The following is a 55,851-nucleotide window of genomic DNA, read 5'->3' as shown; positions in this document are numbered from 1 at the left end:
GCCCGGACAGCCGCACCCCGGGCAGGCGTACCCCGGACAGGCGTACCCGGGTCAGGCGTACCCCGGACAGGCGTACCCCGGACAGGCGTACCCGGGGCAGCAGCACCCGGTTCCGTCGGGAGCGGGCCTCGGCCGCGTCGCCTTCCTTCTCAGCCTCGTCTCGCTCGCGGTCGGGCTCGTCGTCTCCCTGTCCTACCCTCTGATGTTCCGGATGACGAGCGACCCCTCCGCGATCGGCGCGTTCTCCGCGATCGGCACCGGACTCGTGCTGGTGGTCGCCGTGGTGGGACTCATCCTCGGCGTGATGTCAGTGCGCCGACCGGGGTCGCAGATCCTCGCGGGCATCGCGATCGGCATCACCGCCGCGCAGCTCGTCGGAATCATCATCTCGTGGGTCTCGAACCTCTTCTACGCACTTCCCTTCTGACCGGCCGGAGAACCGATGAGCGACCAGCAGCAGAATTCAGACCAGCCCGGGGATGCCGGACAGCCCCACGCGCAGCCCGGACAGCCCCACGCGCAGCCCGGCCAGCCCTACGCACAACCCGGAGAGCCCTACGCACAGCCCGGCCAGCCGCACGCACAACCCGGCCAGCCGCACGCACAACCCGGACAGCCGTATGCGCAACCCGGCCAGCCCCACGCACAACCCGGACAGCCCTACGGAGTCACGACGCCGCCGTACTCACCCGGCCCGACGGCACCGCGCGCAGGCGGCCTCGGTCGCACCGCATTCGTCGTGGCGGTGAGCGGCGCAGCCGTCGGACTCTTCTTCCAGATCATCACCCCGTTCCTCTACATGAGCATCGGCTACCAGTTCGTCGATCTGCTGGGGAACCTCGTGAATCTCATCGTGCTGGCCGTTGCGGGCACGGGTCTGGCGCTCGGGCTCATCGCGCTTCGACGCCCGGCGCCTCACCTGCTCGCGGCCATCGCGATCGGCGTGGGCGGCAGCACCGTCGTCGGCACCCTCATCTCGTGGGTGTCGAGCCTGTTCTACTACTTCGGTTTCTGAGCCCGAGACTCATCGGAGAGCACACGCTCGTAGACCTCGATCATCGCGGCGGTGCGCGAAGACTGACGGAACGACTCCGAGACGTCGCGCGACGGCTGCGGAGCGATGCCGGCAGCGATGTCGGATGCCGCGCGGCGCAGAGTTCCGACAAGGCCCGCCCGTCGCTGATCCTCGGTGCCGGAGGCGCCAGGAACAGCCCACAGACCACCGCCGAGCTCAGCGGCGATGTCGGGGTCGCTGATCACCGACGGCGTGCCGAGGGTGGCCGCTTCGAACGGCGTCATCCCCTGGGTCTCGAAGCCGATGGAGGTCTGCACGAGCGCGTCAGCGACGGCGATGCGCGCCAGAGTGTCGGGATAGCTGAGCTTGCCCGCGAAGCGGACGGTCGACAGGTCCGCGACGATCTTCTCCGCAGCCGCACGTTGGGCTCCGCCACCGATGATCTCGAGCTCGGCATCGACGCCGGATTCGACGAAGGCCTCGAGGAAGGGAAGCAGTCGCTTCTCGGGACTCATGCGCCCGAGCCAGACGAATCGCGGGCGCCCCGGCGCACGTTCGCCCGGCGCGGCAGCGAGGGTCGCATCTCGGATGTCGTCGTCGATGCCGTTCCAGACGACGTCGACGGGACGGAACACGTCGTGCTCTTCGAGGCGACGGGCGAAATGCGTCGACGGCGCCGTCACAGCCGATGCGCCACTGGCGATGCCGCGCAGAAACGCCCAGCCGTCACTGCCGCCGATCGTCGGCACCGCCCCCGCGAGTGCCCGCCGGCGCCAGATGTTCAGTGCGGCGAGAACCGGCCCAGGCAGCGGGGTGACCGCGGCGATCCCCACGTCCACTCGGTTGTGCATGGTGTGCACGACAGGAATGCCGTGCCGAGCCGCGTATCGGTGCCCGATGAACGCGCCCCAGAAGTCGGCCTGAACATGCACGAGGTCCACCCGTGGCCGATGCGTCAGCGCCTGATCGAGGAAGCGATCGGAGCGACGCCCCGGCCAGCTCATCGAATACTCGCGGTCGAGGGTGATCGGCACCGACGGCAGATCGAGGTTCGAGGGGTCGGCGCTGCCTGCGGCCCGCGGCCCGTGCATCTTCGGGGCGACGACGGTCACGATGTGGCCTGCGCGCTCGAGGAACTCGCGCTGGAGCCGCATCGACACCTGTGCCCCGCCGAGCGAGTCGAGGTGCTGGTCGCCGAAGAACACGATGTGCATGGCGGGTGCCGTCACTCGGGCAGAGGCTCGTCGCGGTACAGCGCCTCGAAGGTGTCGAGCGTGCGGTTGATGTCGTGGATCGCGACGCCGTCGAGGGATGCCTGCTGCATGCGCGCATACTCTCCGGGCGACGCGGTCAACACGTCGGTGAGCCGCGCGGCGAGGGCATCGGCGTTCCCCGGTTCGAAGAGATAGCCGTTCTCGCCGTCGTGCACGAGGTGCGGCAGAGCCACGGCATCCGCTGCGACGATCGGCAACGCCGAGGCCATCGCCTCCATCGTCGCGATCGACTGCAGTTCGGCGATCGAGGCGATGGTGAAGACCGATGCGCGCGACAGCAGCGCACGCAGTTCCTCATCGCTCGTGCGGCCGTGGAACGTCACGCGGTCTGCGAGCCCGAGCTGGTGGGCGAGATGCTCGAGCTGCTTGCGCTGGTCTCCGCCGCCGACGATGTCGAAGGTGGTCTGCAGAGCGGGGTCGAGTTTCGTCATCGCCTGCAGGATGACCTCGACCTGCTTCTCAGCGGTCAGTCGGCCGACGAAGATGATGCGGTTCGCGTCACGGGGTGCGACGACCGGGGTGTACTGCGTGCGGTCGATGCCGCAGCTGACGGGAATGACGTTCTCGACGGCGACGGTGCGCTCGAGGAAGTCGGCCGCTCGACGCGTCGGCGTGGTGATCGAGCGCGTGAGGGCGAAGGTGCGCTTCGCGTCGCCCCACGCCCACCGCAGCACGAGATCATCGACGAACTTCGGCATGGTGGTGTGATCGAGGATGTTCTCGGCCATCACGTGGTTCGTCGCGATCACCGGTATTCCCCGCTCGTGCGCGATGCGCGAGAGACCTCGACCGATCACGATGTGGGACTGGATGTGCACGACGTCGGGCTGCACGTCGTCGAGGATCTTGCGGGCGTAGTGCTTCACGCGCCACGGCCACACGAAGCGCAGCCAGTCGTGCGGAGCCCAGCGCACCGACGGCAGGCGGTGAAGAGTCATCGGCTCGCCCTCGATCACCTCCGTGCGCGCAGGCGTGCGGCGGTAGGCCACGTTCGGCGCGACGACATGCACGTCGTGGCCGCGCTGCACGAGACCTGCCGCGAGGCGCTCGGCGAAGCGCGCGGCACCGTTGATGTCGGGCGCGAAGGTGTCGCATCCGATCAGGATGCGCAGTGGACGGGCTCCCGCCTGGGGAGCGACGTCGGAAGCACTCGTCGGATCGGAGGTAGAGGAGGACATTCTGCCTTACGGTACGGCGGCCAGGGGAGCCCGATCGGGCGCTCGCCACTCTACCCGAGGGGCCTGTTCGAGCCGCCGAGGCATACCGGCATCCCTCAGCCTCACCCCCTAGCGTGGAGGCATGCGACTGACTGCCGATGCCGACCCGCAACTGTGGATCCCTGTCACGGATTCGCTCGGATGGAGGGGGCGACGGCACCGCAAGGCGGCGATCCGGATGCTGCTGGGGCAGGTGAACTCGGCGATCGGCGCCACGCAGCGCCCGGGTTCGCGCTTCGGCGCGTGGGCGATGAGCCAAGCCGCACCGGCGCTGATGCGCCGCGCGGACGGGCGCGTGCTCGTCTGGACCTGGAAGGCCGACCCGGAGCTGGTGGTCGCGATGGCGACCGCACAGGCGCTGACCGCCGAGGTGCGGATCGCCCGCGCTTCGATGCCGATGGACTATGACGACACCCAGTCGTTCTCGAGCCGATGGCTCGGCGCGGGCGAGAAGCTCGTCGTGGCGATGCCCGCGGCCCCGGCGTCTCCGCCTTTCGTCACATACACGTGGGACACCGGCACCCACCTCGTGACGCTGACCGCGGTGTGCAGCGACCGCGAACGCTTCGGCACCCTCGACGGAGCGCTCGATGACCTTGCTCGCAGCATCCGTATCGCCGACGAGGTCACGGGCGGCGAGTCACCTGAGGTCCTGCGGCTCGACCCGGCGTGACCGACCGGGAGCACCATCGTCTGCGAGCCTGCGCCCGCCTGATCGTTGAACGTTGAACTCTGAACTTTGAACTCTGCTGCGGCTGTTGCTACTGCTTCGGTGGCTGCCACAGTTCGATCGCGAGCCCTTCCGGATCGTGGATGCGCGCGAACGTCCCGTATTCCGCGGTGTTCCACTCGTCGCGCCGCTCGACCGGGATGCCTGAGGCTTCGAGCCGGGCGGCGAGCGTTTCGATGTCAGCGACTCGCAGGTTGAGCATGAACTGCTGGTCGGCTGCGAAGTAGTCGCTGTCCGCGGCGAACGGCGCGAAGACCGTCATGCCTGCCTGCTGATTCCACAGACCGTCATGGCCGGCACCGATCCCGAGGTGCTCGCGGTACCAGGCCGACCGCGCCTCGGGGTCTCTGCTGCGAACGAAGATGCCGCCGATTCCTGTGACGTCTGTACTCATGTGTCCGTTGTACTCCTGCCCCGGCGATGCCGCCTCAGATCCGTATCGGAGCGCGCCGAACTGCGGTCGGTGCGGGGAGGCTGAGTCGTGGTGTGCGCCACCGGTGGGCGGGGTCCCACCAGCTCGGCCCGCGGACCTCGGGCAGCCCCTCATTCATACGGATCTCCCACCCGGAGGTGCCGAGGGAGCGGTGGTGCCACCAGCACAACGGAACACCGTTGTCGGTCGTCGTCGGCCCGCCCCGCGCGTGCTCGGTGACGTGGTGGATCTCGCACCAGGCTGCGGGAACGTGGCATCCGGGGATGAGGCATTCCTTGTCGCGGGCGATGATCGCCCGCCGCTGGTGCACGGTGAACACCCGGTCGGTGGTGCTGATCCCGATGATGCGCCCCTCATCCATCAGCACCCGCTGGATCACCCCGGCGCATGCGGTCTGCGCGGCGACCGAGACCGGCACGTGCGCACCGGACCCGGGAATGGTCGCCCACCCACCGTTGCCCGCGCTCAACCCCGAAGCGCTGCCAGCGCTCAACCCGGCAGCAGCACCGAACGCAGAACCGTCCGCGGTCGTGCCGACGGCACCACCGACAGCAGCACCGTCCGCGGTCGCACCGACAGCAGAGCCGGCCGCGTGGTGGGCGAGGTCTTTCGCGTCGACCGTGACGACGAGAACCGGGGAGGCACCACCCAATGTGGGCATGTCCTTGTGGCGGGCGGCGATCGCGAGAGCCGCGGCGAGAGCGTCGTGGCGTTTCTGCGCCGCGGTGCGGTCATCGAGCACGCACCGCGGATCGGAGTTGAACGGATCCGCGTCTGGATTTCCGTCCTCGGAGGCGTCTGCACCGGCCCCGTCGCTCGGGGTGAAGTGCACGCCGGGCAGGGGTGGCCCGTCGCCTTTGGGGTTGAGGAGCGCGTCGATGATGAGCTGCAACTGCGCGGCAGCCTCCGGCGTCAGATACCCACGGATCGCATGCACCCCGTCCCGAAGCCGACCGATCGTGATGCCACGCTTACGGCGCGCCTCCTCATCCTTGGGTTCTTCCCCATCCGGGTCGAGCATCGACGCGAGATCTTCCCCGAGCGCCTTCAGGTCCTGCGTCGTCGGCGACGGCCCCGCATCCGCACCCGCATCCGCGCTCGCATCCGCATCCGCATCCGCGCCCGCATCCGGGTCCGCGTCGTCCGTGTCGAGGCCGTGCCCGCGTGCGAACCCCGCCAAGGCCACATCGGCCGCCAACCGCTGATCCACCCTCAACCGATCCCACACCCGCTCGATCGGACCCGTCGCCGCCAGAAACCCCGCCACACCGATCACCCCGCCCAGCAACGCCAGACGCATCTCCGACCACCGTGCCGGCATCCGCTCCCCCGCCAGACTCACCGGCCTGCGCACCAGATCCACCACCCGGTCCACCCGGGACGCACCCCGCACGTCCACCCCGACCGTCCGCTGCACCAGCTCGTTCACACCCCGACACCCCGCCGAATGCGGAAAGTCACCGGGATCCCCGGTCGCGATCGTCTCCACGATCACCGCCTCCGCCCGCCGAAACGCCGCCCCCGCGCCCTGCAGCACCGCGACCCGGTCCGCGTCGCTCAACCCCGCCAAAGCATCATCGGACAGCACCGCATCAAGGTCGGCGATGACCCGATCCAAACGCTCCGCAGTGCTGTTCATACCCCACAGTCAACCCGGCACCACCGACATTCGACCCCCGAAACCAGGCCGTTTTACCCCAGATCAGACCACGTATTCCAATCTCCCGGAATGCCGCGCGAAGGGAGAGGAAGAGAAGAAGGGAGAAGAAGGGAGAAGAAGAGAAGAAAGGGAGAGGAAGAGAAGAAGGGAGAGGAAGAGAAGAAGGGATGCGAGTCAAACCACCCAGCCCCCGTTGCAAACTAGTGAATAAAGGTAACTATGTAGTAGCATCACAATCATGGAGCCGCTCTTCGTCGACCGCCTGCTGCAGATCGCCGACCTCTTTCAGAGGGACATGGCACGCGCCTTCGACGGCACCGGACTCACGACTGCCCGCGTGCACCTGCTGTGGGTCCTGCAGCACGCGGGTCCGTCGACCCAGCAGACTCTCGCTCAGCTCTGCGAGGTCAGCCCCCGCAACATCACCGGACTCGTCGACGCGCTCGAGAAGTCGGGACACGTCCGCCGCGCTCCTCACCCCACCGATCGACGCGCAGTACTGGTCGAGTTGACGGGCGCCGCGACCAAAACGATGGCCCGGATGCAGGAGGAACACTCCCAGCTCAACCAGACCCTGCTGTCGGCTATCGACCCTGCCGACCGTGCGGCCGTCGAACGCGGCCTCTCCGCTGTGGCCACGCACCTCGAGCACCTCGTCGCCGCAGCGAGCACGGGCACCCTCCCGACGATAGAGGGCACACCATGACCGGCCAGGTGCAGACGACCGCTCCGAGCCCGACCCCGATCGCGCGCATCCTCAACGGCCTCCGTCGTGCATGGGTCGCCGAGCTTCGCGTCTACTCGAGCATCGCGCGTGCGATCGCTCGCCGCCCCGCCGTCCCGAAAGGCGGCACGGGCATCGGCTATCACCGCCCCGTGCTCACTGTGCTGTTCATCTTCATCGGCCTCTCGGCTGTCGAGATCCCGATCCTCGACCTGATCGTGCATCAGTGGCCCGTCGTGCGCATCACCCTGCTGGTGCTGGGGATCTGGGGCGTCACGTGGATGATCGGGCTGCTGTGCGCGATGCTCATGCGTCCGCACGCCGTGGGGCCCGACGGCGTGCGGGTGCGCAGCGGACTCGAGCTCGACGTGCCGATCGACTGGGCCGACATCGCGTCCGTCGCGATCGACCGTCGGGTCGACGAGCCCAAGCAGCCGCGGGTCGTCGGTTCGGAGTACGCCGAGCGGATGCAGGACGAGACGAACATCGAGATCGAACTCGAACGCCCGGTCGCGATCCGGCTCCCGGGGCTCGCACCGAAGGGCGGGACGCACCAGGTCGACCGCATCCGTCTCTGGGCCGACGACCCACGCGCCTTCCTCGACGCGGCCCGACCGTTCCTCCTCGCGGCCTGATCAGTCCAATCCGCGTTCCGCGAGCCACTGCTTCGCGACGAGCACCGGTGCCCGCACCAGCCAGGCGTCCGCGATGATCTCGGCCAATCGCTCGCGTTCCACCGCGTCGAGCTGCACCAGCAGCCCCGGGTATCCGTCGAAATGCGGAATGGAGAACAGTCCCTCGGGTTCCGCGGCGAGCAACGCGGCCTTCTCTTCGAGGCTGCCGACGCGCACTCCCAGCACCGTCCCTTCCGGCCATTCGAGCCCGAGGTCGGCGAGTTGACGCAGATCGACCTTGCTGGGCTTCCTCACCCAGGCGATCTGCCCACTCGGCAACCGCCAGGAGGGCTCGCCGGTGTGCCCGCCCACACGCTCGGTCACACCGGGCAGCGCGAGAGCGATCTCACGGACGTCTTCGACGGTCGCCATTCGTTCATCGTCCTCCGGTGAGCCGACCGCCACAACACCCGAAAGGGCCCCGCACCCGAAACGGCCGCGGGACCCCGAGAGCTTCGGACCTCAGCGCACGATGCGCAGCGTCCGCACCTCGAACGGACGCAGGCGCAGTTCGCCGCCGACACGCGCGTCATCGAGCGCATCCTCGATCAGCGAGACCTCGCGGATCTCCCGGTGCTCGAAGTCGGCGACCAGCGTGCCGACGGCGCGGCGCCCGAGCGCCTCGTAGAGACGCACGACGACATCGCCCGACCCATCGTCGGCGAGCTTCACGCCCGAGACCACGATGCCGTCGCCCTCCACGGACACGAGAGGCGCGACCTCGCGCGCGCCGCGCATCATCGTCGGCAGCGAATTGAGTCGGATGCCCTCGGTCGTGGCGATCGCCGCATCCGCCCCGATCACGAAGCCGATCGTGATCTCGTGGTGCCCGTGATCGGTGTCGGGATCGGGGAACCGGGGCGCGCGCAGCAGCGAGAGTCGCACGGTCGTGGCCACGGCGTCGTCCGACACCTCGCGCGATGTGTCGTACCCGTAGATCGAGTCGTTCACGAGCGCGACGCCGAAGTCCTGCTCGCGCACCAGCACGAACCGATGCATCGAGGTCTCGAACTTCGCGGCCTCCCAGCTGGTGTTCGTGTGCGTCACCCGCGACTGGTAGCCGAACTGCGTCTCGGCCTCGGTGTGCGTGGCCTGGATGTCGAGCGGGAAGGCGAGCTTGAGCAGCTTCTCGGTCTCGTGCCAGTCGACGTCGTTGCGCAGCAGCACGGTGCGCTCGCCCGGCGCCAGGGTGATGGTCTGCTCGATCGTCGACTCCGAGAACGCCCGGGTCACGGAGACGGTCGCGACACCGGCGACGACGGATGCCGAGATCGAGGAGACCGCCGTGAGATCGTCGACGCTGTTGCGGTAGTAGCGGTCGATGTCCCAGGCGTCCCACATGTTGGGGAAGTCCTGGTGCAGCTGGAACAGATTCGCCGCACGCCCCTCGGCCACCGTCTCTCGACCGGTCGCCTTGTCGACCGCCGAGACGATGAGCCCGTCGGCCGAGATCAGCACCGAGACCAGCTCGTTCTCGAGTCGCCAGCCGCCGTCCTCCCCGGCGAGGAGGACGGATGCCGGGGCCGGCGCCTCGACGAAATCGGCGCCCAGCGCGCGACCCGCGCCGCCGACCGAAGTCGGCACGAACAGCAGCTCGCGCTCCCCCTCTCCGGCGAGCGACCGACGGGCTGCATCCGCCAGATCCCGCGCATCGGAGAGCACGTCGGAGAGCACCTCGACGGCCTCGCGGTGCACCCACGCGATGGAGGTGCCGGGGAGGATGTCGTGGAACTCGTGCAGCAGCACGGTCTCCCATAGGCGATCGAACTCGGCTCGGGGATAGGCGGCACCGGTGCGCACGGCATCCGTCGCGGCCCACAGCTCGGCCTCGACGAGCGCGTGCTCGCACCAGCGGTGCAGCGCCTTGGTGGCGTGCTGGCTGGTGAGGGTGCCGCGGTGCAGTTCGAGATACAGCTCGCCGACCCACACGGCGGGGTTCGGCAGCTCGGCACGGGCCGCCTCGAAGAAGCTGTCCGGGTGCTCCCACACGACCCGTGCGCTGCCCTCGAGGTTCTCAAGACGCTTCGCCTTGCCGGTCATCTCCCGCGTGGTGCCGCCGCCGCCGTCTCCCCAGCCGACCGGGGCGATCGACCGCGAGGTCACTCGGTTCTCCTTGAACTGACGGGAGGCCTTGGCGACCTCCATGCCGCTCAGCTGGGAGTTGTAGGTGTCCATCGACGGGAAGTGCGTGAACACCTGCGAGCCGTCGATGCCCTCCCAGAGAAAGCTGTGGTGGGGGAACACGTTCTGCTGGTTCCACGAGATCTTCTGCGTGAAGAACCACTCGAAGCCGGCACGGCGCATGAGCTGGGGCAGGGCGGGCGAGTATCCGAAGCTGTCGGGCAGCCAGACGCCCTTCGAACGGATGCCGAACTCGCTCTCGAAGAACCGCTGACCGAACGAGAACTGACGCACGAGCGATTCACCCGAGGGCATCACCGTGTCGGATTCGACCCACATGCCGCCGAGCGGCAGGAACCGCCCCTCCGCGACCGCGGCCTTGACTCTGGCGTAGACCTCGGGTCGGTGCTCCTTGAGCCAGGCGTACTGCTGGGCGCTCGACATCCCGTAGAGGAAGTCGGGCTGCTCCTCGATCAGCGTCGTCATCGAGGAGGTGGTGCGGGCCACCTTGCGGATCGTCTCGCGCACCGGCCACAGCCACGCCGAGTCGATGTGCGCATGTCCGATCGCCGAGATGCGGTGCGCGCTCGCCTCGGCAGGCGCGGCGAGCACGGGGGCGAGCCGAGCCCGGGCGTCGGATGCGGTGGCGACGATGCGCTGCAGGTCGAGCACGTCGAGGGCGTCGTCCATCGCCTGCAGGATCTGCATCCGTCGCGGCGAGGTCGCGGGCAGCTCGGCCTGCAGCTCGAACAGCACCTCGAGGTCGAGCGACAGCTCGAACACCTCCTGCTCGAACACAGCGAGGTCGATGCGACGGGTGCGGTAGAGAGGCTCACGCGACGAGGTGCGGATGTCGCCCTCCTGCGTCGGGAGGAAGGGGTGGTAGTCGAGCAGCACCGGGTTGGCTGCGGCTTCGAGGTAGAGCTCGACCGGCTCGTCGCCGTGCGCGCTCTCGGTGATGGGCAGCCACTGATTGCGGGGGTTGATGCTCTTCACCGGCGTTCCGTCGGGACGGTACACGAGAGCCTCGCACTGGAAGCCGGGCATGTTGATGTCGAACCCGAGGTCGATGACCGCCTCGACCCGACGGCCGGCCCAATCGGCGGGCACCGCGCCGGTGATCTTGAACCACGTCGTCGACCAGGCAGGACCCCACATGCTGGGCACGGATGCCGGAGCGAACTCGAGAGCGAGCCCCTCGGCGGGGCTGATCGGCTCGCCGGGGAGCTGGTTGATCTCGACGGTGAGGGGCACGGCGGCCGAGTGGACGGCCGGGCGGATGCGCTCGTCGAGCACCCTCTTGACGCGGCCGACGGTGAGCGAGGTGTCGTCATGCATGTATGTGGTTCTCCGGGCTCGACGGTGAGGGGGGTCGTGTGCGTGGTGCGTGACTGGGACCCGGTGATCGGGCCGATGCCGACAATGCTATCGGATTTACTAAAGCGATCTAGTGGATTCGCGACGAAACGTTTCGGGCGGCGGTCAGGCGGCTACCGACTGGCTAAACCGATCAAGTAGTGTGAGGCCCATGACCTCGGGCAAACGCGTCACCATCGCGGACATAGCGCGCTTGGCCGGAGTCTCACCCGGAGCCGTGTCGTTCGCGCTCAACGGACGCCCCGGCGTGAGCGACGAGACGCGGCAGCGGATCCTCGCGATCGTCGAGGAGAACCACTGGCAGCCGAGCTCGGCGGCGCGTGCCCTGGTGGGCGCCCGTGCCAACACGGTCGGCTTCGCGCTCGCACGGCCCGCGCGCTCCCTGGGTTCCGAGGCGTTCTTCACCGACCTCATCGCAGGCATCGAATCCCGGCTGTCCGAGAACAAGGTCAGCCTGCAGCTGCGCCTGGTCGCCGACATCGCCGAGGAGATGGAGGTGCACCGGCAGTGGCGCTCCTCGAACCAGGTCGACGGCATCATCCTCATCGATCCCCGCGACGACGACCCGCGCAGCGATCGGATCGCCGCCCTCGACGCCCGCGCGGTGATGATCGGCTCGAAGCCCTCGCCCGACGGATCGGTGCCGAGCGTCTGGATCGCCGACGACGAGGTGGCCGAGACCCTCTTCTCCTACCTCGCAGCCCTCGGGCACACCCGCATCGCGTACGTCGCCGGCCCCGCCGAACTCGAGCACACCCGGCTGCGCGCCGAGGTGCTCGATCGCATGGCGGCCGACGGCGTGTCCGGCGAAGTGATCACGACGGACTTCTCGCCCGCACGGGCATCCGCGGTCACGCGATCGCTGCTCTCTGCGAGACCCCGCCCGACCGCGATCGTGTACGACAACGACGTGATGGCCGTCGCCGGCCTCCGCGTCGCTCAGGAGATGGGTCGCACGGTTCCCCGCGACGTCTCGATCGCATCCTTCGACGACTCGGTCATCGCCGGCCTGATCAATCCCTCGATCACCGCGATGACCCGCGACACGTTCGAGCTCGGCGAGCAGGCCGCCACGCTGCTGCTGCAGCAGATCGTCGCAGGTGCGAACCTGCCCAGCGCTCAGGGCCCGACGCCGACGCTCACCGCGCGTGAGAGCACGGCGCCGCCGGCATCCGATTCCTGACGCCGGGTCGTCGACCGCTGGGGCGCCGCGATCAGCCGCTCACGACCGTGTTGACGGAGCCGTAGGGGTCGACGCCGCTCGTGGCCAGGTCGGGACGAACCAGATCGCGGATGCCGCGCGCCGCGAGCGCAACATCATCGCGTGCCGTCCGGGAGGTCACGAAGGCCGGGTCGAGGCCCCGCTCGCAGGCGTCCACCCACGCCTGGAACACGGCACCGCCCGGGCTGAGCGCCGCCCGGCTCACCGGCACCTCGCGCTCGTCGACCTCGACGACGATCGCGGTCTCCCGCGCCGGCGTCGCGGCCCGTTCGCGCAGTTCGGGGATCAGCTCGGCGAACCGGCGGCCGATCGGCTTGGCCGCGCCGCTCTGATCGACGAGTCCGAGGGAGTACTCCAATTCGGGGAAGTCGCCCAGCTCTCTGCTCACATCGTGGGAGCACCACCAGGTCACGCCCCAGAGGTTCTCGGTGTGCACCGCCGAACGCAGAGTCGCCTCGAGGAATCCGGGCATCTCGCTCTCGTCGAGGCAGTTCGACGGCGCCCCCACCTCCTGAAGCCAGACCGGTCGATCCCGGTCCGTGGCGAACGCACGGGAAAGTTCGATGAGGTACTCGGCGTGACGGTCGGAGGCGACCGAGCGGCCGCCGTAGCGCTGAGCCGTGCCGTTGAAGATCCAGGAGTGGATGGTCGTCATCTCGCCGAGACGCGACGCATGGGCGGGGGTGAACCCATGACCGTCCATGTACCAGACCGCGTCGTACTCGCTGTGGACGTGCGCGAGACCGGGGGCTGCGCTCTCGGCCGCCGCGAGCAGCGATTCGATCCAGTTCCCGGCCTCGTCGACCGTCACGGGCCACGGCGACGGATGCGTGTGCGCCGAGAACTGATTCGTCTCGTTGCCGAGCGTGAGACCGAGGAAGTTCGGCGCATCGCGCAGCGCACCGGCCAGGGTGTGCACCAGGTCGACTTGCCCGCTGAGCGCCTTCGGATGGGTGAACATGTTGCGGTCGTGCCAGGTGTACAGCCACGACGGGACGAAGTCGAAGCTCGACAGGTGCCCCTGGATCACGTCGACGCTGACATCGAGGTCGAACTCGGCGCCGATGTCGACCATCGCTCGGACGTCGTCGATCGCCTTCGGGCGGATCAGAGTGCGATTCGGCTGCAGCACGGTCCACAGCGGGAAGACCCGGACGTGGTCGAGCCCGAGGGCGGCGAGAGCCGCGAAGTCCCTGCGCACATCGTCGGGGGTGAAGTCGAGCCAGGAGTGCATCCAGTCCTTCGACGGCGTGTAGTTCGCCCCGAATCTCAGGGGAGCATCGAGAGCGCGGCGCTGCGTCATGTGTCCGGACCTTTCCGACGGAGTCCTCCGGCGAGGACATGTCGCATCACTATAACGCTTGAGCAGAAGTGCGCACACCGAAATTCCGCCACTCTCGCCTCCCACCGAGCCCGCGACCTTGACATGGCCGGGATCCGATGGTTTCATCTGCTAAAGCGTTGTAGTCCGCCCGACGGACACCGCCAATCGCCCGCCTCGAGGAAGAAGCACGATGAAAGTTCCTGCACGCATTGTCGCTCTGGCAACATTCACGATCGGCGCCATGGCGCTCGCCGGCTGCACCGGTGGCGGCGCCGCATCCGGTGCCGACGGACCGATCGACACGTCCGGAGAACTGAGCGGAACCATCCAGTTCCAGACCTGGTCGCTGAAGAACGAGAAGTTCACGCCCTACTTCGAAGACCTGATCGACGCGTTCGAGAAGGAGCACCCCGATGTCACGGTCGAATGGCTCGACCAGCCGGGCGACGGCTACCAGGAGAAGATCCTGAGCCAGGCGAACGCCGACACGCTCCCCGATGTGCTGAACCTGCCGCCGGACATCGCGTATCCCCTCGTCGCCGCGGGCAAGCTGGTCGACCTCGAGACGGCCGACCCGGATCTCGCCTCGGCGTACAACGCCGGCGCATGGGACGCCTACAGCCAGTACCCCGGCGTCGAGGGCACCTACGGTCTGCCGTGGTACCTCTCCAGCGACGCGTCGTGGTGGAACCTCGCTCAGCTCGCTCCCTACGGCGTCACCGAGGAGAGCCTGCCCACGACGGTCGACGAACTGCTCACTCTCGCGAAGGACGTCGCGACCGAGTCCGGCGGGAAGGTCCAGCTGCTGTCATCCATCCCGGCGCTCGACACGTTCACGTCGGCGGGCATGGAGGTCATCAACGACGACGGAGAGTTCGACTTCAACACCCCCGAGGCCGCCGAGATCATCGAGAAGTACGCCGACGCCTACGCGGCCGGAGCGATGCCCGCCGAGGCGCTGACCGGCGACTACGGCGGGAACGCCGAGGCATACATCCAGGAGAAGGTGGCGTTCACCACCGGCGGGACGGGATTCACGACCGACCTCGCGAAGGATGCGCCCGCACTTCTCGAGAACACGGTCGCCACACAGCGACTCGGGATCCCGCCGCTCTACGTGCAGGGCCTGAACGTCTCGGCCGACTCCGACAACAAGGAGGCTGCCCTCGCGTTCGCCGAGTTCGCGACGAACGAGGAGAACCAGGTCGCGTTCTCGTCGCTCGCCGTCGGCACGGCACCGGGCACGTCGGCGGGCGGTGACGCCGTCGTCGAGAACATCTCGTCGTCGATCACCGACGAGAAGCAGCTCTCCGCGATCGACACCGTGTTCACGGCCATGGAAGACGCCAAGGCCATCCCGTTCCAGTGGACGTCCGACATGGCGACGTACATGACCCAGCAGATCGCGCTCGCCGTCAACGGCGAGGCCGACGCGCAGGAGCAGCTCGACAAGATCGTCGAGTACGCCAACGCGAACCGCGTGGACCAGTGAGCATGAGCGCGGACACCAGCATCCGGAGCAGGAGGACGACCATGCGATCGCACCGGTGGTTCACACCCTGGCTGCTCCTCGGCCCCGCCGTCGTCTGGGTGCTGGTGTTCGCGCTCTGGCCGTTCCTCAACACCGTCTTCCTGAGCTTCACCGATGCGAAGCCGCTGCGGACCCCCGAGTTCGTCGGCGGTGCGAACTACGAGCGGATGTTCGGCGATGAGATGTTCTGGAACGCGCTCACCACGTGCATCATCTACGTGGTCATCTGCGTCCCGCTGCTCACGATCCTTCCCCTGCTGCTCGCCCTGCTCGTGCAGAAGAAGCTGCCGGGCATCGCGTTCTTCCGCACCACCTTCTACTTCCCGGTGATCGCCTCCGTCGTCGTGGTCGCCCTGATCTGGACGTGGCTGTTCGACAGCCGCGGCATCATCAACCAGACGCTCGAATTCCTCGGCCTCGTCGACAAGCCGATGGCATTCCTCGTCGACCGGTGGCTGCTGCTCGGCTGTGCGATCCTGCTCACGGTGTGGAAGGGTCTCGGCTACTACATGGTCGTGTACCTCGCCGCCCTCGGCAACGTCGGCAAGGAGCTGCACGAGGCGGCCATGCTCGACGGTGCCGGCTCGTTCCGTCGCTTCCTGTCGGTCACGATTCCCTCGGTGCGCGGCGCCATGCTCCTGATCGCGGTGCTGATCGCCGTGTCGGCGATGAGGGTGTTCGCCGAGCTCGACGTGCTGTCGAAGAGCACAGGCGGTCCCGGCGGATACGACATGTCTCTCGTGATGCTGATCCGCCAGGTCGGCTCGGGTCTCAACGGCAACATCGGCTATGCGTCGGCGATCAGCGTCGCCCTGTTCCTCCTCACCCTCATCCCGCTCGCCGCGATCGCCTTCATGAATCGCGAGAAGAAGGCGAAGGTCTCCGCATGAGCACCCTCACTCCGCCCCGCATCGACGCCGATCCGCGCCCCGACGATCAGCCCACGCCGACCACGCGCGAACCCCTCTTCCGCCGCCGCGGCTCCGGCGACTTCAGCAAGCCGACGCTCGGTGGGCTGATCGGCCGCTACGCCCTCCTGCTGTTCGTGCTGGTGCTCGTGATCGGGCCGTTCCTCTGGCAGTTGTCGACGTCGTTCAAGGGACCGCAGGAGAACATCTACTCCTTCCCCCCGAACCTCATCCCGCGCGAGCCGACGCTGCAGAACTACGTCACAGTCGCCGAGATCGTGCCGGTCTACCTCTACGCCTGGCACTCGCTGCTCGTCTCGGTGGGCACGGTGCTCAGCAACGTGATCCTCGCGACCTTCGCCGGATACGCCCTCGGGTGCATGCGCTTCCGTGGCAAGTGGATCGTGATGGCCATCCTGCTCTCGACCCTGCTGTTCCCGGGCGAGGTCACCGTCACGAGCAACTTCCTCACCATCCGGGCCCTGGGGCTCGCCGACACCCTGTGGGGCGTGTTCCTGCCCGGTGCCATCAGCGCGATGAACGTGCTGCTCGTCGCCACCGCGTGCCGGATGATCCCGAAGGACGTGCTGGATGCCGCGACCGTCGACGGAGCGACGACCTGGCAGCGCATCCGCCACATCGTGTGGCCGAACATCCGCGGCATGGTCTCGGTCGTCGCCATCTTCGCCTTCATCGGCGCATGGGACGACTACCTCTGGCCGCTCATCGTGCTCTCCGATCCGTCGAAGTACACGCTGACCGTCGGCATGGCCTACCTGAACAGCAGCTTCTCGGTCGATCCGCGCCTGATCGCGGCGGGCACCATGATCGCGCTCGTGCCGATCGTGATCATGTTCTCGTTCACGCAGCGGTTCTTCTTCAAGGGCGTGCAGGAGGGCGCGGTCAAGGGGTGAGCGCCGCCGATCTCACGCCGGCCGACGGACCGGCAGACCCTCCCTCGTCACGCCCGCGAGCAGGTGTGCTCGCGGGCCCCGTCTTCGCGTTCTCGTTCGATCCGTCAGCGGGCGAACAGCGGATCGAGGTGCCAGGCCTCGCCGAGTTCTCGATCACTCCCGGCACCCTGGTCCACTGGGCGTTCTACGCCGACGGCCCGGCGGCGACTCACCCTCCCCATGCGGCGCTCGCGGTGAGCATCGATGTGCGCACGGCCGGCGGTGCACGGTTGAGCGACATCTCCGCCGTGCGCGACAGGTACGACTTCGCCCTCACCGCTGACGCCCAGTTCGCCGCGCGCTGGAGCATGCCCGAGCAGTGGAACGCCGACACGGTGTCGCTCGCGCCGCTGTGCCTCGGTCCCGAGCGCGACGCCGTCGGCACCGTCGAGCTCGTGCTGGGAACCGCGACGCTCAGCACCCGAACCGACCTGCCCGCGCGCGTGACGGGTTTCGTGCAGTTCGCGCTCGAGGAACAGGATGCCGTCGACGATCCACCCCCGGTCGAGCGCGTCGACACCCGCCGCGGCAGCCATTCCGGCCCTCGATTCTCGCGGGGCAACACGATCCCCGCCGTGGCCGTGCCCCATGGCTTCACCTTCGTCACGCCGGCCACCGACGCGTGCGACACGCGCTGGCCGTATCGACCCAGCATCCATGACGATCCGCCCGGGCGACGTCTCGAGGCGCTGCAGTTCTCGCACCAGCCGAGTCCGTGGATCGGTGACCGGTCCGTGCTGCAGCTCATGCCCTTCGACGGCCACCCGACGTCGGTGCGCGAGAAGAGGCGCCGCTGGATCACTCCGGGTTCGGAGCGCGCCCGGCCACACGAGTACGCCGTCGATCTCGGCGGCGGTCTTCACGCTGAGATGACGGCGACGTCGCACGCCGCCGCGTTCCGGGTGCACGGCGACGACCCGCGCCGGACCGTCGGCTTCGTGATCGACCAGCCCACCGACGAGGGACGACTCGTCTGGACCGAGGCCGGCGGCTTCGAAGGCTGGACTCCCGAGGGCTCCGAAGACTGGGGCAATGCGCCGCGCTGCTACTTCGCGGGGATCGTGGTGCGCGGCGAGGCAGACGACGGGCCCGGCCCACGGGGCGCGCTCGACGACGACGGACGGGCGCGCGTCGCCGGATACGTCGCGGGGCGCGGATCGCTCGAGGTGCGGGTGGCGGTGTCATTCCTGTCGGTCGAGCAGGCCAGGCGAAGTCTCGACCTCGAGGCTCCCCGCAGCGCCGCCTATGAGGACCTGCGCGCTGATGCAGCAGCATCCTGGAATCGGGTGCTGGGTCGCGTGACCGTCCCGCCCCTTCCCGCGGAGGAGGAGCCGTACCGCCGGCTGACCGACGACGAGAATCGGGACCGCATCGCCGCCGCGCTGCACCGGATGCATCTGTATCCGAACACCGCCGCCGAGAATGCCGGCACCACGGAGGCGACGGCGTATCGCTTCGCCGATGTCTTCGCCCCTCGTGAGCCGTTCGGGGAGAGCGAGACCACCGCGCCGATCGTCGACGGCGAGCTCGTCGTGAACAACGGCTACTGGGACACCTATCGCACCGAGTGGCCGGCGCTCGCACTGCTCGATCCTTCGCTGACCGGCAGGCTGCTCGACGGCCAGCTCGAGCAGTACCGTCGCGGGGGCTGGATGGCGAGGTGGAGCGCGCCCGGATACGTCGACAGCATGGTCGGCACCTCGAGCGACCAGATCTTCGCCGACGCCGCCCGCTGGGGCGTCGATTTCGATCGCGCGACGGCCTTCGAGAGCGGATGGCGGAACGCCTGCGAACCCGGACCCGACGCACTCCGCGGCCGCAAGGGCATCGCGCGCGGTCGTTTCACCGGGTACATCGCCTCGGAGGTGCCCGAGGGCATGAGCTGGACGATCGAGAATGCCGTGAGCGACGCCGCGCTCGGCCGCTTCGCCGCGCAGCTCGCTGCGGAGGCGGTATCGACCACGGATGCCGCGCGCTATCGCGCATTCGCCCGGTACTTCGCCAATCGCGCGCTCTCGTACCGCACACTGTTCGATGCGGAGTCCGGGTTCCTGCGCGGACGCGACTCGGCCGGGGCCTTCACGCCGGACTTCGACCCGCGGATGTGGGGCGGCGACAACGTCGAGACGAACGCCTGGGGAATGTCGGTCGGCGCGGTGCACGACGGAGCGGGACTGGCCGCGCTGCACGGAGGCCCGGCCGCCCTCGGCCGACACCTCGACGCCCTCTTCGCCGAGCCCGAGACGGCCGACGATCGGTTCGGCGGCTCGTACGGCGCGGTGATCCACGAGCAGCGCGAAGCACGGGCGCTGCGATCGGGCATGTGCGCGATCTCGAATCAGCCGGCCCACCACATCCCGTTCATGTACGCCTTCAGCGACCGCCCCTGGCGCAGCGGCGAGATCGTCAATGATCTCGCCGGTCGCCTCTTCGCCGGCGCGCACATCGGTCAGGGCTTCCCGGGCGACGAGGACAACGGCGAGATGAGCGCGTGGTGGCTGTGGGCAGCCCTCGGTCTCTACCCGCTGGAGCTCGGCTCGGGAGTGCTGCGCATCGGGTCTCCGCTTCTCGACGACATCCGCATCGACCGCGGCGACCGCTCGTCGCTGCGCATCCGATCTCATCGCCGCGCGCCGGGCGCCCATGTGCTCGTGAGCGCACGTCTCGACGGGACCGCACTCGAGAGGGCCGAACTCGCGATCGATGCGATCGTCGGCGACGCCGAGGTCGAGCTGATCTTCGGCACGGACCCGGGGGACGCGCTCGAGACGGGCGCGCGCGAGTCGCCTCCGGTCTCGGAGTGGCGACGCGACCTGACGACGAGTGGGGATGCCGACGCCAGGGGCCGTGGCGCAGTCGGCAGACCGGGAGAGGCGATCGCCTCGTCCGGCGTCGCCGGCGCCGGCGCCCTGTTCGACGACGGCGACCCGCTCGGATCGAGCGGTGTCGCGCTGGCTGTCGGCGAGTGGGCTGGATGGCGCTTCGCCGAGCCGCAGACCGTGACCGACGTCACCGTGACGGTGATCGGCACCGCGCCGTCGCGCGCCCTCGTCTGGGAGTTCCTCGACGCCGACGGCTCGTGGACGGCGGCGCAGACGACGCACCACGATCGTCTGCCCGCCGACCGCACGACCCCGTTCACCTTCGCGGAGTCCGTCGTGACCCCGGCCATCCGCGTGCGGACGGAGGCCGAGGTCACGGTCCGTCAGCTGGAGCTCTTCGACCTCAGCTGACCTGCCGATGTCGGGGCGATCACTTCGACAGGACGAACGTCACCTCGGTGGCGTTCCCTGCGACGTCGACGACCTTCAGGGTGTTCTCGCCCGCCACAGCGCCGAACGCTCCCGGCTTGACGCGGTTCAGGTCACTCCATCGATCGTCGACCAGGTCCTTCTCGACGCCATTCAGGAACAGGCGGTCGACCTTTCCCTCGTCGTGCAGAGCGAAGCTCACGCGCTGGTACGACCCGTCGACCCTGAGCTTGGTGAACTGCGAGCCCTCCTTGATCGTGACCGTCGGCGATGTGGTGTCGCGCGGTGCGGCCCGGTACTCCGTCGCCTCGCCCTTCAGAGCCTGCGTGATTCCCGAGAGATACGCCGACTGATCTGTCGCGGTGAGGTTGTAGGCGACATAGACGCCGTAGCCGTCGGCGACCGTGCGCGTCGCGAAGTCCGCCGCCGTTGCCGCGCTCGTCTGGGAGAGATCGATCGCCGCGGCCCCGATGCGGCTGCGATCGTCGAGTCCCGGCACGGTCGGCGCGTCATACGTCGGGTAGTACGGGTTCCACGCGTAATCGAGCACGTTCGCCGCGTCGAACAGGGTGAAATCGGTCATCGTGTACGTCGGACCGATCGCATACAGGCTGATGATCTTGTCGGGGCCGAGACGATCACGCAGCGCCGTGGCCAGCCAGCCGAACGATTCCGCGTTGGGCTGAGGCGTGCCGTTGACTCCGTACTCGGTCCACTCGTCGTCGAAGTCGATGCCGTCGAGGCCGTAGGTGGTCACGGCGTCAGCCAGCTGCGCGGCGAACGCGTCCGCCTGCGCGTAGGACGTGAAGTTCGCGAAGCCCGCTCCCTGGTGGTTGCCGAGCACCGAGAGCAGCACCTCGGTGCCCGTCTCCTGCACCGGCCGGATCTGCGTCTCGGCATTCTCGAGGGTCTCGGTGACCCGCTCGTTGAAGTGCAGATACGCCTTCTCGCCGTCGTAGTTGATGTTGGCGGCGAAGATCATCGCCATGTCGATCGCGGCGTCTCCCGAGTCGGCGAGAGTGTAGTCCGCCACGTTCGCTAAATCGTTCGAGTTGACTTCGACGTACACGGCGAGCTTCGGTTCGACTGCGTCAGCCTCCTCGGCGGCGGCCCCTGTCGTTCCGGCGAGGATCCCCGCCGCGGCGGTGGCGAGCGCGCCGAGACCGGCGATGCTTCTTCTGAATCGGTGATTCCTGACGTTCTGGCCCATGACCGAATCGTCTCCTTCGGCGTCGTTGTCGAATCCGGCCGCGTCGTCGCGACCTGCCGCCGACTATAGCGCTTAAGTGATCGAGGGGGAAGGCGACGACGACGAGGGGCGGATGCCGCAGCATCCGCCCCTCGTATCCCTCTCCGCCCTCCCCGGACGGCTCACGCTCAGACCGAGACGTCTCCGACCAGGTTGACCTTGATGCCCATCCCCTGGAACATCGCCGCCTTCGCGATCAGCGCCCGGTCAGCCGTCTCGGCATCAGGCGCGTAGACGAGCTGGGCGTGGTTGGCCTTGTGGCGGGCCATGAACTGGTCGCGCGAGACACCGTGCAGCACGACGTGAGCGATGGGCCACTCGGGGTTCGTGGCGTCCTTGCGCCGCTGGGTCTCTTCCGCAGGCAGCTCGACGACGGACGCCCGGAAGATGTCGGCCTGCAGGATGCCGTCGGCGATGAACACGCGCGAGAGCACGATCTCACCCGGCTTCGAGACGCCGTTGATCGTGGCGCCGCCCGCGGGGAAGAAGACATGGCCCTGACGCCATCCTTCGGCGTTCTGCCATCCGCCGAGGTGCGAGGCCGGCACGGAGCCCGAGATCTCGTAGACCCACACGAACTCGCCGTCGAAGTCCTCACCCCAGCGCACGTCGTGCAGCGTGTTGTCGGGCACGAGACCCATGGCGCGCCACACCCGGTCGGTGACGAGCGCGTCGACCGCGACGCCCTCGTCGGCCTCGTTGAAGTGCGGGAACGCGCGCCCCTCATGCAGCACCCGCGAGCCGTCGCGCGAGGTCACCGGCGGACGCTCTGTCGAGTTCAGGATGCCCTCGGCAAGGTCCGACGCCGGCACGAGGTCCTTCAGGCCCTGCTGGTACTGGATGCCGACCGCGTCGAGCCCGAAGTCGTCGGCGATGCGGAGGGCGGCGATGTACATCTTCAGCTGCCACTGCACCTGCTCGCGGGTGAGCTCGGTGGCGGCATCCTCGCCGTAGACGAACGTCATGCCGGCATCGATCAGCCAGTCGTAGGCGGCATCCGCCTCGTCTTCCGTGACCTCGAGCATCTCGGCGTAGAGCGCCGACTGCGAGAGCCGCTCCTTGTAGATGCCGGTCTGATTCAGCAGCTCATCGTCGAAGATGGCGTTGTACATGCCCATGCAGCCCTCGTCGAAGACGCCGACGATGGCCTTCTCGGCGAGCAGTTCGGCGGCGAGCGCCTCGCCCAGCTGCTTCTCCGGGCTCTCGGGAAGCTCGGGCAGCGGCCGCACGTGCGACGCGTCGTGGGTGATCGATCCGGTCTCGGTCCATTCGCGGATGCCGTCACGGAACCACTCGTCGGTGAAGTCGACCGACCAGATGGTCGCGTACGGCTTGCCCATCTTCGTGAGTCCCGCGTTGAGGCCCAGCAGCCCCACGAGGCCGGGCCAGTCTCCGGCGAAGTTGGCGACGGTCAGGATCGGCCCCTGATGCGTGCGGAGTCCGGCGAGCACGTGGTGCGAGTACTGCCACACCGCCTCGGCCACGATGAGCGGAGCATCGACCGGGATGTTCCTGAAGACCTCGAGGCCCATGCGCTGGCTCGAGATGAAGCCGTGCCCGGTCTCGGGGTCGACCTCGTTGGCGCGGACGACCGTCCAGCCGAGGTCAGTGAAGACGCCCGTGACACCGGCTTCGAGTTCGACCTGCACGGGCCAGCCGCCGGTGTTCGCGGCTTCGCGCAGGTCTCCCGATGCGATCAGGTACGCCGTCTTCGGGGCAGTGGCCGGTCGGGATGCCGGTGCCGGCAGGGTGTAGGTCATGACTCGCGTCCTCCTTGATCGCACGTGTTCTGCAACTGTAGCTGAAATCGATTTCATGACACAACCGGTCTGCGGCGATCGCCCCTGCACCGGCGCTCGCGCGATCGAGTTGTGCACGATCCCCGGGTACTCCGGCATACAGTGCGGACCTGCGGTGACATCCTGATCCCCTCGACGAACAATTGGGTTATGGAGATGAGCGATCCGCAGGCCTGGACGATGATCGGCATCTTCGCCATGGCGATGCTCGGCGGGATGACCCTGATGACGACGCAGTTCATTCGGGTGCTGCGCGCAGAGATCGGTGCGCTGCGAGCGGAGACGCGTGCCGGCTTCGACGTCGTGACGGTGCGGCTCGACTCCCTCGATACCCGGCTCACGCGCGTCGAGGGCAAGGTGGACGATCTCGACACCGAGCTCACGAACCTGGCGACCCGCTTCTGGCGCTCGCAGTAGCGTGAGCGCTGTGTCCTCGGGTGCGTCAGCGATGTGCGACGCGCGCGGGCAGGACCTCGCCCGACAGCACCACGGTGCGCGGCGGCCTGCGGTCGCCGCCGATGCGTTCGAACAGCATCCGCGCCGCGCTGACCCCCATCTGCCGGGCCGGCAGACGAACGACCGTCACCGCAGTCGGCGACAGCGTCGTGAAGGGCAGGGAGCCGATCACCGCGACGCCGATCCGCGGCGGGGTCAGGCCCTGCTCGCTGAGCACCTGGATCGCACCCACGCCGATCAGGTTGTTGCCGGCGACGACGGCATCCGGCGGCTCGGGCAGCGCGAGGAGCTCCTGCATCGCATCGCGCCCGCCGTCGACACGGAAGGTCGAGAACCGCTCGAGCTCGTCGAGATCCAGATCGGGGTGCGCCGCGGTCAGCACCGCACGCCAGCCCGCGGCGCGCTCGACGGCCGTGTCGATGTGCTCGGGCCCGCCGATGTAGGCGATCCGCCGGTGACCTGCGTCGAGCAGGACCTTCGCCGCCGAGCTGCCGGCCTCCCGGTTCGCCATCACGACACCGTCGATGTCGTAGGCCGTCGCACGATCGACCGCGACGACGGGGCGGCCCGTCGCGACGATGCCGTCGAGGTCGGATGTGCCGTCTGCGGTCGCGATGATCACGCCCGACATGTGCTCGGCCATCGCGATGCGCAGATACGCCGCCTCCTTGTCGACCTGGGAGTCAGAGTTGCAGAGCACCACCGAGTACCCCGCCTCCGACGCGACGTCCTCGACGCCGCGTGCCATCTCGGTGAAGTACGGGTTCTCGATGTCGGGGATCACGAGCGCGATCACCTCGGAGCTCTGGAGGCGCAGGTTGCGCGCGGCGCGGTTGGGCGTGAACGCCAGCTCGGATGCCGCGCGCCGCACGGCATCCGCCTTCTCCTGCGACACGCTCGTGCCGTTGAAGACCCGGGACACGGTCGCCGGAGACACGCCCGCGCGGGACGCGACGTCGTAGATCGTGGCCATGGGCACTCACTGTAATCGATGTCAGATCGAGCGCCTCACACCTCTGCGAGGAAGCCGTCGAGCTCCTCGCCCAGGGCGTCCAACCGCGCGCGATCGGCCGGAGACAGCGGACGGAAGGGGCGTCGGCAGTCGCCCAGCGATCCCGCTCCCCCGGCGCTGCGCCCGGAGAGGTACTTCGCGGCGGGGAAGACGTCGACCGCGACCAGCTCGGAGATCACCCGGTTGATGCGGCTCTGCACACGCTGCGCTCCCGGGAGGTCTCCCTGCTCCAGCAGTCGACGTGCCTGCAGGAACAGCTCGATCTGCAGTCCGACCGTCGTGCCGATCGTGCCGCGCGCCCCGGCGGCGAGCGCCGGGACGAAGACCTCGTCGAACCCATTGATGTACGCCTTGTCGGGGAAGGCGTCCTTCATCCGCTCCAGCGCGTACATGTTGTGCGCGGTCTGCTTGAGCCCGATGACACGGGGGTCGCCGAGAAGGGCCCCTGCCGACTCGAGGGTGAACTCCGTGCCCGTGAACTGCGGGATGTTGTAGACGATGAGCGGGAGGTCGACGGCGTCGAGCACCGCGCGGTAGTGGTCGACGACGGCGTGCGCTCCATAGGAGTAGTAGATCGGCGGGATCATCGACAGCGCCGAGGCCCCCGCGCGCTCGGCACGCTGCGCGAGCGAGATGGCGTCGCGGGTCGACAGCGCGCCGACGTGCGCGACCACGGGTATGCGGTCCGCCGCCGCCTCGACCGCGGTCTCGACCACCTGAGTGCGCTCGTCGTCGGTCAGCAGCAGCCCCTCGCCGGAGGACCCGCAGCAGTAGATCCCCTCGACGCCGCGCCGCACATAGTCCTCGACGAGCGCGGCGAGCAGGTCGGTGCGCAGCGCTCCGTCCGGATCGGCGGGGGACGCGATCGCCGCCATGAGCACGCCGAGGTCGGCCGCCGTCGTCACCATGCGGTCCATCCCCCGTCGATCACGAGGTTGGATCCGGTCATGTAGCTCGACGCGTCCGAGATCAGGAACACCGCTGCCCCCGAGAAGTCGGTCGCATCGGCCATCCGCCCGATCGGGATGCGATCGGTGTAGTTCTTCTGGAACGTCGCGTCCTGGGTGTCGCGTCCCACGCCCGACGGCGTGAGGGTGTTCACGCGGATGCCCTGGCGCCCCCAGTACGTGGCGCAGTAGCGGGTCAGGTTGTAGAGGCCGGACTTCGCCGCCGAATAGGCCACCGGCTTCACGAACGGGACCCCGGTCTGCTCCTCCTTGTAGGCGTAGATGTCCTGCACCGGGGAGACCATCCCGTAGATCGAGCCGACGTTCACGATCGATCCCGGTCGACCGGCCGCGCGCATGCGCGCTCCGGCTGCCTGCGTCACCACGAAGGTGCCGACGAGGTTCACGTCGACGACCTCGCGGAAGACCTCGACCGGGAAGTCCTCGAACGGACCGGAGACCTCGGGTGGAGCGCTCGGCTGGGTGTCGAGACCCGCATTGTTGATCACGGCATCCGGCGCGGCACCCCACGTCTGCTCGATGAGGTCGAGCCCGCGGTTGACGCTCTCGGACGAGACGATGTCGAGAGCGACGGCCAGGAGTCGATCGCTGTCGGCGATCTCGGGGAAGACCCCGCGCAGCCGTTCGCGGTCGGCGCTGCGAGAGCCGACCGCGACGCGGGCGCCGCGGTCGTGGAGCTCCCGGACGAAGGCCGCGCCAATCTGGCCCAGCCCTCCGGTCACGAGGACGATGCGGTCGGAGACGTCGAAGATGTCAGTCATCGGGGTTCCGTTCCGCTCACTGCACCGCGAGGCGGGCGAGGTTCTCACGGTCGTACTCGAGACCGTTGCCCGGGGAGTCGTTCGGGACGAAGAATCCGTTCTGCGGCAGCTGCGGCCGGATGACGCCGAGATCCGACAGGGTGCCGCCGTCCGTCATCTCGCCGAACAGCGCGTTCGGCACGGCGCAGAGCACGTTCGCCGTCAGCTCCATCACGAAGTGCGGCGTCATGGGGGCGCTGAACCCGCGACCGAGGGCGGCGATGTCCATGTACGGCGTGATGCCGCCGACGCGGCCCACATCGGCCTGGATGAAGTCGCAGGCGTCGGCGACGAGGTACTGCGTGAACTGCTGCAGCGTGTAGACGTTCTCGCCCAGACCGATCGGGATCGGGGAGCGCGCGCGCAGCCGCGCGTGCGACTCGACGTCGTCGACGCGCAGCGGCTCCTCGACCCAGTAGAGGTTCAGATCGCGGAAGCGCGTGACGGCGCGCACGGCCTCGCCGTAGGTCCAGCCCTGGTTGGCGTCGACCATCAGGGGGTACTCCCCCACCGCCTCGCGGATCTTGGTGAGACGGTAGACGTCCTCCTCGAGGTCCGGCTTGCCGACCTTGACCTTGCCGGCCGCGTAGCCGTCGGCCTTCCAGGATTTGACCTGCTCGACGACCTCCTCAGCCGACAGGTTGAGGTTGATCCCGCTGCCGTAGAGTGCGACACGGTCGCGCACCTTGCCGAGCAGACGAGCGAGCGGCTGCTGGTGGTGCTTGCCCAGCAGATCCCAGAGCGCGATGTCGATCGCCGCGATCGCGAGCGTGGTGGTGCCCCCGGGGCCGTTGTCGCGCAGGTACTGCCACGAGTGATGCCAGACCGCGCGCGGGTTCACGTCCTTGCCGATCAGCGTCGGGATCAGCTCGCGCAGGGCGGCCATCATCATCTGCCCGCCGACACCGGAGGTGTGGCTGAAGCCGGTGCCGACGAGGCCGGTGTCGGTGGTGATGTCGGCGAGGAGGATCTCGATGTGGGTGACCTTGTGGATCTGGTCGCCCCACGGCCCCTTCGGCAGGGGGATGCGGGAGAGCTGGAGGTCGATGGATTCGATTTTCATGGATGGTCCTTCCGAGAGGCGGGGAGAGGGGAAACGGACGTCAGCCCTTGACGGCGCCGGCCGCGAGGCCGGCGACGAGGCGCTTCTGCACGAGCAGGAAGCCGACGACCACGGGGAGCACCGAGAGCACGCCGCCCGCGGTGAGCAGGTCCCAGCGGATCTGGTACTCGCCGATGAACAGGTGCAGACCCACGGGGAGGGTCCTCGTGGCGGTCTGCGATGTGAAGGTCAGCGCGTAGAGGAACTCGTTCCAGGTGAGGATGAACGCGTAGGTGCCGGCCGCGACCATCCCCGGCCGCAGGAGCGGCAGGAGGAGGATGCGGATGATCTGCAGCGACGAGGCTCCGTCGATCTGCCCCGCCTCCTCGATCTCGCGGGGGATGGAGTCGGCGAACCCCTTGAGCAGCCAGGTCGCGAACGGGGTCGCGAACGCCGCGTGCACGAGCGCGAGTCCCACCGTGGTGTCCATCAGACCCATGCCGCGCAGCTGACCCTGGAGCGAGATCACGAGGAGCACCGCCGGGAACATCTGCGCGAGCAGCAGACCGATCATCACGGCGCCGCGCCCTCGGAAATCGAAGCGCGACATCGCGATGGCGGCCCCGGTCGAGACGATCAGGGTGATCGGCACGGCGATCGCCGCGACGGCGAAGCTGTTGCGGAGGTAGGTGAGGAACGGCGTCGTCGTCACGAGCTCCTCGTACGACGCGATCGTGAACTCCGACGGGATCAGGTTGGCGCCGGCGCCCGCGAGCTCGTCTCGCGGGGTGAGCGAGGTGAGCAGCATGACGATGTACGGGCCGAGCACGAGCCCCAGCACCCCAAGGAGCGCGATGGCGAATCCGGTCTTGCCGACAGTGCGGCCGACCCGGATGCGCGGAGATGTCGAGATGGTCATCAGCGGTTCGATCCCTTCCGGGAGAGGCGCACGTACAGCGCGATGAAGATCACGAGGAACAGCGCCTGGATCACGGCGTACGCGGCACCCGATCCGAAGTCGCTCGCCTTGTAGGTGGTCAGGTACGACTCGAGCGCCAGCGTGGTCGATGACGTGCCGGGTCCGCCGCCGGTGAGGATGAAGATCAGGTCGACGTAGTTCGAGGTCCAGATCAGTCGCAGCAGCGTCGTGATGAGGATGGTCGGCAGGATCGCGGGGAGCACGACGTGTCGGAAGACGGACACCGGTCCGCATCCGTCGATCTGCGCGGACTCCTTGAGCTCGCCCGAGACGCTCTGCAGGGCCGCGAGGATCATGATCGCGAAGAGCGGGATGCCCTGCCACACGTCGATCATCACGAGGGTCGGCAGCGCAGTGCTGTTCTGCGACAGGAACTCGATGGGCCGATCGATGACCCCCGCGTTGAGGAGCCACTGGTTCAGCACTCCGTTGTTGGGGTCGAGGACCCACTTCCACATGAGCGCGACGAGCACACTCGGGGTCGCCCACGGGATCATGATGAGTCCGCGATACACCCCGCGCATCGGGAAGCGGTTGTTGAGCATCAGGGCGAGACTGAGGCCGCCCAGCAGCTGCAGGGACACCGCTCCGAACGTCCAGATGGCGGTGCGTCCGAGAGTGGGCAGGAACTCGGCCGCGCCGATCACACGGGCGAAGTTCTCGAAACCGACGAACTGCGTCATCCCGGTGAAGACGCTCACGTCGTTGAGTGAGAACCAGATGGAGCGCACGAGCGGGTAGCCGGCGAACACGGCGACGAGCACGATGGCCGGCGTGAGGAGCAGCAGCGGGGCGAGCGAGCCGCGGCGGGCCCGACGACGCGGCCGCGCCACCGGCCGGCGCGGTGCCGGCCGGCCGGTGACGACGGCCTCGGTGAGAGTGGAGCTGGTCATGTCGGGTCTCAGCGGAGGACGTCGGCCATCTTGGTCAGCACGTCCTGGCTGCTGGCCTCGCCCTGGAAGCCCTGCTGGATCAGCGGGTTCCACTCCTTCGCCGCGAGCTCGGCCACTCCCTCGAGCGCCGGCCAGGTCTTCGCCGTCCTGATCGCATCGACCGCGACCGCGAGCTGCGGGTCGCTCGTGTAGGCATCGGTGTCGATCACGGACTCCAGCACGGGGAGCTGACCCTGGGGCGACGCCGACATCTTCTCGATCTGCGCCTCCTCGCTGAGCCAGGAGATCCAAGCCCAGGCGGCATCCTTCTTGTCCGAGCCCTCCATAATGACGTTGCCGCTCATACTGCCGAGAGTCGCTCCGGGCTCACCGTCGCCCGTCGGGATCGGGACCACGCCGAGGTCGTCGCCGAACACGCCCTGGAGCTCCTTCAGTGAGCCGGGGTGATGGATCATCATCCCGGTGAGACCCTCGACGAAGTTCGTCTTGACGTCCGCGAACGCGGCGGTGATGGACCCCGGAGGGGCCGCCTGCAGATCGGTGACGATGCTCAGGTAGTCCTCGTTGACGGCGACGGCCTCGGCATCGTCGAGCACGATCTCTCCCTCGTCGTCGACGACCGATGCGCCGCCCGCGTACATCCAGGCCAGCCACTGATCCTGTCCGCCCGCGCCACCGCGCACGTCGATGCCGTAGCGGCCGTCGCCCGTGAGCGCCGCGGCGGCGTCGAGCAGATCCTGCTGCGATGCCGGCGGTTCGAGACCCAGCTCCTCGAAGTAGTCGACGCGGTAGTAGAGGTACAGGGTCGTGTACTGGTGCGGCAGCATGTAGACCTCGTCCGACCCCGGGAGCCGCCCGGTATCCCAGAGCGAGTCCACGACGTCGTCGGAGCCCTCCCAGCCGTCGACGTAGGACGTGAGGTCGGCGATGGCGCCCTGCGGGGCGAACTGTCCGAGCCACCAGTCCTTGCTGCGCGCGGCATCCGGTCCCGTGCCGTTCATCGCCGACGAGACGAGCTGGTTCTGGTACTGGTCGAGCGGGATGGTCTCGAGGACGACCTCGACGTCGTCCTGCGAGCTGTTGAACTCCTCCGCGAGGTCGGTCCACGTGCCGTCCGTGGCGTCGTCCTGCCACAGCCAGTAGGTGATCTCGACGGGTCCGTCGCCGTCGGCGCCGGGCGAGGTCCCCCCGGCGCAGCCTGCGGTGAGGGCGGCCACTCCGAGGAGGGTCACGGCGGGGAGGATCCTTCGGGTGTTTCTCATGATTCGTACTCCTTCGTCGATCGGTGAGTGTGCGGTGTCGGGTGGGAAGCGCCGGTGAAATCGATTTCACGCCACGCCGCGAAACACCCCTCGTGAGGGTGCGGGATTAGACGGCGAGTTCTGTGGAGGCGCCGAAAGCGATGTCGGGGTATCGGTTGCGCACGCCGTAGAAATGGGCGTCGAGCTCGTGCACGGCCCGACGGGTGTCGCCGGCCTCGATGGCGTCGATGATGCGGCCGTGCATCGCCGCGATCACCGGGTCCTCCTCGACGCTGTCGTCGTCCTGCGCCGCGGCGAAGACCACCCAGAAGGACTCGAGGAATCGGTCGACGAAGGCGTTGTCCAGGGGGGCGAGGAGACCACGGTGGAACTGCTGGTCCTGTTCGGCGAAGCTCTCGCCGCGGAGGGCGCGCTCCACCATCTCCTCTGAGAGCACCCTCAGACGAGCCAGATCGTCAGCGGAGATGCGTGGGATCACCATGGGCAGCAGCGAGGTCTCGAGGGCATGTCGCACTTCCAGCAGCTCGCGTGTCGCGGCGGCCGGGTCGTCGACGAAACCGATCCACCGGGTCGCGAGGTCGGAGGCCTGGAAACCACGCCACACCCGACGCGCCCCCTGGCGCGACACCACGACCCCGAAGGCCTCCAGCACGCTGAGCGCCTCGCGCACACGCTGGCGCCCTGCGCCGAGGTCGCGCCCGAGCTCCGCCTCGGTGGGGAGTGCGTCGCCGACCTCGAGCCCGGACCGCTGGAGGTGCTGGGCGAGGCGGCGGTAGAGCACGTCAGACAACTCCGGCGCTTCGGCGGTGATCTTGTCGGACATCTCTTCGTCGCTCCTTCGCGATTCGGCGCTGATTGCGCCGAATATCACCGTACTACCGCGCCGCGATTGTCGTCAAGTGTCGACCACGAGACAGCAATGTGGCCAATATTGTCTGACAAGACGCCTACTCGGCGATCAGCTGATCCCGCACCTGGCGCCGCAGTACCTTGCCGATCAGCGAGCGCGGGAGCTCGTCCACGATGCGGATGCGCCGGGGCACCTTGTAGGGGGTGAGCCGCGTGCGGCAGAAGTCCCGCAGTGCTGCCTCGTCGAGCACCGCACCCTCGCGGAGCACGACCGCGGCCGCCACCTCCTCGCCCCCGCTCGCCCGCGGGAGCCCGACGACGGCCGCGCCGAGCACATCGGGGTGCGCCATCAGGGCGTCCTCGACCTCACTGGGCGACACGTTGAACCCGCCCGTGATGATGAGCTCCTTGAGGCGATCGACGATCGTGACGAAGCCATCGGCGGACACCTCGGCGATGTCGCCGGTTCGCAGCCATCCGTCCGCGAGCAGCGCGTCTGCCGTGTCGCTGGGGCGTCGCCAATACCCCCGGAAGACCTGCGGCCCCCGGATCAGCAGCTCGCCGCGTTCGCCGACCGGACGGTCGACGTCGGTGTCCTCGGGGTCGACCACGCGGATCTCGGTGCTCGGGAAGGGCACGCCGACGGTTCCGGGGCGGCGGCTGCGTCCGATCGGGTTGCCCAGCGCGACCGGAGAGCTCTCGGTCATGCCGTATCCCTCGACGAGCAGACCGCCGGTCGCCTCCTCCCACCGCTGCACCGTCGCGACCGGCAGGCTCATCGCTCCGGAGATCGCGAAGCGCACGGTCGAGAGGTCGATCGTGCCGCGGGAGGCCGCCCGCGCGAGCTGGTCGTAGATCGGCGGCACGGCGGGCAGGAACGTGGGCGGGCTCGTGCGCGCGGCCGTGGTCACGAGGCCGAGGTCGAAGGTCGGGAACAGCACCAGCTTCGCGCCGATGCTCATCGCGAAGGTCAGGCACAGTGTCATGCCGTAGGCGTGGAACAGCGGCAGCACGCCGTAGAACGTCTCCTCGCCGTCGACGAGACCGGGCACCCATGCGCGCCCCTGCATCGCGTTCGCGCGAAGGTTCGCATGCGTCAGCACGGCTCCCTTCGGGGTGCCGGTGGTTCCGCTCGTGTACTGCAGCAGCGCGATGTCGTCGAGCGTCGGGCCGGCGACCCTGTGCGAGAGCGGGCGATGGTCGACGAGCTTCTTCCAGGGCACTGCTCGCCGCGTGCGGGGAGTGGCCGTCAGCTTCGCACGCGCAGCGCGCGCCTTCGGGATCGGCAGCCGCAGCAGCATCCGCTGGCCGGCCGGCATCGCCTCGGTCAGGTCGACGCTCACGATGTGCTCGACCCGCAGGTCGGAGGGGAAGTCGGCGATCGTGTCGACCGTCTTGTTCCACACGATTGCGACCTTCGCCCCGTGGTCCTCGAACTGGTGGCGCAGCTCCCTCGCCGTGTAGAGCGGGTTGTGCTCGACGACGATCGCCCCGAGGCGGAGCGCCGCGTAGAACGCCACGACGTGCTGAGGGCAGTTCGGCAGCACGAGCGCGACCCGATCGCCCTTGTCTACACCCAGTCGTCGCAGCCCCTCTGCCGCTCGCGCGATCTGGTCGCCGAGCTCACGGTACGTGGTCTCGGCGCCGAAGAACTCGAGCGCCGGACGACGGCCGAAGGTCCGAACGCTCTGTGCCAGCATCTCGGGCAGCGTCTGCGTGGGGCGATCGATCTCGTCAGGCACGCCCTCGGCGTACGAGTCGAGCCAGGGACGGGATGCGTACGGAGAAGCGGACATGGATCCATCCTGCCCGGGTCGCCTGTGACCGTCACGGGGGTTGCGCGACGATCGCGTCCGACCCCGGTGACTCGGCCGCGCCGCGCCGCTACCGGTGTGCCGCCACGACCCGCGCGACGGCCTCGCGCTCGGCGGCCGTGGGCTCGGCGATCGCCATGCGGCAGTGGGTGTCGACCACGTCGAGCACGCGGTAGGCCTCCTTCATGCGAGCCATGTCGCCCCCGATGAGCGACACGACGTCGTCGACCGACGCCTGCGCTGCGGCGATCGCCTCGGCGTCTCCCGAACGGCCGGCATCGGCCAGCGCCCGAAACGGCTTGGGAGTGACCGACGAGACGCCCGACACGACGCCCTGCGCACCCGACTCGACAGCCGCGATCAGGTCGCGATCGGCGCCGGTGTAGAGGTCGAAATCGGCAGGGACCGCGGCACGATACGCGGCGATCTCGTCGAGCGACAGCTCGCTCACCTTCGCGCCCACGATGTTCGGCAGCGCTGCCAGGCGCGACAGCAGCTCGACCGAGACCGGGTTGCCGCTGCGCGCGGGGTAGATGTAGACGTAGAGCCTGCCGTCGCCGATCGCCCGCGACAGCGCCTCGTAGTACTCGAAGATCGACTGATCGGTGGCCTTGAGGTAGTAGGGCGTGAGGGCCGCGAACTCGGAGGCGCCCAGGCCCTTCGCGATCTCGACCAGGCGCAGCGCCTCGAATGTGCTCGGCTGACCGACATGCACGACGACACGCATGCGGTCCTTCAGCTCGGCCAGCGCGGCCTCCACGATCGCTGCGAACTCGCCGGCGTCGACCGCGGGGAATTCTCCCGTGGTGCCGAGGATGAACGCGCCCTCGTTGCCGGATTCTGCGACGAAGCGGAAGATCGCCCGCGATCCCTCGAGGTCGAGTGCGCCGTCGCTGTGGAACGCGGTCGGCACGGCGGTGAGGATGTCGTAGCGGGTCACTTCTCGTTCTCCTTGGAGTTCTTGCGGGTCCTGCGCGAGCGGTTCGTCGCGGCAGGGACGTTGCGCACGGTCGACGTGAGCAGGTCGGGATCGGCGGCGAGCTCGCCGTGCGCCCTCTCGATCTGCTCCCGACTCTCGGCATCGAGGATCGAGTCCTCCAGTGATCCACGCTCGGCACGGGGTGTGCGAGCGGCGCGGATGGCCGGCATCACGATCGACAGCACTGCGAGTGCGAGCAGCACGATCGCGATCGGGCTGACGACCTCGAAGAACGGACGCGTCGGCAGGATCGCGAGCGTGCGCGCCAGGTTCTCCTCGGCGAGCGGACCGAGCAGCAGACCGAGCACGATGGGGCCCGCAGGCACCTGCATCCGCTTGAGCAGCACGCCGATCACGCCGAAGACGAGCATCGTGACCACGGTCGACAGGCTGTTCGAGGTGGCGTAGGTGCCGATGATGCAGAAGATCAGGATGCCGCTCCACAGGTACGGCTGCGGCACGTCGAGCAGTTTCACCATGCCCTTCATGCGCACGAGGCTGAGTCCCAGCGAGAGCAGGGTCGCGACGAGCATGATGCCCACGATCGAGACGACGAGGTCGGGGCGGTTGGTGAACAGCGTCGGCCCCGGGGTGATGCCCCAGATGATCATCGAGCCGATCATCACGGCCATGACCGAGTCACCGGGGATGCCGAGCGCCATCGTGGTCGTGAGCGAACCGCCGAGCGTCGCGCTGGATGCGGTGTCGGAGGCCGCGACGCCCTCGATCGATCCCTTGCCAAACATCTCGGGGCGTTTGGATGCCTTGCGGGCGCGTTCCCATCCGATGAGGCCGGCGATGTCGCCGCCGGCTGCCGGGATGAGACCCACTCCGAGCCCGACGGCACCGCCGACCGCGGTCGCGCGTCCGCTCTGTCTCAGTTCCGAGCGGTTCGGCCACCAGCGACCGAGGCTCGAGATGGGGCGCACGTGCGACTTCCGGTACGTGAGCAACTGATCGAAGAGCTCGGCGATGCCGAAGAGTCCGATGATCACCGCGATGAAGTTGACGCCCTCCACGAGCTCGAGCACGCCGAAGGTGAACCGCTGGTCCGCCGTGGCGGCATACGTTCCGACCGTTCCGAGCATGAGGCCGAAGAGACCGGCGAGGATGCCCTTGAGCATCGACTTCGACGAGATGCCGATCATGATCGAGATGCCGAAGACGACGAGCGCGAAGAGCTCGGGCGACTTGAAGTAGTCGCGGGCGAAGCTCGCGATCGGCACCGCGGCGACGGCGAAGAGCACGAGCGAGGCGAGGATGCCGACGGCCGAGACGATCGCCGAGATCGTGAGCGCGAGACCGGCCCTCCCCTGCTTCGCCATCGGATAGCCGTCGAGCGTGGTGGCGATCGACGCGGGAGTGCCGGGGGTGTTGATGAGGATCGACGGCACCCGGTCGCCGAAGTTCGCGGCGACGTAGATCGTCAGCAGCACCGCCAGACCCTGCACGGGCTCGAGGGTGAGCGTGAATCCTGCGGCGAGCGCGACCGCCATGGTCGCGGTGATGCCGGGGAAGGCGCCGACCATGAATCCGAGCAGCAGGCCGACGAGCATGTAGAGCAGGATCGAGATGTCGAGGAGCGAGCTCAGCCCCTCCATGAGCGCGTTCACAGCGGGATCCTCAGGAGCATGCCGAACACCACGTAGACGAACGCGGTGACGGAGACGGAGTAGATGATCAGGCTCAGCCACCGGCGGTGGCCGTAGAGGAGCATGAGAGCGGCCATCAGCACGGCGGCCGCGATCGGGAAGACCTCGATGCGATAGCCGAAGAGGATGACAGAGCCGAGCGACCAGACCGCGATGAAGACGCCGGCGATGGCGAGGGTGGCGATCACGCGCACCGTTCCACCCGGCTGGATGCGCTCGAGATCCTCACGGCCGGGAGCAGGACGGGTGATCGCGATCGCCAGGATCGCGAGTGAGATGACGACCGCTGTGACCGCGATGACCATGGGCCAGAAGCGCGCGTCGATCTGCCCCGGGAGCGCCTCCCGGCGGAGCGGAATCTGGGTGGCCAGGAAGAGGTAGCCGGCGCTGAACGCCAGGGCGACGACTCCGAAGACGATCTCGAGCGGCCTGGACGCGGGAGCGCCCTGGTGCGCGTCCTGGTCGACCGCCGGTGTGACATCGGCGTGGGACATGGTTCTCCTTCCCTGGGTGTGACGTGCGTCGGGGATGGCGCGGGGCCGACGGTGAGGTCGGCCCCGCGCTCCCGGGCCGGTCAGCCCAGGAGATCCTTGAACAGGTCGAACTGCTCGTCGACGAACGTCGTCCACTCGGCCGAGTCGCGGTAGACCACGAGGTTGCCCGCGTCCTTCTGGAACTGCTGGTAGGTGTCGGACTCGACGGCCTCCTTGACGGCCGCCTCGAGCTCGCCCTTCACGTCGTCCGGCAGACCCTTCGGGGCGTAGATGCCGCCCCAGCCGCCGAAGACCACGTCTTCGCCGATCGCCTCGTCGGTCGTCGGGACGTCCTCGGCGTCGGGGTGACGCTCGTCGTTCATGACGGCGAGGATGCGCACGGCTTCGCCCTGGGCCAGGGCCTCGCCCAGGCCCGACACGGCGGCGACGGTCTCACCGGATGCCGCGGCGGCGACGGCCGTGGCTCCACCGTCGTAGGGGACCGGCGTGAACGTCGCTCCGGTGGCTTCGCCGAGGCCGATGGTCGCTGCCTCCCAGATGGAGCCTGCGCCCGAGTTGGCGACGGTCACGGCGCCGGCCTCGGCCTGGGCGACCAGGTCTTCCAGCGTCTCGATGCCGCTGTTCGCTCCGACGGTGACGACGCCGGGGGCGAGCATGATCTGCCCCAGCAGGTCGAAGTCCTCGGGCAGCACGTTCGCGCTCTGCGTGGTGTTGAGCATCGCGATCTCGACCGGGGCGAACCCGATCACGTAGCCGTCGGGATCCTGCGAGCCGACGTACTCCATCGCGAGGGCACCCGCGGCGCCCGGCATGTTCTCGGGGATCACGCTGACGCCGAGGATTCCCTCGAGCTCGGTGGCGAGTGCGCGCGACGACAGGTCGGAACCGCCGCCCGGGTTGGCCTGGATGATCAGGCGGATGTCGTTCTCCGGGAAAGTCGACGCAGCATCCTCACCCTCTTCGACCTTCGTGCAGGCCGACAGGACGAGAGCGGTGGCGGCGACCGCCGCGACAGCGGCGGCGGCCCGGGTGATGCGCTTGCGGGGCATCTTTGCTCCTCTACGTGGGTCGACCTTGTTGTCGACATGCCGACCGTATCAGTGTTGACTGTTAACAGTCAACACTGTGCACCCGAGCGGTCCGTTTCCCTCACTGTCGCCACCAGCCTCTCAGATGACAGGATGAGAGGAGCTACGAGGGAGGCGGAGCATGTTCGACGAGCTCAGGAGGCAGCAGGCGCTGGAGGAACTCGGGATCCTGGACACCCCACGGGATGAACGGATCGATCGAGTCGCGAGGCTGGCGCGGCAGATGTTCGGTGTGCCGATGGTGAGCGTCTCGCTCCTCGACGGCGATCGCCAGTGGCGCAAATCGCAGATCGGGCTCGGCGGCCAGGAGGCGCCGCGACAGGATTCGTTCTGCGACTACACGGTGGGCCAGGACCGCACGGTCGTCATCGAGGATGCGAGCGCGACCGAGACCTTCGCGACGAACCCGTTCGTCACCGGCGACCCGCACCTCCGGTTCTACGCCGGACACCCGCTCCACGCGCCCGGCGGAGAACCGGTCGGCACCCTGTGCGTCCTCGACACCGAGCCTCATTCGTTCTCGGAGGCCGAGCGCGGCTTGCTGCGCGACCTCGCCTTCTGGGTGCAGAGCGAGATCGCCGCCGACGCCGAGCTGGATCAGGCCACCCTGATCCAGAGCGCGCTGCGCCCGCATGCGATCCCCACCGTCCCCGGATACTCCATCGCGGGCGGCGGTGTCTCTCGCGGCCGCCTGGCGGGAGACTTCTTCGACCTGCGCCTGCACGGCGAGGCGCTGCGCATCACCCTGGCCGACGCGATGGGCAAGGGAACCGGTCCCGCGATCGTCGCGGCGGGGGTGCGCGCCTCGCTGCGGACCGCCCCCGAGCGCAGCATCGCCGAGGCGATCGCCGACGCCGACCGCATCCTCGAGGAGGACCTCTCCGAGACGACGATGTTCGTCACCGCGGTCCACGCCGAGCTGCACCCCGAGAGCGGCGACCTCGAGGTCATCGACGCCGGACACAGCCTGGCGTTCATCCTCCGTCTCGACGGCTCGTGGGAGCATCTCCGCTCCACAGGCCTCCCGCTCGGGATGGGTGCGGCCCTGCCCCAACAGGACGCGCGGGAGTCCCGCCACACCCGACTGAATCCCGGCGACGCCTTCGTCTGCTGCAGCGACGGACTGCTCGACGTGCTCGATGCGGATGACCCGTTCGCCCACGTGGCCCGAGTGCTCGACACGCTCGGCCCGGACGGGGCGATCGACGAGGCGCTGCGGCTCATCTCCGATGACCGGGCGACCGATGACATCACCGTCGTCGTGGTGAGGCGCGACGCATGACCGCCCGCTTCGCCGCGATCCGCATCATCGCCGTGCTGTCCGTGCTCCTGGGAGTGAACTACGTCGCGTGGCGCTGGCTCGAATCGGTGAACTGGTCGGCCTGGTGGATCGCCGTGCCTCTGGTGATCGCCGAGACCTACAGCCTGATCGACACCTTCCTCTTCTGCCTCACGATGTGGCGGGCCAGGGAGCGCCCGGCCCCGGTGTCACCGCCGCAGGGCACCGTCGACGTCTTCATCGCGACATACAACGAGCCGGTCGAGCTCGTGATGACGACCGCGCGGGCCGCACGCGGGATCGCCTACCCCCACACCACCTGGATCCTCGACGACGGAGCACGTCCGGAGCTCGAGAGAGCCGCCCGCGAGGCCGACATCGGCTACCTCACCCGTTCGGACGACTGGACCGGCAAGCCCCGGCATGCGAAGGCCGGCAACCTCAACAGCGCGCTGTTCGAGACGGACGGGGAGTTCCTCCTCATCCTCGATGCCGACCAGATCCCCGATCCGCTGATCCTGCACCGCACGCTCGGGTACTTCGCCGACGACCCCGAGGTCGCGGTGGTGCAGACGCCCCAGTGGTTCGTGAACGTCGACGAGGCCGATCCGCTCGGCAGCCAGGCGCCGCTGTTCTACGGTCCGATCCAACAGGGCAAGGACGGCTGGAACGCCGCGTTCTTCTGCGGATCCAACGCCGTGCTCCGTCGCGATGCACTGATGCAGCTGGGCATCATCGGCTACGTGCGCGAGGTGACCGACACCGCCGCCCGCGCGCTGCGCACCTCCGAGAAGCTGGTCGAGAAGGAGATGCGCGCGGCATCCGACCCCGAGCTGCGTCGCGAGCTGTACTCGCTGCACCTGTCGATCGGCCGCGCTCGGCGCGATCTCGCCGCCGGCGCCCCCGTTCGCGAGGTCGCGGATTCCGTGTCGGCGGCCGTTCGCAACGCCTCGGTGATCCTCGTCGCGAAGGATCTCGCCGGCATCCGTTCGGATCTCGCGGAGCTGGGGGCCCTGCCGATCGCCCACGACGCGCAGCTCGATGCGATCGTCGTCGATGAGGCGGGTCTCACCGCCCTCGCCGAATCCGACCTCTCGCCCATCACGGCGCTCGACGCCGTCGCGGCCCTGCTCGACGCCCTGCGACTCGACCGCGGTGACGAGGCGCAGCCGATCCTCCCCCTCGCCACGATCTCGGTGACCGAGGACATGGCCACGGCGATGCAGCTGCACTCGCTGGGCTGGCGCAGTGTGTATCACCACGAGATCCTGGCCCAGGGGCTCGCCCCGGAGGATCTGCGCACCATGCTGACGCAGCGGCTGCGCTGGGCCCAGGGCACCCTGCAGGTCATGCTGCGAGACAACCCGCTCGTCAAACGGGGTCTGTCGATCGGACAGCGGATGATGTACTTCGCCACGATGTGGAGCTATCTGTCGGGGTTCGCCGCCATCGTCTACCTCACGGCGCCCGTCGTCTACCTGGTCTTCGGCGTCCTGCCCGTGACCGCGTGGTCGGTGGACTTCTTCGTGCGGTTCCTGCCGTACTTCCTCGTCAACCAGCTGCTGTTCCTCGTCGTCGCCAAAGGCCTCAGAACCTGGCGCGGGCAGCAGTACTCGCTCGCGCTGTTCCCGGTCTGGATCCGCGCGTGCTGGACCGCGTTCGCCAACGTCGTCTTCGGCCGCCCGCTCTCGTTCGCGGTGACTCGCAAGGACGGACGCGACCCGCGCGGCGTGCCGTGGCGGGAGATCTGGCCGCAGCTGACCGCGATGGTCGTGCTCAGCATCGCGCTCGTGATCGGTGTGACGCGAGTCATCATCGGAACGGGCGACGGCACGGGCACCCTCGTCAACACCGTGTGGGTGCTGTACGACCTCGTCGTGCTCAGCGTCATCATCCAAGCCGCCCGCTACCGCGGACCGGCCCACACCCTCGAGGAGGAGAACCATGGATCTCAGCACTGACATCAGGGACGGCTTCGCCGTGATCGCCCTGTCCGGCCGGCTCACGGCCACCGGCGCCCCCCTGCTGCGCAAGGCGGTGAACGAGCTCGTGACCGGCGGCGATCCCCGGATCGTCATCGACATGGCCCAGCTGCAGTTCGTCGACTCATCGGGCCTCGGAGCTCTCGTCGGCGGGCTGAAGAGCGCCAGGGTCGCCGGCGGCGATCTGCGCATCGCGGCCGTGCCCGAGGCGGTGCGGACGGTGCTGCACCTGACCAACCTGGATCGCGTCCTGCTCGATCACCCCACGCCGGAGACGGCGTTCGATGGCCGCTGACGCGCGCACCGCGCATGTCGCGGGCCTCGCCGGACCCGCCTTCGTCGAGCTCGTCCTCGACGCCCTGGACACACTGTGGGAGACCTCGCCGCACGTCTCTCCCGAGGATCGCACGCTCTTCGCCCTGGCCGTCAGCGAGGTGTCGACCAACATCGCCACGCACGCCGACGCACCGGGTGAGCCGGATGTCGGCATCACCGTCGAGGTCGACATCGAGGTGGGCGCCGACGATCTCGTCGCAACGTTCGTCGACACGGCCGATCCGGCACGGATCGACTGGGATGCCGTGACGATGCCCGACGTCGACAGCGAGAGCGGACGGGGCCTGGCCCTGTCGAACGCCGTGCTCGACGACTTCGAGCACAGCGGCGACGCGAGCGGCAACACCTGGGTGCTGCGACGTCGCCTCTCGCCTCCCGCCTGAGACCGCGCGACGATCGGCGGGCCTCCCCAGGTCAGGCCGGCCGGTCGGCCAGCTCGCTGAGCATCCGATCGCGCGCGCCGTCGAGGTGTGCGGTGAGCACCGCCGCCGCGTCCTCCGGGCTGCCGGAGCGCATCACGTCCATGAGCTTCCGGTGGTCGTCGGACGACTCGTGCAGGTCGTCGTCGTGGTTGATGGTCACTTCCAGGAGCGATGCGAAGGTCGGGAGGTACTGACTCCACGCCCCCTGCAGGCGCGGGTGGTCGGCGAGGACGTAGATCTCGGAGTGGAACTCGAGGTCGGCGGCGACGAAATCCGCGTGGTCTCCTCTGTCGGCCGCCTGGCTCATGCGGTCGACCGCCGCCGCCATCGCCCCCCAGCGCACGTCATCGTCCACCCTCATGGCACGCGACAGCGCGAGCTGCTCGAGGGCGCCGCGCAGACTGTAGAGCTGATCGACGTCGTCCTGCGAGAGTCCGGTGATGTACACGCCGCGCGGCCGCTGCACCTCGACGAGCTTCTCGAAGCTGAGCTGGGTGAGCGCGTCGCGGATCGGCCCCCTGCTCACCGAGAACTCCTCGGCCAGCGCCTCCTCGGTGATGCGCGCTCCGGGCGAGAGCTCTCCGCGGACGATGCGCTGACGCAGGACCTGCGCCACCTGGGCGCCGAGGGACTCTCCACGCTTGACGGTCTGTGTCACGGTGACCTCCTGTTAACTGTTGACAGGATACACACCACCTCGCTCTCGGCCGCCTTCCGTAGACTCGCCGGATGGGAGACGCGCGGTCGGGAAGGCGATGCGCGCAGCCGGAAAGGGGCACGGGGCGAGAGTGAGGGCACGATCGGCGTTCGGCGTGCTGCGCTTGGCCACGGCCGCAGTGTGCACGGTCGCGCTCGTGCACCGACTCTTCTGGGGACTCAGCTCGCGCACGATCGCGGGCGAGAACTTCTTCGCCTACCTCACGGTGCAGTCCAACTGCGCGCTCGTGGTCGTACTGCTGATCGGCGCGGTGCTCGCCGTCATCCGGGCGACCGATCCGCGCTGGTTCACCGTCGCTCTGGCACTCGTGCTCACGTGGACGATCACGGCGGGGCTCGCCTTCGCGCTGATCGTCTGGCAGGCGGGCCTCCGCGGCATCCGCGTCGACGTGCCGTGGTCGGACCAGGTGCTGCACTTCTACCTGCCGGCGTGCACAGCGCTCGCCTGGGTGCTCACGCCGGGGCATCGCGGGGTGCCGTGGTGGGTGGTGCCGACCGCGCTCGCCTTCCCTCTCGCGTGGGGCGGCGTGACCCTCTGGCGCGGGCCGTCGGTCGGCTGGTATCCGTACTACTTCCTCGACCCGCGGCAGGTGTCGGGCCCACCGGAGTTCCTGATCACGAGTGGCATCGCGCTCGCGATCTTCGCGCTGGTCGCCACCGTGATCGTGCTCGTCAGCAGGATGCGGCGGCGAGGCCACGAGCGGCCCGAGGTCTGAGAGGAGCGGCGGCGCGAACGGCGGATGCCGGTCAGGCAGGCGCCGTCAGGCAGGCGCCGTCAGGCAGGCGCCGTCAGGAACGGCGCGAGCGACGCGATGGCCGCCTCCAGCGCCTTCTGATCGTCGAGCTCCGCGAAGTCTGCCGCGGCCTCTCCCCCGACGAGGCCCACGACGACGTTCTCGCCGGTCATGGGAGCGAGGTCGATCCAGGTGCGGATCGACGCGTCGCCGCCGACGACGTGCCAGATCGTCGGCTCGGCGGCGGCATCGGTCTCGCCCTCCGCCGGCGGGGTCGCCACGGTGAGCGGATCGTCGAAGCGCAGCCACACCGTCTCGATGCAGCCCATGCCGAGTTCGGCGATGGCACCCCGGTGACTGAAGGGCAGCGCAGGAGAGAACTGCAGGCCCTCGCTCTTGAGCACGCCGAGCGGCACCGTGATCAGCACGCGGTCGAACGACAGCGATTCGCCCGAGGCGATGCCGAGGCTGACTCCCGCCTCGTCGTAGGCGACGCGGCTGACCGGCGACGAGAGGCTCAGCTTGGCGCCCTCGAGAAGTCCGTCGACGACCGGAGTCAGGTCGCCGAGCGGCGCCTGCATCTCGTCGACCGGCAGCCGGGGAGGGAACCACGTCGACGCCTCGGATGCGTCGGCGCCCGCTGAGGCTGCGATCGAGGCGAGCAACGCCGCGAGCCCCGGCTCCTCGACGTCGGCACCCGCGGCCGTGAGCGCGTCTTCGAGAGAGGAGTCGACCGGGCCCTGCTGGGCGGTTGCGATCGCCGCCTGCACCGGCTCGATCGGCACCGACTCGACATCGCCGTCGGTCGACCGCCACAGCGAACCGGCGACCGGAACCGTGCGGACATCGAGGGAGTTGAGGGCGTCGAGCAGGACATCGTCGGAGGAGCCGAGCAGCCATCCGCCGAGCTGGGCGGGGAACGGCCATTGCTCGTCGTCGACCACGGAGTGGACGCGTCCGCCGACCCGGTCGCGGGCCTCGAACACCGTGACCTCGAGCCCCTCGGCGACGAGACGGGATGCCGCGGCCGCACCGGCGAGACCGGCGCCGACGATCGCCACACGCTCACCGCCGTCGGCCGCGCGCAGGAGCTGGTCGGCGGCCCGATCGCCGGATCGGAGGGCGGCGGCGATCGTTCCCGGCGCATCGACGTCGGTCGCCTCCCCGGAGATGAAGAGGCGGTCGTCGATCGGCTCAGCCAGCGCCTCCCGGGCGCTGGCCTGCGTGCCCACCGGAGTGAAGCTCGCCGCACCCAGCGCGAACGGATCGGTCGTCCAGGAGCTGCGGGCGAACGCCGCGGGAGTGATCGATCCGGCGGTCGGCGTCGGGGTCGGCGAGCGATCGGGCGTGGGCGACGGCGCCGGCTCGGGCGTGCAGGAGGCCAGCAGGACTCCCAGGACACCGGCTCCGGCGCCGATCAGCAGTGTGCGACGCGTCATCCTCATCGTGTCGCAACGATACCGCGCGCGGATGGACGACGAGTGCGCCGACCCCTCCTGCACCGGGGTGGATGCCGTTCGGCTTGACCTCAAGCCAGCAGCATCGCGCTCAGTCGGTCCGCGACCGGCGACACAACACTGCCATTCTGGCCCCGGGAGCCGCCGCCTCGGGTTCTCAGCCGCGGCCGCTGCCCGGGTGCCAGAGCACGACTTCGGCCGACCGACGCATGCGACGACCGCTGGGCATCGGGATGACTCCGGCGGACCCGGCGGCGAACACCCGCATGCCGGGCCGGTTCTCACGCTCGGCGCGCAGCGCGGCATCGAGTTCGGCGACGCGACGGCGCAGAATGCGGTTCTCGTCTTCGAGGTCGAGAAGGCGCGCGATCGCGGGAAGGCTGACGCCCTCGGACGACAGTTGGGCGACTTCGCGAAGTTGCTCGACGTTTCGAGTCGAATAGCGGCGCGACCCACCGGACGTCCGGCCCGGCACGACGAGCCCGATCCGGTCGTACTGGCGCAGCGTCTGCGGGTGCAGCCCGGAGAGTCGGGCCGCGACGGCGATCGCGAACACCGGGGTATCGGCATCCATGTGCTGGTCAGCCATGTTCCCTCACCTCTTCCTCGGTGTTCGCGTTCGTCGTCATTCTGTGTTGCGGTGCTCTATCGGCGGGCCTTGGCCATGAGGTCGGCCCGTGGGTTCTCGGAGGGCTCGAGCGACTGGAACTTCTCCAGCGCCTCCCGAGCGGCGTCATCGAGGTGCGACGGCACCGCGATCTGCAGCTCGGCGAGCAGGTCACCCGTGCCCTTCGAGGTGGTGACTCCGCGCCCCTTGACGCGCAGAACGCGTCCGGAGGGCGTGCCGGGCGCGACGCGGAGCTTGACCGTGTCGCCGCTCAGCGTAGGCACCTCGATGGTCGCACCCAGCGCCGCCTCGGTGAAGGTCACGGGCACGACGACGCGCAGGTTGAGCCCCTCGCGGGTGAACACCGGATGCGGCCGCACAGCGATCTGCACCACGACGTCTCCGTTCTCCCCGCCGTCGGGCGAGGGGCGACCGCGTCCGCGAAGCCTGATCTTCTGTCCGTCGGCGACGCCGGCGGGGATCTTCACCTTGAACGGCTTGCCATCGTCGCCCTGCAGGGTGATGGTCTCACCCTGCACGGCGGTGGCGAAGTCGAGCGTTGTGCGCGCCGTGACGTCGGCCCCCTTCTGCGGACCTCCGAATCCACGGAATCCGCCCGAGGTCTGTCCGAACCGGCCGGAGCCGAACGAGCCGCCCTGCCCCTGGTTGAACATCGCGAAGATGTCCTCGAAGTCGGCGGACGACTGCTGCCCGCGCCCCTGCTGCCCGAACCGGCTGAAGATGTCTTCGAAGCCGCCTGCGCCCGCGCCGCCCGCCGTGAAGCGAGCGCCCGAGCCCATCGCGCGGATCTCGTCGTACTCCTTGCGCTGTTCGGCATCGGAGAGCACCGAGTAGGCCTCGCTGATCTCCTTGAACTTGGCCTCGGCCTTCTCGTCACCCTGATTGGAGTCGGGGTGGTACTTGCGGGCGAGCTTGCGGTACGTCTTCTTGAGATCGGCGTCGCTGACGTCCTTCGAGACCCCGAGGGTCTTGTAGAAGTCCTTGTCGAACCAGTCCTGGCTAGCCATCGATCACCTACTCTGCGGGTACGGCGACGACGACCTTCGCGGGACGCAGCTCGACGTCACCGAGGCGGTAACCCACCTCGACGACCTCGAGCACCGTGGTCTTGTCGGCGCCCGGGGTGGGCTGCTGGAAGATCGCCTCGTGACGCTGCGGGTCGAATTCCTCGCCCTTCTCGCCGTACGAGACGACGCCGAGGCGCTCGACGACCGCCCGCACCTTGCCGGCGATCACGGCGAAGGGAGTGCCCTCGACGAGGTCGCCGTGCTGAGCGGCGCGGTCGAGGTCGTCGAGCACGGGGATGAGGCCCTTGGCGGCCTCGCCCTTCGCGCGCTCGATCTCGACCTGACGCTGCTCCTCGGTGCGGCGGCGGTAGTTGGCGTACTCGGCCTGGAGGCGCTTGAGGTCGTTCAGCAGCGTCGACTCCAGGTCGGCGAGCACGGCATCCTCTGCCGCGGCCTCGCCGGTCTGGGTGGCGCCGAGGATGTCGTCGACCGTCAGATCGTCGGGCGCGCCGTCGACCGGCGTCTCGTCGGATCCCTCTGCGGCCGCGGCCTCGCGCGAGTCGGGGTTCTGCGCCGAAGGGCCGGTGCCATGGGCATCCGACCCCTCGCCGCGAACCTCGTCGTCACCGTCGAAGTTCTTGTCCGTCATGATTACTTCTTCTCGTCCTCGTCGTCGACGACCTCTGCGTCGATGACGTCCTCGTCGGAGGAGCTGTCATCGGCCGGAGCCTCGCCCGCGGCGTCGGCGCTCGGAGCGCCCTCTGCCTGGGACTGTGCGTAGATGGCCTCGCCGATCTTGCCCTGCGACTGGTTCAGCTTGTCGAACGCGGTCTTGACGGCCTCGTCGTCTTCGCCGGCCAGAGCCGTCTTCAGCGCGTCGACGTCGGCCTTGACCTCGGTCTTCACGTCTTCGGGCAGCTTGTCGTCGTTCTCGGTGATCAGCTTGTCGATCGAGTACGCGAGCGTCTCGGCCTGGTTGCGGACCTCGGCGGCCTCGCGGCGCGCCTTGTCTTCCGCGGCGTGCTCCTCGGCCTCGCGCACCATGCGCTCGATGTCCTCCTTCGACAGCGACGAGCCGCCCGAGATGACGATCGACTTCTCGGTGCCCGTGCCCTTGTCCTTGGCGGACACGTGCACGATGCCGTTGGCGTCGATGTCGAAGGTGACCTCGATCTGCGGGATGCCACGGGGGGCCGGGGCGATTCCGGTGAGCTCGAACGTTCCCAGCGGCTTGTTGTCGCGGGTGAAGTCGCGCTCGCCCTGGAAGACCTGGATCGCGACGGACGGCTGGTTGTCGTCTGCCGTGGTGAAGGTCTCGCTGCGCTTGGTCGGGATGGCCGTATTGCGCTCGATGAGCTTGGTCATCATGCCGCCCTTGGTCTCGATGCCGAGGCTGAGCGGGGTGACGTCGATGAGCAGCACGTCCTTGCGCTCACCCTTGAGGACACCCGCCTGGAGGGCAGCGCCGACGGCGACGACCTCATCGGGGTTGACGCCCTTGTTCGCCTCTTTGCCGGTCTCGCGCTTGACGAGCTCGGCGACGGCGGGCATGCGGGTCGATCCACCCACGAGCACGATGTGGTCGATGTCGGCCACCTTGATGCCGGCTTCGCGGATGACGTCCTCGAACGGCTTCTTGGTGCGGTCGAGCAGGTCCTTCGTGAGGTCCTCGAACTTCGCGCGGGTGATCGTCTCGGAGAGCGAGACGGGGCCCGACTCGGTCAGCGACAGGTAGGGCAGGTTGATGCTGGTGCTGGTCGAGGAGGAGAGCTCCTTCTTGGCCTGCTCCGCGGCCTCCTTCAGACGCTGCAGGGCGATCTTGTCGCCCGAGACGTCGACGCCCGTGGTCTCCTTGAACTGCTTGATGAGGTGATCGACGAGACGCTGGTCCCAGTCGTCGCCGCCGAGGCGGTTGTCACCGGCGGTCGCGCGCACCTGGATCGTGGAGAAGTCGTCGTCCTTGCCCACCTCGAGGAGGGAGACGTCGAAGGTTCCGCCACCGAGGTCGAAGACCAGGATGAGCTCGTCTTCCTTGCCCTTGTCGAGACCGTAGGCGAGAGCGGCCGCGGTGGGCTCGTTGATGATGCGCAGCACGTTGAGGCCCGCGATCTCACCGGCCTCCTTGGTGGCCTGACGCTCGGCGTCGTTGAAGTACGCAGGAACCGTGATGACCGCGTCGGTCACCGTGTCGCCCAGGTACGACTCGGCGTCGCGCTTGAGCTTCTGGAGGATGCGCGCGGAGATCTCCTGCGGCGTCCACTTCTTGCCGTCGACGTCGAACGACCAGTCGGTGCCGACGTGACGCTTGACGGATGCGATGGTGCGGTCGACGTTCGTGACGGCCTGGCGCTTCGCGGTCTCGCCGACGAGCACCTCGCCGTCCTTCGTGAATGCGACGACCGACGGGGTCGTGCGGAGGCCCTCGGCGTTGGCGATGACCTTCGGCTCGCCACCCTCGAGGACACTGACGACGGAGTTCGTCGTACCGAGGTCGATTCCAACAGCACGTGCCATGTGATTCTCCTTTGTTGCTGAGGTTGTGTGGGTCTGGAAATCCGGGGCGATCAGGGAAACCTGAGTCGCGATGACTCAACTGTACTCCCGCCCCCGGATGCTGTCAAGTGAAGTTGATACGAGGCGGCTCAACTTTGCGGACTCGTCTCCGCACATCGCGCCCACGGCACGGCGAGAACCTCGAAACACCCTCGTCACACGGCTCGCCTACAGTCGCACCATGAGCCGCCCCATCCTGCTCGCCGTCTCGCACGGCACCTCGGACGCCGAAGGGGCCCGAGCGATCGCCGACCTGGTCGCCGCGGTCGATGCGGCCCTCCCCGACGTCGAGGTGCTCAGCGCCTTCGTCGACGTGCAGCAGCCCGACGCCGCCGACCTCCTTCCCACGATCGACGGGCCCGTCGTGGTCGTGCCGCTGCTGCTGTCGCGTGGCTTCCACGTGCATCACGACCTGCACGGCATGGCGGCGAAGAAGCCGGATGCCGTCGTGAGCGACGCGATGGGGCCCGACCCCCGGCTCGCCGAGGTGCTCGCGGACCGCCTCACGGCAGCGGGCGCGGAAGCCGCCGCAACCGCCGACCCGACGCAGCGCGAGCCGGTGGTCCTCGCAGTGGCGGGCTCGCGCGACCCCGCGTCGGTGACGGACGCCGAGGCCATGGCATCCCTGCTCTCGCTGCAGCTCGGCACGGGGGTCGAGCTCGCCTACCTCGCCGCCCGACAGCCCGATCTCCCCGCGTCGACCGCCGCACACCCCGACGCGGTGGTGGCGACGTATCTGCTCGTGAAGGGCTACTTCTTCGACCTTGTGGTCGCACAGGCCGCGGGCCGCACGGTCACCGCTCCCCTGCTCGACGGCACGACGGTGCCGCGCCCCCTGATCGATCTCGTCATCGCCCGATACGACGAGGCGGCGGCCCGACTGCTCGCCGACGCCGCACGCGCATGACCACGGGCACACCCTCTCCAGTCGGCACGAATCACGAAGTCGGCGCGGTCACGCTGGTCGGCGCGGGACCCGGCGATGCCGGCCTGCTGACCCTGCGGGGACTGCGCGCGCTGCAGCAGGCCGATGTGATCGTGGCCGACCGACTCGGGGCTCGCACCGTGCTCGCGCAGCTCGCCGACGACGGAGTCCTTCTGGACGCCGAGGTCGTCGACGTCGGCAAACTGCCCGGCCACCATCCCGTGCCGCAGGACGGCATCAACGCGCTGCTCGTCTCCCTCGCGCGGCAGGGGCGTCGTGTCGTGCGCCTCAAAGGCGGCGACCCGTTCGTCTTCGGCCGCGGTCGCGAGGAACAGCTGTTCTGCGAAGCCGCCGGCGTCCCCGTCGAGGTGGTGGCCGGGGTGACCAGCGCCGTCGCCGTGCCCGGCATCGCCGGCATCCCGCTGACGCAGCGCGGAATCGCGGAGACGTTCACCGTCGTCAGCGCGCACGACCAGATCGTCGCTCTGGGCGGCGGCCGCGATCACACCGTCGTGCTGCTGATGGGGGTCACTACGCTCGGCCATTCTGCGCACGTGCTCGCCGCGGGAGGGCGCGGCGGGGACTGCCCCGTCGCGATCATCGAAGACGGATTCGGCGCACGCCAGCGGGTGACCGTCGGCACCCTCGACACGATCGCCCACCTCGCCGCCGAGCGCCACGTGCGGTCCCCCGCAGTCGTCGTCGTCGGCGACGTCGTCGCGCTCAGCCCGCACTCCGAAGGCTCCCCGAGTTAGGCGACCCTCAGCTCGGAGATGGCAGACTGAGGACGTGCGAACTGCTGACGCCGACACCTATGACGTTCTCGTGATCGGCGGCGGCCCCGCGGGCCTCTCGGCCGCCCTGAATCTCGGCCGATCGCTCATGCGCGTGCTCGTGGTCGACGCCGATCGTCCGCGCAATGCCGCGACGCTGAACTCCCACGGCTTCCTCACCCGCGACGGAGTCTCCCCGCACGAGCTGCGCCGCATGGCCCGCGACGAGCTCGGCGCCTATCCGAACATCGAGGTGCGCACGCGCGTCAGAGTGCTCGAACTCCGCAAGACCGATGCCGGTGCGGATACCGGTGCGGATGCCGGTTTCACGGCATCCGTCGGTCGCAAGGATCCCACCGATGTGGTGACCGCGCGATCGGTGCTGCTCGCGACGGGACTGCGCGAGACGCTCCCCGACGTCCCCAACCTCCGCGGCTTCTACGGCATCAGCCTCTTCAGCTGCGCGGCCTGCGATGCGTGGGAGCTGCGAGGGCGACGCCTCGCCCTCATCGGGGGGACGCCCGACCTCGCCGACCGCGCACGCCTGATCGCGCGGTGGACCGAGAACCTCACGGTCTTCACCCTCGGCGCCGACGCCGTCACTCCCGCCGAGGAGGCCGAGCTCACCGCCTCGGGGGTCGCAGTGCTGCGGCATCCGATCGCCGAACTCGTCGGAGACCGTGGTCGCATCGAGGCGATCAGATTGACCGACGGCACCGTCGTCGCGATCGAGGGCGGGTTCGTGCGCCCCGAGTGGCAGACCGACGTGTCTTTCCTGCGTGGCTTCACACCCGCGATCGACCACGACGGACACCTCGTCACCGACCGATCGGGCCGCACCGACGTCCCCGGGCTCTACGCCGCCGGGGACGCGGCGATCCCCGGCCCGCAGCAGCTGATCGTCGCCGCAGGGGCCGGCGCCAGCGTCGCATCGGTGATCGTCCATGACGCGGTCGGCATCGCGACAGCGCACTGACTCGACGCGCGCCCCGACGGCTAGGCTGACGCGCATGACGCGCATCTCGCAGGTCTCGCCGCTCGTCCGCCTCGCCGCCGCCTCTGTGGTCGCGCTGGCCGTGCTGCCGCTCAGCGGCTGCCTGTATGCGCAGATCCCGGTGAACGTCCCGGACGGTGACGGACCCGACCCCTCACCGACCGCCAGCCCCTCCGCACAGCCCTCCGAGGGATCGTCGGGTGATCTGCCCACCGCCCTCACCTTCGCCGACGGCAATGACATCCCCTCGAGCGCCTACATCCAGTGGGGCGACGGATTCATCGCCGACGACGGCTGGAAGATCGTCGAGCCCGATGACGGCAACGGCGGCTGGACCTACGGCACGGTGGACGACACCTGCACCGCGCAGTTCTGGCAGGGACTCATCTCCGACGTGCCGACCGTGCCGGGCGATGACGGCGTGAGCTCCGACGCGATGCTCGCCGTCATCCTGGGCGAGTCGGATGCCGCCGCGATCACTCCGCTGTCGACCACCGGAGGCTTCAGCTACCAGGTCGGCGGCAACACCGATGTCGAGAACCGGCAGGTCATGGGCGCGGATGCCGACCGGCAGTGGGCGATCGCCGCACGCGCCTTCACCGCGACCGGGGTCGGACTCTACGTGATCGTGGACTGCACCGGCGGCGACATCAACGTGACGATGGCCGAGGTCGTCGACAAGAACGCCGTCGTCATCACCTGAGCCTGAGCCCCGCTCACTTGCCGGGCGGACCGACCGTCAGCAGCACGACATACAGAGCGACGATGCCCGCCGCGAGCAGGATCGCGAGCACCCACGGTCGACGCAGGAACCAGCGCATGAGCCGGTCGTACCAGCGCGCGTCGCGCGGATCGCCCGTCTGCTCCAGACGCCATTCGCCGGCCAGCCGACCGGTGCGGTGCAGCCAGATCTCCATCGGGATCGTCGCGTAGGGCACGATCGCGCTCGCCACGGCGAGGATCGCGACACCGAGGTGCCAGCGCTGATTGAGCGCGACGAGCACGGCGGTCGCCGCGTATGCCAGGAACACGAACCCGTGGATGCCACCGCCCACCGTCACGACGATGCCCGGCGCGCCTGCGGCTCGGGCGATGATCGCCGAGATCAGGAGGGTCCAGGTGATCGCCTCCGCGATCGCGAGAACTCGGAACAGGCGGTCGGGTGTGCGGAACACGGGACTCCTCGGGTGGGGGTCATGCCAGCGTATCCGGAATAGCTATGAGCCCACGGGCGTTGCCGAAGGCATGGTGACCGTCGACTCCGCAGCCCTGGGGCAGGTGCTCGACTCCGTCGACCTCCGCATCGGCGTCGCCCGACGCGTCGCACTCGACACCGGCGGAATCCTGCCGATCCCCTCGGGCGCCGCCACCCTCGTCTACATCGCCTCGGGTTCGGTGCACGGGCACCCGCCGCTGACCACGGGATGCCGCCTCGACGTCGACCGCACTGCCCGGATCGTGGCCGTCGACGACCGCCCGCTGAGCGCGAGCCTCCTCGGGGGCGATGCCTTCCTCACGCTCGGCAGGGAGCCGATCGCTCTGGAGGCGGGCTCTCCCGCGGATCTCGTGGTCGTCGACCTCGAGTTCTCGGACAGCGCATCGATGCTCGCCACCGTGCTCCCCGACCCCATCACGGTCATGTCCTTCGATGCGCTCGAGCCCGCAGCAGCGGCCCTCGCCGGCAGCATGGGGCCGACCGACCCGCCCTCGTATCCGACGCGTCAGGGCGACCCCGTGATCTGCCGGATGATGGCGCAGACCGTGCTGCTCTCGGTGATCCGCGCCTGGGCGGCGAACGGCTGCGCACCGGCCGGCTGGCCCTCGGTGTCGAACGATCCGTTCCTCGACCGCGTCGTCGAGGCGATCCACGAACAGCCCGGCCGCGACTGGACCGTCGAGCGCCTCGCGACTGTCGGCGCGATGTCGCGATCGGTGTTCGCCGAGCGGTTCCGCAGCGCGATCGGACGCTCACCCGCCGACTACGTCACCGAGGTGCGCGTCGATGCGGCGAAACGGATGCTGAGCGAGGGCCGCTCGGTCAGCGAGACCTCGCGGGAGCTGGGCTACGCCTCTGACGAGGGATTCAGCCGTGCCTTCCGACGCCGCACCGGCATGACCCCCTCCGCCTGGCGGGCGTCGCACCTCACCGCCGTCCCGGCCTGAACCCGCCCGCCGCCGCGTGCCCGCCGCACCCGCCGCACCCGGGCGCGCGTGCGGCGAGCGCCGAGTCAGGCGCGAGCCGCGACTGCCGTGCTGCGGCGGTTCGACATCCCGAAGAGCAGGGCGCCGACCAGCAGCGAGACGGCCCCCAGCACGTACACGAATTCGATGTCGAGGGTGTCGACGAGCAGACCGCCGACACCCGCGGCGAGCGCGATGGCTCCCTGGAACCCGACGACCACGAGGCTGCCGCCGGCTTCGAGACGATCGGGGGTGCGGTGGCCCACCCAGGTGTTGATCACGAGCAGCCACGACGAGAAGAAGAAACCCCACACGAGCACGACGATCCCGACGCCGAGGACCGACCCCGAGAGGAAGATCATCGATAGCACGGACACCGCGATCACGAGCGGCGCGAACACCGCGAAGAACGCGAAGGTGCGGTCGATGAAGAATCCGAGTCCGAGGTTGCCGGCGAGGCCCCCGACGCCGAAGAGGGCGAGCAGCAGGATGATCGTGGCCGGCTCGACCTCGGGGATGCGCTCGAGCGCCAGCCGCACGTACGTGTAGGCGAGGAAGTGTCCGAGCACCACGAGCACGTGCCCGACCATGCCGAGTCCGATTCCCGGGCGCCGCAGTGTGTCGATGAGCAGACGGATGCTCGACGCCTGTTCGGCCGGCACCGAGGGCAGCATGAATCGCAGCGCCACCGCCACGAGGACCATGAGAACGCCGGCGATCGCGAACACCGTCTGCCAGTCGACGATCTCGCTGAGCATCACGCCGAGCGGCACACCCGCGACGGTGGCGAGCGAGACGCCCGCAGAGGTGAACATGACGCCTCGGCCGAGGTGCTCGGGGCCGGCGAGCCGCGCGGCGACCGTGATGGACATCGCCCAGAAGGCGCTGATCGCCGCTCCCAGCAGGAACCGCGCGAGGAGCACGATGATCAGGTTGGGCGCGATGGCGACAATGAGGTTCGATGCCGCCGCGGCGAGCGCCATCCAGACGAGCAGTGATCGGCGGTCGAGGCGGGGGAAGATCAGGCCGACCGTGGGTGCGACGACCAGGCCGACGAGAGCGGTCACCGTGACGGTCTGTCCGGCCTGTCCTGGCGTGACTCCGAGCGCGTCGGCCATCTCGGTGAGCACGCCGTTCGGCAGGAACTCCGCCGTGACGAGCAGGAAGCCCATCAGCATGAGCACGATGAGCCCGCCGTAGCGGATGCTCTCGGTGCGGGCGGTCGTCACGGGTACGGGCGCGGTCGTGGTCATGGTTCAACACTCCCAGCCACGGCTCCGTCGCACCCGACGCGGCGTCCCCGGCATCCGACCATTCGTCCGGACCGGCCCGTGGAGCACCGGATCGGGGTCTGGACAGCATCCGCCCGTGCCCGTAGGCTCGACGACGCACCGGGGTTCTCCCGGAAGGTTTGAGCGAGAGGAGTGGATGACATGAACACCGTCTCTGTCGCGCCCCTCGCCGACATCCTTCCTCTCGAGGCCGCCCGCTCCTGATCCGCTGTGGCCTCGCTCTCTCGGAGCCACACCGTGTCTGATCTCTTCGCTTCTTCCGAAGCATCGTCTTCCCGTCTGTCCACCGCGTCGTCCTCCGCAGCCCGGGTCTTCGACGCCTCTCCCTTCGATTCCGTCCCGACGTTCGCCGACGTCGAACCCGGCGACGGCCAGCGCTGGTCCACCTGGCCGGCCATCACCCCGTCAGAGCGCGGGCCGCTCCCCTGGCCCGCCTGGGTCGTGACGAGTGCCGGCGCGCTCGACACCGAGCTCGGCATCCTCAAGACCGGCAAGGAGGCCGACGTCTTCCTCATCGAGCGGGCCGTGCCGGACGACCCCGACCAGCGCGTGCTGCTCGCCGCCAAGCGCTATCGCGACACCGACCACAGCAGCTTCCACCGGTCGGGCGTCTACACCGAGGGCCGCAGCACGAGGAACACGCGCGACACGAGGGCGCTGGCGAAGAAGAGCGAGCACGGCCGGGCGGTCGCCGCGCTGCAGTGGTCGTTCGCCGAGTTCGATGCGCTGTGCCGCATGTGGGAACTCGGCGCCCCCGTGCCCTACCCCGTGCAGGTCAACGGCACGGAGCTGCTGATGGAGTTCATCGGCGATGTGAGCGG

Annotated in this window: 53 protein-coding genes (2 of these 53 cut by a window edge); 22 read left to right on the top strand and 31 right to left on the bottom strand. The window is 68.9% G+C overall.

The features are described from left to right. A protein-coding gene (locus AB0N61_RS13720; protein ID WP_363364873.1) for a pentapeptide repeat-containing protein crosses the window boundary here: on the bottom strand, positions 1-106 show its beginning. The gene continues 167 nt to the left of window position 1, outside the view; the window shows 106 of its 273 coding nt (coding positions 1-106); it begins with the start codon at positions 104-106; its stop codon lies beyond the left edge, outside the window. A gap of 105 nt (positions 107-211) precedes the next feature. Here AB0N61_RS13720 and AB0N61_RS13715 point away from each other — a divergent pair, with 105 nt between their 5' ends. Then, positions 212-427 carry a hypothetical protein gene (locus AB0N61_RS13715; RefSeq protein ID WP_363364871.1) on the top strand — a complete coding sequence of 72 codons (216 nt, stop codon included), beginning with the start codon at positions 212-214 and terminating at the stop codon, positions 425-427. A 15-nt stretch (positions 428-442) separates the two neighbouring features. Next, positions 443-1,015 (top strand): hypothetical protein, encoded by a 573-nt coding sequence (locus tag AB0N61_RS13710; RefSeq protein ID WP_363364869.1) that lies wholly within the window; start codon positions 443-445, stop codon positions 1,013-1,015. On the opposite strand, the gene AB0N61_RS13705 is transcribed toward AB0N61_RS13710, so the two are convergent. Together AB0N61_RS13705 and AB0N61_RS13700 are read right to left on the bottom strand one after the other, a co-directional pair. Continuing rightward, positions 1,000-2,244, bottom strand: coding sequence for a glycosyltransferase (locus tag AB0N61_RS13705; protein ID WP_363364867.1), 1,245 nt, complete (start codon positions 2,242-2,244; stop codon positions 1,000-1,002). The genes AB0N61_RS13710 and AB0N61_RS13705 overlap by 16 nt on opposite strands. Beyond that, on the bottom strand, positions 2,241-3,467 hold the full coding sequence (locus AB0N61_RS13700; RefSeq protein ID WP_363364865.1) for a glycosyltransferase: 1,227 nt from the start codon (positions 3,465-3,467) through the stop codon (positions 2,241-2,243). Before AB0N61_RS13700 ends, AB0N61_RS13705 begins: the two co-directional genes overlap by 4 nt. 121 nt (positions 3,468-3,588) lie before the next feature. Between AB0N61_RS13700 and AB0N61_RS13695 the strand changes: the two genes are divergently transcribed. Beyond that, entirely contained in the window at positions 3,589-4,179 is a 591-nt protein-coding gene (locus tag AB0N61_RS13695; RefSeq protein WP_363364863.1) for a hypothetical protein, read from the top strand. Positions 4,180-4,267: 88 nt separating this feature from the next. On the opposite strand, the gene AB0N61_RS13690 is transcribed toward AB0N61_RS13695, so the two are convergent. After that, the gene (locus AB0N61_RS13690) at positions 4,268-4,630 is read right to left on the bottom strand and encodes a VOC family protein (protein WP_363364861.1); all 363 of its coding nucleotides are present in this window, start codon (positions 4,628-4,630) and stop codon (positions 4,268-4,270) included. 34 nt (positions 4,631-4,664) lie between these two features. Then, the gene (locus tag AB0N61_RS13685; RefSeq protein ID WP_363364859.1) at positions 4,665-6,308 is read right to left on the bottom strand and encodes a DUF222 domain-containing protein; all 1,644 of its coding nucleotides are present in this window, start codon (positions 6,306-6,308) and stop codon (positions 4,665-4,667) included. A gap of 259 nt (positions 6,309-6,567) precedes the next feature. Between AB0N61_RS13685 and AB0N61_RS13680 the strand changes: the two genes are divergently transcribed. Continuing rightward, a complete protein-coding gene (locus AB0N61_RS13680; protein WP_363364857.1) occupies positions 6,568-7,035 on the top strand; it encodes a MarR family transcriptional regulator in 468 nt (155 codons plus the stop codon). Then, positions 7,032-7,688, top strand: coding sequence for a hypothetical protein (locus AB0N61_RS13675; RefSeq protein ID WP_363364855.1), 657 nt, complete (start codon positions 7,032-7,034; stop codon positions 7,686-7,688). The genes AB0N61_RS13680 and AB0N61_RS13675 overlap by 4 nt, the downstream gene beginning before the upstream one ends. On the opposite strand, the gene AB0N61_RS13670 is transcribed toward AB0N61_RS13675, so the two are convergent. Both AB0N61_RS13670 and AB0N61_RS13665 read right to left on the bottom strand, forming a co-directional pair. Continuing rightward, positions 7,689-8,099, bottom strand: coding sequence for a hypothetical protein (locus AB0N61_RS13670; RefSeq protein WP_167948267.1), 411 nt, complete (start codon positions 8,097-8,099; stop codon positions 7,689-7,691). Positions 8,100-8,189: 90 nt separating this feature from the next. After that, positions 8,190-11,186: a glycoside hydrolase family 38 C-terminal domain-containing protein gene (locus AB0N61_RS13665; RefSeq protein ID WP_363364852.1), complete on the bottom strand. Its 2,997-nt coding sequence runs from the start codon at positions 11,184-11,186 to the stop codon at positions 8,190-8,192. 190 nt (positions 11,187-11,376) lie between these two features. Between AB0N61_RS13665 and AB0N61_RS13660 the strand changes: the two genes are divergently transcribed. Next, positions 11,377-12,408, top strand: a complete 1,032-nt coding sequence (locus AB0N61_RS13660; protein ID WP_363364851.1) for a LacI family DNA-binding transcriptional regulator — start codon at positions 11,377-11,379, stop codon at positions 12,406-12,408. Positions 12,409-12,439: 31 nt separating this feature from the next. Here the strand turns inward: AB0N61_RS13660 and AB0N61_RS13655 are convergent, their stop codons facing one another. Then, on the bottom strand, positions 12,440-13,750 hold the full coding sequence (locus AB0N61_RS13655) for a glycosyl hydrolase (protein WP_363364849.1): 1,311 nt from the start codon (positions 13,748-13,750) through the stop codon (positions 12,440-12,442). A gap of 211 nt (positions 13,751-13,961) precedes the next feature. Here AB0N61_RS13655 and AB0N61_RS13650 point away from each other — a divergent pair, with 211 nt between their 5' ends. The 4 genes from AB0N61_RS13650 to AB0N61_RS13635 are packed head-to-tail and all read left to right on the top strand — an operon-like array spanning position 13,962 to position 20,396. Further along, positions 13,962-15,263 carry an extracellular solute-binding protein gene (locus AB0N61_RS13650; protein ID WP_363364847.1) on the top strand — a complete coding sequence of 434 codons (1,302 nt, stop codon included), beginning with the start codon at positions 13,962-13,964 and terminating at the stop codon, positions 15,261-15,263. Positions 15,264-15,304: 41 nt separating this feature from the next. After that, positions 15,305-16,192, top strand: coding sequence for a sugar ABC transporter permease (locus AB0N61_RS13645; RefSeq protein ID WP_363364845.1), 888 nt, complete (start codon positions 15,305-15,307; stop codon positions 16,190-16,192). Beyond that, on the top strand, positions 16,189-17,124 hold the full coding sequence (locus AB0N61_RS13640) for a carbohydrate ABC transporter permease (RefSeq protein ID WP_167948261.1): 936 nt from the start codon (positions 16,189-16,191) through the stop codon (positions 17,122-17,124). Before AB0N61_RS13645 ends, AB0N61_RS13640 begins: the two co-directional genes overlap by 4 nt. Next, positions 17,121-20,396, top strand: a complete 3,276-nt coding sequence (locus AB0N61_RS13635; protein WP_363364843.1) for a GH92 family glycosyl hydrolase — start codon at positions 17,121-17,123, stop codon at positions 20,394-20,396. The genes AB0N61_RS13640 and AB0N61_RS13635 overlap by 4 nt, the downstream gene beginning before the upstream one ends. Before the next feature lie 19 nt (positions 20,397-20,415). Here AB0N61_RS13635 and AB0N61_RS13630 read toward each other — a convergent pair whose 3' ends face one another. Then, positions 20,416-21,624 (bottom strand): endo-beta-N-acetylglucosaminidase H, encoded by a 1,209-nt coding sequence (locus AB0N61_RS13630; protein WP_363364841.1) that lies wholly within the window; start codon positions 21,622-21,624, stop codon positions 20,416-20,418. A 167-nt stretch (positions 21,625-21,791) separates the two neighbouring features. Then, the gene (locus AB0N61_RS13625; RefSeq protein ID WP_363364839.1) at positions 21,792-23,423 is read right to left on the bottom strand and encodes a fucose isomerase; all 1,632 of its coding nucleotides are present in this window, start codon (positions 23,421-23,423) and stop codon (positions 21,792-21,794) included. A gap of 195 nt (positions 23,424-23,618) precedes the next feature. On the opposite strand from AB0N61_RS13625, the gene AB0N61_RS13620 reads away from it, so the two are divergent. Then, positions 23,619-23,879 carry a hypothetical protein gene (locus AB0N61_RS13620; RefSeq protein WP_363364838.1) on the top strand — a complete coding sequence of 87 codons (261 nt, stop codon included), beginning with the start codon at positions 23,619-23,621 and terminating at the stop codon, positions 23,877-23,879. Positions 23,880-23,904: 25 nt separating this feature from the next. Here AB0N61_RS13620 and AB0N61_RS13615 read toward each other — a convergent pair whose 3' ends face one another. The 13 genes from AB0N61_RS13615 to AB0N61_RS13555 all read right to left on the bottom strand — a co-directional run bounded on the left by AB0N61_RS13615 (position 23,905) and on the right by AB0N61_RS13555 (position 37,711). After that, positions 23,905-24,891 carry a LacI family DNA-binding transcriptional regulator gene (locus AB0N61_RS13615; RefSeq protein ID WP_363364836.1) on the bottom strand — a complete coding sequence of 329 codons (987 nt, stop codon included), beginning with the start codon at positions 24,889-24,891 and terminating at the stop codon, positions 23,905-23,907. 35 nt (positions 24,892-24,926) lie between these two features. Continuing rightward, positions 24,927-25,838, bottom strand: coding sequence for a dihydrodipicolinate synthase family protein (locus tag AB0N61_RS13610; protein WP_363364834.1), 912 nt, complete (start codon positions 25,836-25,838; stop codon positions 24,927-24,929). Beyond that, positions 25,832-26,659, bottom strand: a complete 828-nt coding sequence (locus AB0N61_RS13605; protein WP_167948255.1) for an SDR family oxidoreductase — start codon at positions 26,657-26,659, stop codon at positions 25,832-25,834. The genes AB0N61_RS13610 and AB0N61_RS13605 overlap by 7 nt, the downstream gene beginning before the upstream one ends. A gap of 16 nt (positions 26,660-26,675) precedes the next feature. Further along, entirely contained in the window at positions 26,676-27,761 is a 1,086-nt protein-coding gene (locus AB0N61_RS13600) for a mandelate racemase/muconate lactonizing enzyme family protein (RefSeq protein WP_167948254.1), read from the bottom strand. Between the two features lie 40 nt (positions 27,762-27,801). Continuing rightward, positions 27,802-28,659, bottom strand: a complete 858-nt coding sequence (locus AB0N61_RS13595; RefSeq protein ID WP_363364832.1) for a carbohydrate ABC transporter permease — start codon at positions 28,657-28,659, stop codon at positions 27,802-27,804. Further along, on the bottom strand, positions 28,659-29,612 hold the full coding sequence (locus tag AB0N61_RS13590) for a sugar ABC transporter permease (protein ID WP_363364830.1): 954 nt from the start codon (positions 29,610-29,612) through the stop codon (positions 28,659-28,661). The genes AB0N61_RS13595 and AB0N61_RS13590 overlap by 1 nt, the downstream gene beginning before the upstream one ends. 8 nt (positions 29,613-29,620) lie before the next feature. Next, positions 29,621-30,874, bottom strand: coding sequence for a sugar ABC transporter substrate-binding protein (locus AB0N61_RS13585; protein ID WP_363364828.1), 1,254 nt, complete (start codon positions 30,872-30,874; stop codon positions 29,621-29,623). Positions 30,875-30,980: 106 nt separating this feature from the next. Beyond that, entirely contained in the window at positions 30,981-31,697 is a 717-nt protein-coding gene (locus AB0N61_RS13580; protein WP_363364826.1) for an FCD domain-containing protein, read from the bottom strand. Positions 31,698-31,821: 124 nt separating this feature from the next. Beyond that, entirely contained in the window at positions 31,822-33,519 is a 1,698-nt protein-coding gene (locus AB0N61_RS13575; RefSeq protein WP_363364825.1) for a long-chain-fatty-acid--CoA ligase, read from the bottom strand. An 88-nt stretch (positions 33,520-33,607) separates the two neighbouring features. Continuing rightward, positions 33,608-34,477 (bottom strand): dihydrodipicolinate synthase family protein, encoded by an 870-nt coding sequence (locus AB0N61_RS13570; RefSeq protein WP_363364823.1) that lies wholly within the window; start codon positions 34,475-34,477, stop codon positions 33,608-33,610. Then, entirely contained in the window at positions 34,474-36,129 is a 1,656-nt protein-coding gene (locus tag AB0N61_RS13565; RefSeq protein WP_363364822.1) for a tripartite tricarboxylate transporter permease, read from the bottom strand. Before AB0N61_RS13565 ends, AB0N61_RS13570 begins: the two co-directional genes overlap by 4 nt. Then, complete coding sequence (locus AB0N61_RS13560; RefSeq protein WP_363364820.1) at positions 36,126-36,662, bottom strand: tripartite tricarboxylate transporter TctB family protein; 537 nt, start codon at positions 36,660-36,662, stop codon at positions 36,126-36,128. Before AB0N61_RS13560 ends, AB0N61_RS13565 begins: the two co-directional genes overlap by 4 nt. A gap of 80 nt (positions 36,663-36,742) precedes the next feature. Then, a complete protein-coding gene (locus AB0N61_RS13555; RefSeq protein WP_363364819.1) occupies positions 36,743-37,711 on the bottom strand; it encodes a tripartite tricarboxylate transporter substrate binding protein in 969 nt (322 codons plus the stop codon). Positions 37,712-37,871: 160 nt separating this feature from the next. Here AB0N61_RS13555 and AB0N61_RS13550 point away from each other — a divergent pair, with 160 nt between their 5' ends. The 4 genes from AB0N61_RS13550 to AB0N61_RS13535 are packed head-to-tail and all read left to right on the top strand — an operon-like array spanning position 37,872 to position 41,730. Continuing rightward, positions 37,872-39,032: a GAF domain-containing SpoIIE family protein phosphatase gene (locus AB0N61_RS13550; protein ID WP_363364817.1), complete on the top strand. Its 1,161-nt coding sequence runs from the start codon at positions 37,872-37,874 to the stop codon at positions 39,030-39,032. Next, a complete protein-coding gene (locus AB0N61_RS13545) occupies positions 39,029-40,990 on the top strand; it encodes a glycosyltransferase (protein ID WP_363364815.1) in 1,962 nt (653 codons plus the stop codon). The genes AB0N61_RS13550 and AB0N61_RS13545 overlap by 4 nt, the downstream gene beginning before the upstream one ends. Beyond that, complete coding sequence (locus AB0N61_RS13540) at positions 40,974-41,306, top strand: STAS domain-containing protein (protein WP_363364813.1); 333 nt, start codon at positions 40,974-40,976, stop codon at positions 41,304-41,306. The genes AB0N61_RS13545 and AB0N61_RS13540 overlap by 17 nt, the downstream gene beginning before the upstream one ends. Further along, the gene (locus tag AB0N61_RS13535; RefSeq protein WP_167948241.1) at positions 41,296-41,730 is read left to right on the top strand and encodes an ATP-binding protein; all 435 of its coding nucleotides are present in this window, start codon (positions 41,296-41,298) and stop codon (positions 41,728-41,730) included. The genes AB0N61_RS13540 and AB0N61_RS13535 overlap by 11 nt, the downstream gene beginning before the upstream one ends. A 31-nt stretch (positions 41,731-41,761) precedes the next feature. Here AB0N61_RS13535 and AB0N61_RS13530 read toward each other — a convergent pair whose 3' ends face one another. Continuing rightward, positions 41,762-42,427 carry a GntR family transcriptional regulator gene (locus tag AB0N61_RS13530; protein WP_167948240.1) on the bottom strand — a complete coding sequence of 222 codons (666 nt, stop codon included), beginning with the start codon at positions 42,425-42,427 and terminating at the stop codon, positions 41,762-41,764. A 130-nt stretch (positions 42,428-42,557) separates the two neighbouring features. Here AB0N61_RS13530 and AB0N61_RS13525 point away from each other — a divergent pair, with 130 nt between their 5' ends. Further along, entirely contained in the window at positions 42,558-43,202 is a 645-nt protein-coding gene (locus AB0N61_RS13525; protein WP_363364811.1) for a Pr6Pr family membrane protein, read from the top strand. A 59-nt stretch (positions 43,203-43,261) separates the two neighbouring features. Here the strand turns inward: AB0N61_RS13525 and AB0N61_RS13520 are convergent, their stop codons facing one another. From AB0N61_RS13520 to dnaK, 5 genes are all read right to left on the bottom strand, one after another. Then, positions 43,262-44,659 carry an FAD-dependent oxidoreductase gene (locus tag AB0N61_RS13520; RefSeq protein WP_363364809.1) on the bottom strand — a complete coding sequence of 466 codons (1,398 nt, stop codon included), beginning with the start codon at positions 44,657-44,659 and terminating at the stop codon, positions 43,262-43,264. A 175-nt stretch (positions 44,660-44,834) separates the two neighbouring features. Beyond that, entirely contained in the window at positions 44,835-45,266 is a 432-nt protein-coding gene (locus AB0N61_RS13515) for a MerR family transcriptional regulator (protein ID WP_363364807.1), read from the bottom strand. 56 nt (positions 45,267-45,322) lie between these two features. Next, complete coding sequence (locus AB0N61_RS13510) at positions 45,323-46,312, bottom strand: DnaJ C-terminal domain-containing protein (RefSeq protein ID WP_363364805.1); 990 nt, start codon at positions 46,310-46,312, stop codon at positions 45,323-45,325. 7 nt (positions 46,313-46,319) lie between these two features. After that, positions 46,320-46,961 (bottom strand): nucleotide exchange factor GrpE, encoded by a 642-nt coding sequence (locus AB0N61_RS13505; RefSeq protein ID WP_167948234.1) that lies wholly within the window; start codon positions 46,959-46,961, stop codon positions 46,320-46,322. 2 nt (positions 46,962-46,963) lie between these two features. Continuing rightward, complete coding sequence (dnaK, locus tag AB0N61_RS13500; RefSeq protein WP_363364802.1) at positions 46,964-48,826, bottom strand: molecular chaperone DnaK; 1,863 nt, start codon at positions 48,824-48,826, stop codon at positions 46,964-46,966. Positions 48,827-49,046: 220 nt separating this feature from the next. Between dnaK and AB0N61_RS13495 the strand changes: the two genes are divergently transcribed. From AB0N61_RS13495 to AB0N61_RS13480, 4 genes are read left to right on the top strand one after another with little or no spacing between them, the layout of a single operon-like run. Further along, positions 49,047-49,772 carry a CbiX/SirB N-terminal domain-containing protein gene (locus tag AB0N61_RS13495; RefSeq protein ID WP_363364800.1) on the top strand — a complete coding sequence of 242 codons (726 nt, stop codon included), beginning with the start codon at positions 49,047-49,049 and terminating at the stop codon, positions 49,770-49,772. Further along, entirely contained in the window at positions 49,769-50,545 is a 777-nt protein-coding gene (cobA, locus tag AB0N61_RS13490) for a uroporphyrinogen-III C-methyltransferase (RefSeq protein ID WP_363364798.1), read from the top strand. The genes AB0N61_RS13495 and cobA overlap by 4 nt, the downstream gene beginning before the upstream one ends. 34 nt (positions 50,546-50,579) lie before the next feature. After that, the gene (locus tag AB0N61_RS13485) at positions 50,580-51,539 is read left to right on the top strand and encodes an NAD(P)/FAD-dependent oxidoreductase (protein WP_363364796.1); all 960 of its coding nucleotides are present in this window, start codon (positions 50,580-50,582) and stop codon (positions 51,537-51,539) included. A 34-nt stretch (positions 51,540-51,573) separates the two neighbouring features. Next, positions 51,574-52,260, top strand: coding sequence for a hypothetical protein (locus AB0N61_RS13480; protein ID WP_363364794.1), 687 nt, complete (start codon positions 51,574-51,576; stop codon positions 52,258-52,260). A 13-nt stretch (positions 52,261-52,273) separates the two neighbouring features. On the opposite strand, the gene AB0N61_RS13475 is transcribed toward AB0N61_RS13480, so the two are convergent. Next, on the bottom strand, positions 52,274-52,732 hold the full coding sequence (locus AB0N61_RS13475; protein ID WP_363364792.1) for a DUF3817 domain-containing protein: 459 nt from the start codon (positions 52,730-52,732) through the stop codon (positions 52,274-52,276). Between the two features lie 70 nt (positions 52,733-52,802). Between AB0N61_RS13475 and AB0N61_RS13470 the strand changes: the two genes are divergently transcribed. Continuing rightward, positions 52,803-53,720, top strand: coding sequence for an AraC family transcriptional regulator (locus tag AB0N61_RS13470; RefSeq protein WP_363364790.1), 918 nt, complete (start codon positions 52,803-52,805; stop codon positions 53,718-53,720). 65 nt (positions 53,721-53,785) lie between these two features. Here the strand turns inward: AB0N61_RS13470 and AB0N61_RS13465 are convergent, their stop codons facing one another. Further along, positions 53,786-54,991, bottom strand: a complete 1,206-nt coding sequence (locus tag AB0N61_RS13465) for an MFS transporter (RefSeq protein ID WP_363364789.1) — start codon at positions 54,989-54,991, stop codon at positions 53,786-53,788. 276 nt (positions 54,992-55,267) lie between these two features. On the opposite strand from AB0N61_RS13465, the gene AB0N61_RS13460 reads away from it, so the two are divergent. Further along, positions 55,268-55,851, top strand: the 5' portion of a protein-coding gene (locus tag AB0N61_RS13460; protein ID WP_363364787.1) for an RIO1 family regulatory kinase/ATPase. Its footprint extends 322 nt past the window's final position; only the first 584 of its 906 coding nucleotides appear in the window; its start codon is at positions 55,268-55,270; its stop codon lies off the right edge, out of view.

It is taken from the genome of Microbacterium sp. NPDC089320, assembly GCF_040684875.1.
Classification (GTDB): domain Bacteria; phylum Actinomycetota; class Actinomycetes; order Actinomycetales; family Microbacteriaceae; genus Microbacterium.
The sequence above is the reverse complement of the archived record's forward strand: the minus strand, read 5'-3'. Positions and strand labels throughout refer to the sequence as shown.

Bases quoted from the DNA above. Each gene is read 5' to 3' on its own strand.
- AB0N61_RS13670 (WP_167948267.1), bottom strand. From the start codon at position 8,099: ATGGCGACCGTCGAAGACGTCCGTGAGATCGCTCTCGCGCTGCCCGGT.
- AB0N61_RS13520 (WP_363364809.1), bottom strand. From the start codon at position 44,659: ATGACGCGTCGCACACTGCTGATCGGCGCCGGAGCCGGTGTCCTGGGA.
- cobA (WP_363364798.1), top strand. From the start codon at position 49,769: ATGACCACGGGCACACCCTCTCCAGTCGGCACGAATCACGAAGTCGGC.
- AB0N61_RS13515 (WP_363364807.1), bottom strand. From the start codon at position 45,266: ATGGCTGACCAGCACATGGATGCCGATACCCCGGTGTTCGCGATCGCC.
- AB0N61_RS13630 (WP_363364841.1), bottom strand. From the start codon at position 21,624: ATGGGCCAGAACGTCAGGAATCACCGATTCAGAAGAAGCATCGCCGGT.
- AB0N61_RS13710 (WP_363364869.1), top strand. From the start codon at position 443: ATGAGCGACCAGCAGCAGAATTCAGACCAGCCCGGGGATGCCGGACAG.
- AB0N61_RS13615 (WP_363364836.1), bottom strand. From the start codon at position 24,891: ATGGCCACGATCTACGACGTCGCGTCCCGCGCGGGCGTGTCTCCGGCG.
- AB0N61_RS13590 (WP_363364830.1), bottom strand. From the start codon at position 29,612: ATGACCAGCTCCACTCTCACCGAGGCCGTCGTCACCGGCCGGCCGGCA.
- AB0N61_RS13595 (WP_363364832.1), bottom strand. From the start codon at position 28,659: ATGACCATCTCGACATCTCCGCGCATCCGGGTCGGCCGCACTGTCGGC.
- AB0N61_RS13625 (WP_363364839.1), bottom strand. From the start codon at position 23,423: ATGACCTACACCCTGCCGGCACCGGCATCCCGACCGGCCACTGCCCCG.
- AB0N61_RS13695 (WP_363364863.1), top strand. From the start codon at position 3,589: ATGCGACTGACTGCCGATGCCGACCCGCAACTGTGGATCCCTGTCACG.
- AB0N61_RS13545 (WP_363364815.1), top strand. From the start codon at position 39,029: ATGACCGCCCGCTTCGCCGCGATCCGCATCATCGCCGTGCTGTCCGTG.
- AB0N61_RS13680 (WP_363364857.1), top strand. From the start codon at position 6,568: ATGGAGCCGCTCTTCGTCGACCGCCTGCTGCAGATCGCCGACCTCTTT.
- AB0N61_RS13675 (WP_363364855.1), top strand. From the start codon at position 7,032: ATGACCGGCCAGGTGCAGACGACCGCTCCGAGCCCGACCCCGATCGCG.
- AB0N61_RS13600 (WP_167948254.1), bottom strand. From the start codon at position 27,761: ATGAAAATCGAATCCATCGACCTCCAGCTCTCCCGCATCCCCCTGCCG.
- AB0N61_RS13700 (WP_363364865.1), bottom strand. From the start codon at position 3,467: ATGTCCTCCTCTACCTCCGATCCGACGAGTGCTTCCGACGTCGCTCCC.
- AB0N61_RS13715 (WP_363364871.1), top strand. From the start codon at position 212: ATGACGAGCGACCCCTCCGCGATCGGCGCGTTCTCCGCGATCGGCACC.
- AB0N61_RS13655 (WP_363364849.1), bottom strand. From the start codon at position 13,750: ATGACGCAGCGCCGCGCTCTCGATGCTCCCCTGAGATTCGGGGCGAAC.
- AB0N61_RS13605 (WP_167948255.1), bottom strand. From the start codon at position 26,659: ATGACTGACATCTTCGACGTCTCCGACCGCATCGTCCTCGTGACCGGA.
- AB0N61_RS13505 (WP_167948234.1), bottom strand. From the start codon at position 46,961: ATGACGGACAAGAACTTCGACGGTGACGACGAGGTTCGCGGCGAGGGG.
- AB0N61_RS13620 (WP_363364838.1), top strand. From the start codon at position 23,619: ATGAGCGATCCGCAGGCCTGGACGATGATCGGCATCTTCGCCATGGCG.
- AB0N61_RS13575 (WP_363364825.1), bottom strand. From the start codon at position 33,519: ATGTCCGCTTCTCCGTACGCATCCCGTCCCTGGCTCGACTCGTACGCC.
- AB0N61_RS13550 (WP_363364817.1), top strand. From the start codon at position 37,872: ATGTTCGACGAGCTCAGGAGGCAGCAGGCGCTGGAGGAACTCGGGATC.
- AB0N61_RS13690 (WP_363364861.1), bottom strand. From the start codon at position 4,630: ATGAGTACAGACGTCACAGGAATCGGCGGCATCTTCGTTCGCAGCAGA.
- AB0N61_RS13640 (WP_167948261.1), top strand. From the start codon at position 16,189: ATGAGCACCCTCACTCCGCCCCGCATCGACGCCGATCCGCGCCCCGAC.
- AB0N61_RS13580 (WP_363364826.1), bottom strand. From the start codon at position 31,697: ATGTCCGACAAGATCACCGCCGAAGCGCCGGAGTTGTCTGACGTGCTC.
- AB0N61_RS13645 (WP_363364845.1), top strand. From the start codon at position 15,305: ATGCGATCGCACCGGTGGTTCACACCCTGGCTGCTCCTCGGCCCCGCC.
- AB0N61_RS13560 (WP_363364820.1), bottom strand. From the start codon at position 36,662: ATGTCCCACGCCGATGTCACACCGGCGGTCGACCAGGACGCGCACCAG.
- AB0N61_RS13650 (WP_363364847.1), top strand. From the start codon at position 13,962: ATGAAAGTTCCTGCACGCATTGTCGCTCTGGCAACATTCACGATCGGC.
- dnaK (WP_363364802.1), bottom strand. From the start codon at position 48,826: ATGGCACGTGCTGTTGGAATCGACCTCGGTACGACGAACTCCGTCGTC.
- AB0N61_RS13535 (WP_167948241.1), top strand. From the start codon at position 41,296: ATGGCCGCTGACGCGCGCACCGCGCATGTCGCGGGCCTCGCCGGACCC.
- AB0N61_RS13480 (WP_363364794.1), top strand. From the start codon at position 51,574: ATGACGCGCATCTCGCAGGTCTCGCCGCTCGTCCGCCTCGCCGCCGCC.
- AB0N61_RS13665 (WP_363364852.1), bottom strand. From the start codon at position 11,186: ATGCATGACGACACCTCGCTCACCGTCGGCCGCGTCAAGAGGGTGCTC.
- AB0N61_RS13610 (WP_363364834.1), bottom strand. From the start codon at position 25,838: ATGGTGACGACGGCGGCCGACCTCGGCGTGCTCATGGCGGCGATCGCG.
- AB0N61_RS13685 (WP_363364859.1), bottom strand. From the start codon at position 6,308: ATGAACAGCACTGCGGAGCGTTTGGATCGGGTCATCGCCGACCTTGAT.
- AB0N61_RS13585 (WP_363364828.1), bottom strand. From the start codon at position 30,874: ATGAGAAACACCCGAAGGATCCTCCCCGCCGTGACCCTCCTCGGAGTG.
- AB0N61_RS13465 (WP_363364789.1), bottom strand. From the start codon at position 54,991: ATGACCACGACCGCGCCCGTACCCGTGACGACCGCCCGCACCGAGAGC.
- AB0N61_RS13540 (WP_363364813.1), top strand. From the start codon at position 40,974: ATGGATCTCAGCACTGACATCAGGGACGGCTTCGCCGTGATCGCCCTG.
- AB0N61_RS13495 (WP_363364800.1), top strand. From the start codon at position 49,047: ATGAGCCGCCCCATCCTGCTCGCCGTCTCGCACGGCACCTCGGACGCC.
- AB0N61_RS13470 (WP_363364790.1), top strand. From the start codon at position 52,803: ATGGTGACCGTCGACTCCGCAGCCCTGGGGCAGGTGCTCGACTCCGTC.
- AB0N61_RS13510 (WP_363364805.1), bottom strand. From the start codon at position 46,312: ATGGCTAGCCAGGACTGGTTCGACAAGGACTTCTACAAGACCCTCGGG.
- AB0N61_RS13555 (WP_363364819.1), bottom strand. From the start codon at position 37,711: ATGCCCCGCAAGCGCATCACCCGGGCCGCCGCCGCTGTCGCGGCGGTC.
- AB0N61_RS13660 (WP_363364851.1), top strand. From the start codon at position 11,377: ATGACCTCGGGCAAACGCGTCACCATCGCGGACATAGCGCGCTTGGCC.